The 49,753-nt window shown below is 58.4% G+C and carries 36 protein-coding genes; 14 read left to right on the top strand and 22 right to left on the bottom strand.

Features of this window, described 5'->3' with window-relative positions; all coding sequences use genetic code 11:
- Positions 1–140: 140 nt before the first annotated feature.
- The 9 genes from VEH04_09175 to VEH04_09135 form a co-directional block, all read right to left on the bottom strand.
- Positions 141–2,030 carry a sodium:solute symporter family protein gene (locus VEH04_09175; GenBank protein ID HYG22941.1) on the bottom strand — a complete coding sequence of 630 codons (1,890 nt, stop codon included), beginning with the start codon at positions 2,028–2,030 and terminating at the stop codon, positions 141–143.
- Between the two features lie 323 nt (positions 2,031–2,353).
- Positions 2,354–3,022 carry a response regulator transcription factor gene (locus VEH04_09170; GenBank protein HYG22940.1) on the bottom strand — a complete coding sequence of 223 codons (669 nt, stop codon included), beginning with the start codon at positions 3,020–3,022 and terminating at the stop codon, positions 2,354–2,356.
- A 33-nt stretch (positions 3,023–3,055) separates the two neighbouring features.
- Complete coding sequence (locus tag VEH04_09165) at positions 3,056–6,097, bottom strand: two-component regulator propeller domain-containing protein (protein HYG22939.1); 3,042 nt, start codon at positions 6,095–6,097, stop codon at positions 3,056–3,058.
- A gap of 105 nt (positions 6,098–6,202) precedes the next feature.
- Positions 6,203–8,452, bottom strand: a complete 2,250-nt coding sequence (locus VEH04_09160; protein ID HYG22938.1) for a glycoside hydrolase family 3 N-terminal domain-containing protein — start codon at positions 8,450–8,452, stop codon at positions 6,203–6,205.
- A 91-nt stretch (positions 8,453–8,543) separates the two neighbouring features.
- Positions 8,544–9,617: a hypothetical protein gene (locus VEH04_09155; protein HYG22937.1), complete on the bottom strand. Its 1,074-nt coding sequence runs from the start codon at positions 9,615–9,617 to the stop codon at positions 8,544–8,546.
- Between the two features lie 9 nt (positions 9,618–9,626).
- Positions 9,627–10,865 carry a hypothetical protein gene (locus VEH04_09150; GenBank protein HYG22936.1) on the bottom strand — a complete coding sequence of 413 codons (1,239 nt, stop codon included), beginning with the start codon at positions 10,863–10,865 and terminating at the stop codon, positions 9,627–9,629.
- A gap of 9 nt (positions 10,866–10,874) precedes the next feature.
- The gene (locus tag VEH04_09145; protein HYG22935.1) at positions 10,875–12,053 is read right to left on the bottom strand and encodes a peptidylprolyl isomerase; all 1,179 of its coding nucleotides are present in this window, start codon (positions 12,051–12,053) and stop codon (positions 10,875–10,877) included.
- A gap of 80 nt (positions 12,054–12,133) precedes the next feature.
- A complete protein-coding gene (locus VEH04_09140) occupies positions 12,134–12,802 on the bottom strand; it encodes a hypothetical protein (GenBank protein HYG22934.1) in 669 nt (222 codons plus the stop codon).
- A 319-nt stretch (positions 12,803–13,121) separates the two neighbouring features.
- Positions 13,122–14,423, bottom strand: coding sequence for a hypothetical protein (locus VEH04_09135; GenBank protein HYG22933.1), 1,302 nt, complete (start codon positions 14,421–14,423; stop codon positions 13,122–13,124).
- A 434-nt stretch (positions 14,424–14,857) separates the two neighbouring features.
- Here VEH04_09135 and VEH04_09130 point away from each other — a divergent pair, with 434 nt between their 5' ends.
- From VEH04_09130 to VEH04_09110, 5 genes are all read left to right on the top strand, one after another.
- The gene (locus VEH04_09130; GenBank protein HYG22932.1) at positions 14,858–16,927 is read left to right on the top strand and encodes a HAMP domain-containing sensor histidine kinase; all 2,070 of its coding nucleotides are present in this window, start codon (positions 14,858–14,860) and stop codon (positions 16,925–16,927) included.
- Positions 16,912–17,592, top strand: coding sequence for a response regulator transcription factor (locus VEH04_09125; GenBank protein HYG22931.1), 681 nt, complete (start codon positions 16,912–16,914; stop codon positions 17,590–17,592). The genes VEH04_09130 and VEH04_09125 overlap by 16 nt, the downstream gene beginning before the upstream one ends.
- Entirely contained in the window at positions 17,564–17,977 is a 414-nt protein-coding gene (locus VEH04_09120; GenBank protein HYG22930.1) for a hypothetical protein, read from the top strand. Before VEH04_09125 ends, VEH04_09120 begins: the two co-directional genes overlap by 29 nt.
- Before the next feature lie 111 nt (positions 17,978–18,088).
- Positions 18,089–20,215, top strand: a complete 2,127-nt coding sequence (locus VEH04_09115) for an ankyrin repeat domain-containing protein (protein ID HYG22929.1) — start codon at positions 18,089–18,091, stop codon at positions 20,213–20,215.
- Positions 20,216–20,452: 237 nt separating this feature from the next.
- Positions 20,453–21,412 (top strand): DUF3616 domain-containing protein, encoded by a 960-nt coding sequence (locus VEH04_09110; GenBank protein HYG22928.1) that lies wholly within the window; start codon positions 20,453–20,455, stop codon positions 21,410–21,412.
- A 5-nt stretch (positions 21,413–21,417) separates the two neighbouring features.
- Here VEH04_09110 and VEH04_09105 read toward each other — a convergent pair whose 3' ends face one another.
- On the bottom strand, positions 21,418–25,515 hold the full coding sequence (locus VEH04_09105; protein HYG22927.1) for a LamG-like jellyroll fold domain-containing protein: 4,098 nt from the start codon (positions 25,513–25,515) through the stop codon (positions 21,418–21,420).
- Positions 25,516–25,973: 458 nt separating this feature from the next.
- Between VEH04_09105 and VEH04_09100 the strand changes: the two genes are divergently transcribed.
- Positions 25,974–26,687 carry a hypothetical protein gene (locus VEH04_09100; GenBank protein ID HYG22926.1) on the top strand — a complete coding sequence of 238 codons (714 nt, stop codon included), beginning with the start codon at positions 25,974–25,976 and terminating at the stop codon, positions 26,685–26,687.
- Between the two features lie 29 nt (positions 26,688–26,716).
- Here VEH04_09100 and VEH04_09095 read toward each other — a convergent pair whose 3' ends face one another.
- From VEH04_09095 to VEH04_09070, 6 genes are all read right to left on the bottom strand, one after another.
- On the bottom strand, positions 26,717–27,556 hold the full coding sequence (locus VEH04_09095) for an FAD:protein FMN transferase (protein HYG22925.1): 840 nt from the start codon (positions 27,554–27,556) through the stop codon (positions 26,717–26,719).
- Positions 27,549–29,045, bottom strand: coding sequence for a flippase activity-associated protein Agl23 (locus VEH04_09090; protein HYG22924.1), 1,497 nt, complete (start codon positions 29,043–29,045; stop codon positions 27,549–27,551). The genes VEH04_09095 and VEH04_09090 overlap by 8 nt, the downstream gene beginning before the upstream one ends.
- Positions 29,046–29,064: 19 nt before the next feature.
- The gene (locus VEH04_09085) at positions 29,065–29,724 is read right to left on the bottom strand and encodes a discoidin domain-containing protein (GenBank protein HYG22923.1); all 660 of its coding nucleotides are present in this window, start codon (positions 29,722–29,724) and stop codon (positions 29,065–29,067) included.
- 52 nt (positions 29,725–29,776) lie between these two features.
- Positions 29,777–31,111 (bottom strand): Gfo/Idh/MocA family oxidoreductase, encoded by a 1,335-nt coding sequence (locus VEH04_09080; protein HYG22922.1) that lies wholly within the window; start codon positions 31,109–31,111, stop codon positions 29,777–29,779.
- The gene (locus tag VEH04_09075) at positions 31,105–31,638 is read right to left on the bottom strand and encodes a hypothetical protein (GenBank protein HYG22921.1); all 534 of its coding nucleotides are present in this window, start codon (positions 31,636–31,638) and stop codon (positions 31,105–31,107) included. Before VEH04_09075 ends, VEH04_09080 begins: the two co-directional genes overlap by 7 nt.
- A 70-nt stretch (positions 31,639–31,708) precedes the next feature.
- On the bottom strand, positions 31,709–32,581 hold the full coding sequence (locus tag VEH04_09070) for a sugar phosphate isomerase/epimerase (protein HYG22920.1): 873 nt from the start codon (positions 32,579–32,581) through the stop codon (positions 31,709–31,711).
- 138 nt (positions 32,582–32,719) lie between these two features.
- Here VEH04_09070 and VEH04_09065 point away from each other — a divergent pair, with 138 nt between their 5' ends.
- From VEH04_09065 to VEH04_09045, 5 genes are all read left to right on the top strand, one after another.
- The gene (locus VEH04_09065) at positions 32,720–34,153 is read left to right on the top strand and encodes a Gfo/Idh/MocA family oxidoreductase (GenBank protein HYG22919.1); all 1,434 of its coding nucleotides are present in this window, start codon (positions 32,720–32,722) and stop codon (positions 34,151–34,153) included.
- 275 nt (positions 34,154–34,428) lie between these two features.
- A complete protein-coding gene (locus tag VEH04_09060) occupies positions 34,429–35,175 on the top strand; it encodes a thymidylate kinase (GenBank protein ID HYG22918.1) in 747 nt (248 codons plus the stop codon).
- The gene (gene tmk, locus VEH04_09055; GenBank protein HYG22917.1) at positions 35,172–35,903 is read left to right on the top strand and encodes a dTMP kinase; all 732 of its coding nucleotides are present in this window, start codon (positions 35,172–35,174) and stop codon (positions 35,901–35,903) included. Before VEH04_09060 ends, tmk begins: the two co-directional genes overlap by 4 nt.
- A 116-nt stretch (positions 35,904–36,019) precedes the next feature.
- Positions 36,020–37,300 carry a response regulator gene (locus VEH04_09050; protein ID HYG22916.1) on the top strand — a complete coding sequence of 427 codons (1,281 nt, stop codon included), beginning with the start codon at positions 36,020–36,022 and terminating at the stop codon, positions 37,298–37,300.
- A 77-nt stretch (positions 37,301–37,377) separates the two neighbouring features.
- Entirely contained in the window at positions 37,378–38,589 is a 1,212-nt protein-coding gene (locus VEH04_09045) for a response regulator (protein ID HYG22915.1), read from the top strand.
- Between the two features lie 27 nt (positions 38,590–38,616).
- Here the strand turns inward: VEH04_09045 and VEH04_09040 are convergent, their stop codons facing one another.
- Positions 38,617–39,855 carry an LL-diaminopimelate aminotransferase gene (locus VEH04_09040; GenBank protein HYG22914.1) on the bottom strand — a complete coding sequence of 413 codons (1,239 nt, stop codon included), beginning with the start codon at positions 39,853–39,855 and terminating at the stop codon, positions 38,617–38,619.
- Between the two features lie 130 nt (positions 39,856–39,985).
- On the opposite strand from VEH04_09040, the gene VEH04_09035 reads away from it, so the two are divergent.
- From VEH04_09035 to VEH04_09025, 3 genes are all read left to right on the top strand, one after another.
- On the top strand, positions 39,986–40,405 hold the full coding sequence (locus VEH04_09035) for an Rrf2 family transcriptional regulator (protein ID HYG22913.1): 420 nt from the start codon (positions 39,986–39,988) through the stop codon (positions 40,403–40,405).
- Positions 40,406–40,472: 67 nt separating this feature from the next.
- On the top strand, positions 40,473–43,046 hold the full coding sequence (locus tag VEH04_09030) for a GAF domain-containing protein (GenBank protein ID HYG22912.1): 2,574 nt from the start codon (positions 40,473–40,475) through the stop codon (positions 43,044–43,046).
- Between the two features lie 67 nt (positions 43,047–43,113).
- Complete coding sequence (locus VEH04_09025) at positions 43,114–43,557, top strand: response regulator (GenBank protein ID HYG22911.1); 444 nt, start codon at positions 43,114–43,116, stop codon at positions 43,555–43,557.
- A 33-nt stretch (positions 43,558–43,590) separates the two neighbouring features.
- On the opposite strand, the gene VEH04_09020 is transcribed toward VEH04_09025, so the two are convergent.
- From VEH04_09020 to VEH04_09000, 5 genes are read right to left on the bottom strand one after another with little or no spacing between them, the layout of a single operon-like run.
- Positions 43,591–45,678, bottom strand: a complete 2,088-nt coding sequence (locus VEH04_09020) for a thioredoxin domain-containing protein (GenBank protein HYG22910.1) — start codon at positions 45,676–45,678, stop codon at positions 43,591–43,593.
- Positions 45,679–45,729: 51 nt separating this feature from the next.
- A complete protein-coding gene (locus tag VEH04_09015; protein ID HYG22909.1) occupies positions 45,730–46,701 on the bottom strand; it encodes a KpsF/GutQ family sugar-phosphate isomerase in 972 nt (323 codons plus the stop codon).
- Between the two features lie 6 nt (positions 46,702–46,707).
- On the bottom strand, positions 46,708–47,769 hold the full coding sequence (gene pheA, locus VEH04_09010) for a prephenate dehydratase (protein ID HYG22908.1): 1,062 nt from the start codon (positions 47,767–47,769) through the stop codon (positions 46,708–46,710).
- A 34-nt stretch (positions 47,770–47,803) separates the two neighbouring features.
- Complete coding sequence (gene scpB, locus VEH04_09005) at positions 47,804–48,577, bottom strand: SMC-Scp complex subunit ScpB (protein HYG22907.1); 774 nt, start codon at positions 48,575–48,577, stop codon at positions 47,804–47,806.
- Positions 48,570–49,406 (bottom strand): segregation/condensation protein A, encoded by an 837-nt coding sequence (locus VEH04_09000; protein ID HYG22906.1) that lies wholly within the window; start codon positions 49,404–49,406, stop codon positions 48,570–48,572. The genes scpB and VEH04_09000 overlap by 8 nt, the downstream gene beginning before the upstream one ends.
- Positions 49,407–49,753: the final 347 nt, after the last annotated feature.

Genomic DNA, 49,753 nt, shown 5'->3' with positions numbered 1-49,753 from the left:
GCCGTCTTCAACCAACTGGCCAGCTTCTGCCCGCACGAAGGATTGGAATTGCGGCGCGCTCAAGACGCTCGCAGATGCGCCCGCCGCGACGGCAAACAACAGCGCAGAACCCAGGCTGAGACCGATGTGTGGAGATGTCTTCATGCAGCCGAAGAATAGTGTGCGGGACGCGGGGCAGGTTCGGCTGGCGTAGGGCCGGCCTTTTCCAGACGGTCATACCAATTCAATTTGATGAATACCGATGTCACCGCGAGAAGCGCCCCGACGACCCCCGCCCACTTCCAGCTGCGAAGCACGATGAAGATTGGCAGCGCTGTAAGCGAGAGCTGCCACACGATTCCAACAGCGACATTCGTCATGTCTTTTGCGAAATCTGGATTGGGAATGAAGCTGGGATTCTCGGCCACGACCTTCGCGCGAATCGGCCCCCACGCGCCCCACGGATTGACCGTCTTGTAAAAATTCTTCAACACTGAATCGTCTTCGGCCTTGGACAAGAAGGTTCCCAGGAGGCAGCCGGCGACCGACAGGCCGAAGATGATCGGAAAGAGGAATAGCGGGTTGCTGATCGGATGGCCGAGGACGAGGCGGGCCACTTCCGGCATGAACATGGCGCTGAGAATGCCCGCCATCATTCCCCAAAAGTACCCGTATCCATTGAAGCGCCACCAATACCATTTAAGCACGTTCGCCATCACGTAGCCGCCATACAGCGCTCCCACGATCCACATCATGACTTCCGTTATGCTGGTCGTGAGAAGCCCAAACAGGGTTCCGACCAAAAGCACGCCAACCGACGCGACGCGGCTCCAAAACACCTGCGCCTTGGGCGCCATGGTGGGATCGAAAAACCGCTTATAGATGTCGTTCACCAGATAGGCGGGCGCGGCATTCAGGGTTGCGGCGAAATTCGACATAAGCGCGGCAAGCAAGCCAGCCAGCAGCAATCCGACGACGCCCGCCGGGATATACTGGCTGAGCACGATCGGCAGCAGCTTCTCAAAGTCAGGCTTCTCCATGGCACGCAACTCGGGCATGCAAAACGCCAGCGCCAGAATCGTGATCCCGGTGATCATCGCGTAACGCGGAAAATACAATGCGACGTTGACCATTCCGTTCATCATGCAGGCCTCGCGCGGATTCCGCGTGGCGAGGATTCGCTGCATGTCGTAATTGGGCGCAGGCCCTGCGAGACTCGCGAGAATTCCCTTGAAGAACATCAGGCCGAACACAATCCCAAACAGTTCGTTCCCGTCAGTGCGAATCACATTGTTCACCTTGTCCAGGATTCCCGTCCAATCGAGCTCCAGACGCAGTCCGAAGAATGGGTTCATCCAGCCCGCGGGGATCGCAGCCTGAATCATCTCAGGCGACACCTTGACCATGGCTATCACCGCAATTGCCAGCGCTGTGATTGTAAGAATGGTGAATTGCATCACCTCGGTAATCACCACGCTCACCATTCCTCCCTTGATCGCGTACAGGGAAGTCAGGCCAAGGATGATCATGGCGTAGATGTTTTCGTCGGTGAAAAGGCCAGCGGTGTTTCCCGTGAATTGCCAGGGGAGCATGACCACCGCGAATTTCCCGATGCCCTTGAACGCGTAGGCAAGCATGCCAATGACGTTCACGAGCGCAAAGAAGACGACGCTGAGATGCGCGAGATTGGCACCGCGACCACGGCCAAACCGCGTTTGAATCCATTCCGCGCCAGTCAGCACGTTCGAACGGCGCAGCCACGCACTCAGGAACATCATCAGGAAAATCTGGTTGAACACAGGCCAGAGCCAGGGAAGCCAGAGGCTCTTGAGGCCATAGACAAAAAGGATGAACACGAGCCACATCGTTCCACTGATATCAAACATCCCCGACGCGTCGGAGATTCCCAGCACATGCCAGCGCAACGAACGGCCGCCCAGAAAATACGAATCCAAATCCTTCGAGCCACGGCGCGATACCCACAATCCGATCAGCAGAACGAGGAGGAAGTATCCCACGATGATCGCGATATCAATGGCGTGGAGCTTCATACTGAAGAAGGGCGGGTTGAAATCACGCGCGAATACTGCCGCTACAGGTGCTCGCGGCGGAGTCGTGTGTTCTAACGACACTTCCCCTGGAGGATGGCGCGGGGAGTTTCAGCCCGCTTGAGCGCATTTGTTTCGGCGCGCGTCAGGCCGATCGAAATCGCTCTTTCCGAAGCACGCTTAAGCGGCGTGAACGCGCGATCCTGCGAATCCCGCAGCGCGTGCCTTCAGCCGCTTCAGGTTCGGCTACTCCAGCGTGTTAGAAACGATCCGACGCGCCACGCTTCCGAACGATAACGCGGCATGAATGCCCCGTTCCTGTCTGCTCACGAATTCCCCAGCGGAATGTTCGTGAACTTCGCGACTGCCTGGGCGCGTGAACGCACGTGCAGCTTCTCGTAGATGCGCCGAATGTAAGTGTTCACCGTCGGAACGCTGATCTGGAGCGAATCGGCAATTTCCTTGTAGAGATAACCCCGCGCGAGCAGTTCCAGCACTTCGCGCTCGCGAGGCGACAAATCGTGGCTGGGATGCGCAGGGGCATTCGGCCGACGGAAGGATTGCACGACCTTGCGCGCAATGTTGCTGCTCATCGGCGAGCCGCCCGCATGCACTTCCCGCAACGCGGCCAGTAAATCGTTCCGCGCAGTCTGCTTCAGCAGGTAACCGCTGGCGCCGACAGCAAGCGCGTTGAAAATGTGATCGGCATCCTCGTACACGGTCACCATGACGAATTGCGTGTTCGGCAGGATTGGCTTCAACCGGCGGATGCATTCGATGCCGTTCAACCCGGGCAGGTTGATGTCTGCAAGCACGACGTCAGGCTTTTCCTCCGGCATGCGCGCCAGGGCTGTCTCCGCGCTCCCGTGCTCACTCACCAGCTTGAAACCCTCTGCCCGCTTGATCCATGCCGCGATGATTTCCCGGGCGGGCAAATCGTCTTCGATAATAGAAACCGCAATACTCACTTCCGGGCTGACTTTAGTTCGGCTCATTGGCAAATGCGTGTCGTGTGTTTTGGCTACAGCTCAGGCGGGGACAGCAACAGGCACTGTCAGACGCACTGTCGTTCCGCCCCCCACGACACTGTCAATCTCGCACGAGCCCCCGAGTTTCCCGAGCCGCGATCGAATGTTCGCAAGCCCGTTGCCTGACAGGATGCGTCCGTTGCCGCCTGGCTTGTCACGCGAGACGGTCTGCGAAAAGCCCCTGCCGTTGTCCCGAATGGCGAGCGTGAATTTTTGCGCAGAGGTCGTCAGGATAACAATCACCTCGGTCGCGCCCGCGTGCTTGACGACATTGTGCAACGCTTCCTTCACAGCGAGGAACAGATTGTGCCGCACCTCGGCGGTCACTGGCCAATGTGGCAGGTCGACAGGCACGTCCAGGCGGCAGCGGATCTGAAGCGGCCCGAGGAAATCCTGCGCGAACTTTCCGATGTAATTGGCGAGACTGTCGAGCGTGTCGTGCTGCGGATTGACTGCCCAGACGATCTCATCCATCGCGCGCGTGAGCTCCCGCGCCGTTCCATAAATCCGTTCAAGCTGCGTCCCCGTATGCTGTGGATTGTCGAGCTCTCCATATGCCGATTGACTGAGCAGCGAAATGCGAGTGAGGCTGGCCCCAAGGTTGTCGTGAATGTCCTGCGCAATCCGCGCGCGTTCCCGTTCGATCGCGCGCTGGCGTTCGATGCGCTCGAACTTCAACCGCATGCGACGCCGCGACACGCCCAGCGCCACGCCGACAAGCAGCGTCGCGGCAAGCAACATTTCGAGCAGCTTGAACCACCAGCGCTGCCAGACGTGCGGCTGCACGACAATCGCAAGTTGCGCGCCCTGCTCGTTCCACACGCCGTCGCTGTTGCATGCGATCACCTGGAAAGTATAACTGCCGGGCGGAATGTAGGTGTAGGGTGCAACACGCTTCGTTTCCGCATCAGTCCACGCAGTCTCAAGTCCCCGCAGGCGGTATCGGAACCGCACCTTTTCCGGCGCGACGAATGTCAGTGCAGTGTAATGAAACTCGAAACGTTGCTGGCCCGGTGGAACCTCCAGGACGCCTTCCTCGCGTGGCAGCGTCACCGGCCGTCCTTCAATCCAGGCGCTTTCAATCACGACGGGCGGGGGCAGCTGATTCACCTTCGCGTCAGCGGGATCCAGCATTACCAATCCCTTGGTGGTTGGAAACCAGAGCCGCCCGTCCGCGGTCTTGCATCCGGCGGGCTGGAACCCCCCCGTGCATTCCAGGGTCGGCATGCCGTCGGCTTTTCCATAGCTTAGGCAGCGCACCTGCGCGATCTCGCCGTCGGCACAACGGTTCAACTCTGATTTTGCCACTCGGAAAATGCCGCCGCGCGAACTGAACCAGAGATGCTTGTCGTGATCCTCTTCGATATGACAGATCACATTATTCGGCAGCCCCTCGCTCATGCTGATCGCGCTGATCCGTCCGTCTTTCAAGCGGTTCACGCCGCCTCCGTAGGTTCCAATCCACAGGACGCCATCAGGATCCCATCGCAAGCAATGCACATACTCGCTTGTGAGTCCCTCCGCGCGGTGGTACGTCCGCAATTGGCCGTTCAGGAAATAACCGAGTCCGCCTCCCATCATTCCAAACCACACGCCGCCGCGATCGTCTTCCACGACGGCACGCACGTCAGGCACGTCGAGACCTTCGTTTCGTCCGAACAGGCGAGTCTCCCCGTTCTGGTAACGCATGAGGCCGTTGCGAGTTCCGATCCAGGTGACGCCGTTCCGCGCATGCAACAGAGCGGGCGCGGGAACGTTCATGCCCTCCAATCCTGCGGCGGTTCGAAACTGATTTCCCTGGCTCACAAAGACTCCCCCGCCCCACGTGCCGGCCCAGATTGTTCCCCGCGCATCCTCCGCGATCGACCAGACGAACACATTGGCCAGTCCGTGTGCTTCGCCAAACTGGCTCCATTGGCCATTCTGCAGGCGATAAATCCCCACGCCTTCGGTTCCGATCCACAGCGACCCATCCTGTGCCGCGGTGACAGAAAGCACGTCCCGCTCGCGCCAAAGATCGGGCGGAGTCACAGTGCGCACATTTCCCGCCCGCAACGCGACGATTCCGCGGCTGCCCGTCCCCGCCCACAATGTTCCTTCTCGATCCTCAAACAGGCAGCGCGTCCAATCGTGCGGAAAGCCATTCGAACGATCGAAATGAATGACGCCGCGGCCGGCAAAGTGAAGATACAACCCTGCCTCGAGAGTGCCGACTGCCAGCGCGCCACCTCGCGTTTCCAGCATCGCGCTGATGGAACTTTGCCCCCACGGAGCGGGCCCGAGGTCCGCCACGAGTTTCTCGCCATTCCATTTTCGAATGTTGTCGCCGCTTACAATCCACAGAGTGTCGTCGAGCGCCGCGCAGATGCCGGTGGCGTATCCGCCGGGCCCTTCATCGCCTTCGGCCAGCGGAATCAGTTTGCTGTCCTTCAGCGCAAAGACGCGCCCCGCGTAGGCAACCCAGATTTCGCCGCGGGAATTTCGCGCAAACCCAGCAATCTTCGTCGCTGTGCCGGCGTCCGGAACCGCAAGGGTTTCGCCCGTGATCGCCGCCAGAAGGCCTTGCTCGTTCAACAGCCACAATTTGCCGGAACTGTCCGAGCCGATTCCGATGATCTTGCGGTTTTCCCACGGCACACGGTATTCAACCGCGGTAAACCTGCCGTCCCGATAGCGCGTCAACTCCCCGGTTTCATGTCCGATCCAGAGCGTGCCGTCATCGTCCTCAAACAGGCTCACAACGCGGCTGTTGCGCAACTCCGGTGCGTTGCTTCGGTCCCCGTCAAACACCGTAAACGAGTGGCCATCGAACCGTGCGAGGCCGTTGTAGGTTCCGATCCAAAGATAGCCGTCGCGGGTTTGAAGAATTGCAGTGACGGAATTCTGCGGCAGCCCGTTTTCTGAATCGAGGACCCGGGGAAAATAATTTGGAAGCGGCGTTGCCGAAAACGCAGGTATTGAAATCAGCGCCAATAACACGACAGCAAGGCGCAGCAGGAAAATTCTGCAACTGTCGCCAACTGCATTGCTGCTCCGGTTCACGGGACGCACGGCGCTGATTCTGGAACCCGATCAGGGGCGGCGCAAGAGAAGAACAGCCTCGCTCGCAAAGTGCGATTTGATTAAGCGCGGGCAACGCCCATTTGCTTATGGCTCGTAACGAAACGAAGCCTTCAAGCCGCCAACCAGGACTTCAAAATCCCCAGGTTCTGTCACGATCCGGCTTTGCGCATCGACGAATGCCAGGTCACTTGCGGTGAGGGCGAAGGTCGCGATTTTGGTTTCGCCGGGATTCAGGGAGAGCTTTTGAAATGCCCTCAGCCGCTTCGAAGGAGGCGTCGTCGAAGCAAACAAATCGCGCGTGTAAAGCTCGACGGTCTCAGGGGCGGCCCGCTTTCCAGAGTTCACAACCTCCACCTCCACGGTCAATGTTTCCGCGCCCCGCAAAACGGGCGCGCCCAGCCGCAGATTGCGCACTTCAAACGTCGTGTAGCTGAGTCCCGTGCCAAACTCCCACTGCGGTTTGAATTCCTTCGCGGGCGTGTGATCGGGTGGTTCAAATTCATTGATGCTCGCCGTGTGATTGCGATCATACGTCAGCAGATGATTCTCGTATCGCGGATAAGTGAACGGCAGCTTTCCGGATGGAACTGCGTCGCCAAATATAACATTGGCAATCGCGCGTGCTCCCTGCGACCCGGGCCAGTACGCGAGCAGTATACTCGCCGCACCCGGCTCAATCTCGCGAATCACGCGGCAGCGTCCCTGCACAAGGACCAGCACGACCGGCTTGCCCGCAGCCTGCAATCGCCTCGCGAGTTCCTGTTGTCCGGCAGGCAGGTCGAGTGAGCTGATGTCGCCTGGTGTCTCCGCGTAAGCGTCCTCGCCGAGGCAAAGAATCACAGCATCGGCATTGGCCGCCGCGCGTTCCGCGCTTTCCAGATCAACGGCTCCGCCCGCAAAAGTGACGCCCTGATGGTAAGTTACGTTTCCAGCGCCGACCTTTTCGCGAATCGCTTCCAGGATCGAACGAGCGCTTGCGGGGTATTTGCTTTCATCAAGTCCCTGCCACGTGAAGGACCAGCAGCCGTGCAGCGCGCTGATGCTGTTCGCCGCGGGACCTGCGACCAGAACGCGCGCCGATTTTTTCAGCGGCAGCGTCGTCCGTTCGTTCTTCAACAGGGTCAATGATTCCTCTGCAGCCTGCAGGGCCAGCTGCTGATGCTCAGGCTGTCCGAAGTTCGCCGCCGCTTCCGCCTCAACATACGGATTTCGCAACAGGCCCAATTCAACCTTCAGTCTGAGAATGCGCCGAACGGATTTGTCGATGCGTTCTTGGTTCACTCGGCCGTCCATCACGAGTTGCTTGAGCAACTTCGCAAACGAGTAATCCAGCGGCACCATGCTGATGTCGAGACCCGCTTCAACGGCGATTCGCACCGCGTCGGCAGGCGTCTCCGCAATCCGATGCCATTTATGCAGGCGAATCACATCCTCCCAATCTGAAACAACGACGCCGTCAAAACCCAGCTCTCCCCGGAGGACATCGGTAAGGTAATATTTGCTTCCATGCACTGGAACGCCATTCACCTCGCCTGAATTGACCATGATCGTCCTGGCTCCAGCCTTGATTGCCTCCCGGAAGGGCGGCAGAAAATATTCGCGCAGGTAGGGATCTGGAATTAACGCAGGTGATCGATCCTTGCCGTTGAACGGAAACGAATACCCAACGTAGTGCTTCATGCAGGCGGCGACACTCGTGGGCGCACTGAGATCGCTCCCTTGAAATCCTTTCACCGCGGCGACTCCAAACACTGACGCAAGCAATGGATCTTCACCGAACGTCTCAGGCAGCCGCGACCACAGCGGCTGGCGTCCGACGTCGAGCACGGGCGCAAAGGTCCATCGAAGTCCCGCTGCTCGCGTCTCACGCGCCGAAACCTCCGAGCTCAACCGCATCAATTCAGGATTGCGCGTCGCTGCCATGCCAATGCTCTGCGGAAACAACGTCCCATCCTTCACAAAAGTGGCTCCATGAATGGAATCAATCCCATACAACAGCGGCACCTTGTTTGGCGTCTCCGCCCGGATCATGTCCTGGATCGTCTTGTGAACGTAGGTCCATTCCGCGAGGGAAAGAGCGCGGCCCAGTCCGTTGTTGATGAACGAGCCGATCTTGTGGGTGACGACAGCTTCGCGAAGCTTTGCGGGATCGAGCTGAATGGGATTGCTGCCGGCCCGCGTCACGACCAGGAGATCCAGTTGCACCATCTGCCCGATCTTTTCTTCAAGCGACAGCTTACCGAGCAGTTCGTCAACTTCATGGTCAATCGTGGAAGCGGTGGCGTTTTGCACAAGCAGGAAGAGGGCGGTCGCGGTGGACAGCAGGTTTTTCATTGTGTTCAGGATGCACAACTGACGGTTCGTCGCCGTCCGTCGCCCCGCGACACTAACACGGTGTCCGGACCCGGCACGTCGTGAAAACCAATTACAATCCTGAAGTCAGCCAGTCGCCTCCGTGCTCGCCATACGTCGCCAGCGCTCGCGCTCCCATCGTTTCCTGAAGGCTCTGCTTCGCCTCCTTCAGGACCCGTTCGATCGTCGCGCGGCGAATCTGCTCGCTCAATGCCGAATTGTTCCGAAGAGTCTCCAGCTGCTGTTGCGTCGTCCGGGCAATGTGGTGCGCCTGCGCCGCAACCTCGCGCGCGAGGCCGTACCGTTCCGCGACGCGATGCAACTCCTGAAATGCTCCATCTTTTGCGAGTTCGTATTCCGCGTGCCGCTCCTCGCCTAACACCTCGCGAATGCGCGCATCCAGGTCGGCCTGCAACTGCTCTCCGCGCCGAAACTTCTCTTCATGGGGAAGCTCCTGTTGATCCAGCTCCTGCTGTGCGTCGACCCATTCCATTCGCAATTGCGTCACCAGGCGCCACTCCTCCCGGGTCGGCTCGAATCCCGACAAGTCCGCCGCCCAAAGCGATTCACGGGATCCCAACAAGCGCGCGTCGGTTCCCGCATTTTCGAGGTCGGGCGTTGCCGTTGCCTCGGCCACTGCACTGGTTTGGTGGTTTGCGGAAACGGGCTCGCTGACCCGCGGCCGGTCGCCGAGTACGTCCTGAATCATGGCCTGGCGTTCGGCGGCCAGGGCGTCCAGCGGCGGACAGCATTCCGATCGAATGGCTGCTTCGCCTTTCAATGCCAGATCCCAATACCGCGCCTGGCAGGACTGAATCAACACCTCACGCCGCGCATGGAATCGCTCGTTGATTTCCGCGACGATGATGTCGGCGATCGTCTGCGAAGGACAACCCACTGCCTCGAGATTCTGGCGGTAGACTTTCAAATCAGCATCGCACAATGCCTCCCAATCGAACTGGCGCTGCGCCGCTTCCAACGCAAGAGGTTCATTCCGTTCGTCCTGCCCTCGCTCTGCTTCCACGTTGGAAGGCAAACTCGCCGCCACGGCATGTTTGCGGAGTGGTTTGCGGGCGATGAACGAGGCCAGCACCGCAATTCCGAGTGCCATATTCAAGATCAACGATGTGCGCAGTAACAGGTTCATCGCGCGAAGCTAATTGGCTTCCTCTTGTTGCAGGATCGACATCCATTGTCCGGCGCCGCTCACATACTCGCGGTAATCAGCACCCAGCCGCGCCGCAACGGATTTTGTGGTCATTGACTTCAGCACCGCCAGGGCGGCGAGTTGTTCTTCAGCGGAAAGTGTCGCGTCGTTGCGAACCTGCGACGCCTGCGATTCCGCCGCCCGGCAGGTGTTGTAAATGTGCACGGCAACATCTCGTGTCATGTTTCGCGCGGCTGTAAACGCGAACAGTTCCCGGAATGCCTGGTCCTGCGCCCGTTCGTAATCCGAGAATCGCACCGGGCCGAGCATCGTTCGCACGCGGCTTGTGAACGCGGTTCTCTTCGCTTCAATCGTATCTCCGGCAAGCGGAGCTTCGGCCAGGAATTCCTCAGCGAACATGTCCCGATGCTCCAACGAGAACCGCACGAATTCCCGCAGTTCGCCTCCGTTGATCGTGACGCCGTCCCAGTGGATATCCTCCACAGGCAGATACGCTCCAGCCTGCGTTCGCAATTCGAACTCCAGTTTATCCGCTGCAGACAGCATCCCCGACATTTCGCGCTGAAGAGTGTGGTAAAGCCGGCGCAGTGCCTCCCGATCTTCTGCAATCAATATTCCTCCCGAAGCCTCTTTTATGGCGCGCGCCTGCTCGGTGGCGTCGGCAAGAAGAGAAAGCAACTGTGGTCCTTTCGACGCAGCCAGGAACCCCAGCAAAATGGACGTGTAGGAATCCTGATGCCACACGTCGCGGCTGGAATGGTCCCATGGATAGCCAATCAATTCCCGGACCAGTGCGCGCTTTTCAGCAGCCATTGCAGCCCGTGAAAGCACATGCTGCCGCTCCAACGCCCGGCGTCGCGTCGCTCCATTCCACGGCGCGGGATTGGGAGGCGTGTGCCCGGGCTTCGACGCGCAGAGCTGATCCAGATCTGCGACGATGATGTCGCGCAGCGTCTCTTCGGGACAATGGATCGCGCGCAGGTTGCTGACGTATTGGCGGTAATCCTGCGACTCCAATGAGCTCCATCGAAAAGGAATCTGCTTTATGGCGGACGGGTTTGCCTCCGAGTCGATAACCACGGCCTGCAGCGGCGGCACAGCCGGAGAATCAATCGCGGTCACGAAAGTTGGGTCAGCCCCGGACGTGACGTCCTGCAACGACACCAGCGCAATGACAAGTGCCGCGTTGAGCGAGAGCGACGCCGCAAAGACGAACTTTCCGTTCACAGAACCTCCTCAGCGAACATCGGTCCTGAGTTCCGTCGCAGCCGCGCCATCTTCAGGCGGCGCTTCACCCGCCTTTCGCTGTTCACGCGCAATCATGCGTTCGATCTTCGCATTGTGCTTTTCCTGGAGCCGCTTTGCCCTGGCCTGGCGGAACAGTTCGTGCGAGGTCCAGTCAAGATTTGCGGCAGCACGCAGGTCGCCGCCGAACCGGCTCCAGAAACGGCCAATTTCCCGATGCCGAAAATCAGCAATCATCCCGTCCTTAACCTCTTCAAAGCTGAGCCGGCGCGCTTCCTTCAACCCTGTAAGTTCAATCACATGAAATCCGTCGCGGGTTTCGACAACATCGCTGATTTCGCCAATCTGCTTCATGGCAAAGGCAACGTCGCCGAACGGATCATCCCCAGGCCCTCGAATAAATCCGCGTCCTGAAAAGCCGCGGTCGCCACCGCGATTCCGGCTCAATTCATCGTCGGAGTATTCCTTCGCCAGCGCGGCGAAGTCCTCGCCTGCGCGAATGCGCTGAAGCAGTTGTTCCATTTTCGCCCGCGCGGCCTGTTTCACTTTCGCTGATGCGTCGGGGTTCACGCGGATAAGAATGTGCCGGACTCGACGCTCCTCTTCGCGATCGAACTCCGCGGGGTAATCGTTGTAGAGTTTCAACGCGGCCTCATCGCTCAGCGTTTGCTTGTCCGCAGCGTGCACGGTGTAGAGCTTCTCAACCCCGAGCGTGTGCCAGCGGATGCGTTCGCGAACGTCGCCGAGCGTTTTCCCCTGCTCTTCAATTTCCTGCGCCGCCTGCCCGGGTGTCTGCCCGAGCGCCCGCATCCTGGCCTGCAGATGCTTGTCAACCTCATCCTCGGTGATCTCAAGATTATCGGCGCGAAGTTGTTGCGCGATCAATCTGCGTTCAATCAGCGACTCCAAAACCTCGTGACGCAGGAGCGCGCGGGTGGCTTCGCGGCCCGACTCTTCGAAAATGATTCCCTTCGACGCGTCGCGCGCCTTGTTCGCGTTGATCCAGCGGTCGGCTTCGGCTTCCACCTCTGCATGCGGAATGGGATCGCCGTTGACGAACACCGCTATATCGCGGCGGGAAGTGGAGGGACCAGTGCAGGCGGTTGCAACAAGGAGGAGCATCGCAGCCGCCGCGAAATTCCAGGATGTGGGGATACGCAAATGACTCATACACCGATTAGCGTGGCCGAGGCAGCCGCTCCGGTTGGGACGAAGCGGCTGCGTGTTGTGGTTGTGGTTGGGTCAATCGATCAGAAGCCCCAGGCAGACATGCTTGTGAATGTAACCTGCGCGCTTGTGGGACCAGGCGACCCTGACGAGCCTTCCATCTGCAGGTTGGCGATCAGCCACCAATCCTTGCCGACGAAGTTATTGCCCGTATGCGTCGCGCTCCAGGCGTTGTTGATGTAGAGCCAGACCCAGGCATGGTTGGTGCCGTCGTTTTTGGCCTGGATGTGAGTCTTGTACATCGTATTGTTCGACGAACGGGTATAATTCTCCCATCCGCCGTCGTAGGTGTTCTGCCAAACCGTGCCGCTGCCCTTCCATTCGGCAATGTCCACTTCTCCAGTCCAGCCGCCGAGTGTTGTGATCCAGAAGGCGGGCCACGTACCACGCGCAGTGGGAGCCGAAACGCGGGCCTGCGCGCCGATCGCCTTGTTCGAGCGCAGCTTCAGCGTGCCGCTTTCATAGATCACGCCCGAGCGATACTTCTTTCCGTTCAGGCCAGGCTGGGACGCCGTAATCCGATAGCCGCCAGATACTGGCGTCACCGCTGACGTCACCATGTAGACGTTCCCGTTGTGTGTTGATGATCCCCAGGGATACTGGCCGTTGTTGACCCACGCCGCGGGTGAGGAGGCGATTCCTGCCATGGCGAGCGCGAGGGCTGCCACTGTGGTTTTGGTTGTGTTCTCCATAGGTGTGTTTGCTCCCTGTAGTTTGTTGGGTTGTGTTGGGGTTTGTGTTGGGTTCAAACAACGAACAGCAGACCTGAACTGCCCCAGATCATGCGGCTCCGAAAAGTGATTTGTTATGCGAACGAACCTTCGACCAACGCTAAACCGACTCCGCAAAAAGACTTCCGTCCCGCAGCCATCGATAACTCCAGCGTCGCTCAGGATTGAGTGGATCAGTCCGGTGAGTGAGTGTGATGATGAATATCAGAATCGCTGCATTCCGCCTATCCCCCATTCGGGTAGTTTTAGTTCACCCGTTCGAGGGTGGGTGATCTTGGGATCAGCGAAACGTGTATCTCACCCCGATCGAAAGAAGATGCCGCGTGTATTCCCGTCCCGATGCATGCGGCGTGTGCGTCAGGCCTTTTTCCAGGACGCAGGAAAACTCGGCGTTCACACGTTCGGTCATTGCGACGTTCACAAACGCCGTTCCCGTGAAGGCCCAGTCGTCGCGCATCGCGGGCTTCCTGAACTCGGTGTTGTAAGCCCGCCCACCCAACCCGATGGTCCATCGCGCGTTCAGCTCATGGCGCCAGTTCATGTCGATCGTCAGATCCTGATACGTGCTGCGGCCGCCTGATCCCGGCTGCTCAAACCGCTTGGCTGCAATGCGCACGGTGTCGGAAGGTGACAACGTGAATGTCAGGGCGGCATCCACGAATACATTCATTCGCTCGCGCGATCCGAACCCTCCCGCCACGTCGCTGCCAAATCGCCTCAGTTCCGGTCCAATAGCGATTGTCGCCTTCAGCCAATCAGTCGGATCTCCCTCCACGCCCGCGAGAAAGCGATGGAATCTGTTGTCATAATCCTCGTTCGAATCAAAGAGCGTTGCCTGCTCTTGAATTCCGTACCGATACCCGCACCACAACGCAGCCTTTCGTCCGATGCTGTGGCCGAAATCCCCGCCGAACGTGAATTCACTTCGATCCACCGCGTTCTGATATCCTGCAGATTCCCGATGCTCGGTGCGAAAGTCATGCACGTAAGCCGTGATGACCGGGCGGGCAAACCATTCTCCGAAATGTTGTGTGATGCGTGCGCTGCTCCGCAGGATGGTTGCGTCGCGACGGTCCCGGATTGCTGGCGCTCCGGTTGCAGGCGCGCCCCCCTCTTCAGTCCAGATCGGGCTTTGCGAATTGCCATCAACGTGCACTGCTGTGCCGCTGACCTCATACGCCGTCTTTTCTGATGCCCCCGAGACATTCAGTGCGACCCGGTGGAGAATAAAATCTTCGGAATGCTCCGAATGAAACACGTTCACCTCGGGCCCATATGTCAGGGTCCCGTGAAGCAGCGCGCCAGAGTCCCAGCCCATTCCCGCTTGCGGAATGATGCTGCTGACGAAGGAACCGCGATCGGATTTCGGGCCGTGCGATTGCAGGAACACATTGCTGTCGAACGTTTCCTTCAGCGCAATGTTCGCCTTGAAGTTCAATTGCGAAGTCGATGCGGCATCGGCCGCTTTCCCGACCGTGATCAACGAACCCAGCGCCAGCAATCCGGCACATTTTGCGACTGCTTGAAAGTGCCAGATCACTGTGTCACGAAACTTGAATATGAACGTGTTCAATGAGTGCATTCATATTCAACCCTGGGCTGCCACGCCGATAATCCTGCATTGCCAAAGGACAACCGCAAATTGCCGGCATAGCGCAGGTTTCGAAACCTGTCCTGCCCTCCGCAGTAGCTGCTACGGAAGACTGTATCGCAGACGTCCTAGTCTGCGGGGCGTTACCCATCCGTGCGTAAGATCCCAACCCGATACGACGGAGCGCCGACTTGGAGTCCGCTTAACGCTCAATTTTCGCCTGGGTCCGCCCAATTCGAGAAGAGCTGGTTCTCCATGAAGTATCTGAGTTCGCTTTCAATTCCTTGCGCGATCGGTTTCTCGATCATCGTAAGCCGAGTGCAAGTCGGGGCTCCGGTGACGCCGTTAGTTTTTCCAGAACATTTCACAATTCCATGACAAACATTGCTTGCCGCAGTGCCACGATCATCGCATAACAAGCGCGCATGCCAGGCGTGGTCAAACAATCCCGACCGAGTTTTTTCTGGCAGGGCGTCTTGATCATCGCGCCCGTCGCCGTGCTCGCGTCTGTGGCAATCATCTCGCTCATCCAGGACCGGCGCGAACTAGATGGCGAAGCGTTTCAGATCGCCGAGCAGATTGCAGAACGACTCCATCGCGAGCTCCGAAATGTCATTCTCCCTCCCGTCCACGCCGCGCGATCCGCAGGGTTCAATTGCAGCACCTGGTTCCATCCATCGGTATTCTCGAATTCCGGAACGAACGCAGCCAGGCTGATGAGTGATCTTCCGCACGAAGATCCAGTGTTTCGCAATGCCACACAGGAAATCCCGCTGCAAACCGCGCTTTTCAATTCGGACGGAGAGTTGCTTTTTCCTCCTCCAATCTCAGAAACCCCAACCGACGAAGTGCTCCAGCAGCGCGCGGGTTCAGCGGAATCCCGTGCGTGGGCGGAAGCGATCGTCTCGGAATTCGTTGAACGCGATCTCGAGCGCGCTGCCAGTCAGTATGGTCACCTTGCCGAGAGTGGGGACCAACTGGTGGCGTCGAAGGCCCGCTTCACCCTGGGTTTGGTGCAACTCAAGCGCGGCCTCACCAACGCTGCTCGCGAGACATTCCACAGCGCAAGCGGCAGTGAAGCCGGTCTTCCAATCATCCCCAATCCGTGGCGGGCATTGAGCCGCTTTCATCTTGCGTCCTTGGCGACAAATGAAGCCGCCGTCAGAACTCAAATGACGCTGATGTCCGCCGACGCCATCCACTGCCCGACCCTCCTGACTCCGCTGCTGCTGGAGAAGGCTGTCGCACTGGAACAGGAACGAGCAGGCGCTTCGCAATGGAAGGAAGTGTGGGAAACTCACGAACGCTCGCGCGCGCTCGTTGCCGCTCACGGGCTGGGCACGTCCGGTTGGCTCTTGGAGGATGGCGGCGCATGGCTATGCGCGGTAATTACATGCGAGGGCCAAAGCCTTTTCGTGGCGCAGGAACATGGCGCGATTGCCAGCGCCGTCGGCAAAGCATTCCAAAATGCAAACGTTCCAGGATTTCTCGGCGCGCGAGTTGAAATCGCGGGACACACCCTCTATTTGGCAGCAAGCTCACTGGAATCGCTACGAACCTTGGCGTCCACGGAAACCGATTTCGAACCCCGTCTTGCGGTGGCAGTTCTCCTCCGCGATCCCGCCGCATTCTACGCCCGCCAGCGTCAGCGCCAGGTTGTGTACGGATCATTGATCGGCATTACTGCGATGGTCGCGTTCCAGGGCTTCCGCCTGGCGCTCCGGAGTTTTCGCGCGGAACAGGCGCTCAACGAACAAAAATCGAACTTCGTCTCAAGCGTCTCCCATGAACTGCGCGCGCCCATAGCATCGGTCCGTTTGATGGCTGAAAGCCTGGAGCGCGGCGCGGTTTCGCATCCCGGCAAGCAACAGGAATACTTCCGATTCATCGTCCAGGAATGCAGGAGATTGTCGTCGCTGATCGAAAACGTCCTCGACTTCTCGCGCATCGAACAGGGACGAAAACTGTATGACTTCGAACCCACCGACCTGCGCGCGCTCACGAGCGAGACAGTCAAAGTCCTGCAACCTTACGCGGACGAACGCGGTGTGACTCTTCGCGTTGAAGTCCCATCCGCTGAATCAGGAACATTGGACTTCGAGTTGATGGCCGACGGCCGAGCCATTCAGCAGGCCTTGATCAATCTCATCGACAACGCGGTGAAACACTCGCCACGCGGCGAATGTGTCATTGTGAAATTGACGCGCCCCGAAGAGACCCGTTCCCCGAGCCCTGCGCTTCACATCTCTGTCTCGGATCACGGCCGCGGGATTCCGGCCACTGAACACGCGCGCATCTTCGAGCGCTTCTACCGGCTGGGCTCCGAACTTCGACGCGAAACGCAGGGCGTTGGCATCGGCTTGAGCATTGTGAAACACATCGTCAATGCGCATGGCGGCTGCATTCACGTCGAGAGCCGACCCGGAAAAGGAAGCCGCTTCACCATCGAATTGCCGATTCACTCACGTCCAATGAATCCATGTCCCGCATCCTGATCATCGAAGACGAGACACCCATGCGTGTCGCCCTCGCCGACGCGCTTGCGTCTGAATCCTACCGCGTTCTGACCGCGAACGATGGGGAGTCGGGCCTCGAGCGCGCGCTGTCCGAGAAACCTGATCTCATCCTGCTCGACGTGATGATGCCGAAGCTGAACGGTTTGGAGGTGTGCGCGGCGCTTCGACAGGTTTCCAATCCCGTGCCGATCCTGATGCTGACTGCAAAAGGCCAGGTTGAAGACCGTGTGACGGGCCTCGACATGGGAGCCGACGATTACCTCGTCAAGCCATTCAGCCGCGACGAATTGCTGGCGAGGGTGCGCGCGATGTTGCGCCGTGTCGAACGCCAGGTCAAAACGGCCCGGGTTTTGAAGTTCGGTGAAGTGGAAGTCGATCTCATCCGTCAAACCGCGATTCGCGGAAAAACCCAGCTCCATCTCACGGCAAAGGAGTTTGCGATGCTGCGATTAATGGCAGAATCGGAAGGCGAGCCTGTTTCTCGCGAGCGCTTCCTCGATGCCGCGTGGGGTTACGCATCGTTTCCAACGACGCGCACAGTGGACAGCCACGTTGCGAGCCTTCGCCGCAAGCTCGAACGCGATCCTGATTCACCGCGCTTCATTCGCACGGTCCATGGCGTTGGATATCGCCTCGAACTATGAGCCGACATTTTGCAAATCCGTGACAATTCGTTGGAGCTGGTTTGGGAGGATATGGGCACGAATCAGCAGCGCCAGGGCAGGAGAAATCGGCAGTGGAAATGAACTTGATATGAAAACACTCCGCACAGATAGGGAAGAACTTGTATCAGCGATGATGACTCACGCATGGGCGCTCGCAGGTCTGTCGGCGCGCGCGAAGGGGTTCGCCAAGATCGTCTGCCTGACGCTCTTCCTTTCACTGCCATGCAGCGCACCAGCAGCAACGACCAACGACCTGACATTTCTGCTGCAACAAGGTCTGTTCGAGGAGGAGGCGAATCGTGACATCGAGGCCGCGATTGCGAGCTACGACGCATTGGCAAAGCAGTTTGACCGAAATCGATAAATTGCAGCGACCGCCATCTTCCGTCTCGGCGAATGCTATCGCAAACTCGGCCGCACCAACGAGGCTGTTCCGCACTACGAACGCATCATTCGCGAGTTCAGTAACCAGCAGATGCTCGTCACGTTGAGCCGCCAGAACCTGGCTGGCATTCGCGGTTTTGCGGCGGGGGACACACAGCCAGTCCCCGTTCCGAAAACGGTTGGCGAGGTTATAACAGACGAAGAGGAACAGGAGATTCGGCGTATTCAGGCGATGATCCAGAACAGCCCAGACTTGATCAACGCCAGTCCTGCCACCTCTCGCACCCCGCTCGCAAATGCCGCAGAGAAAGGACACGTCCATGTGGCCACTTTCCTGATCAACAACGGCGCAAACGTGAATCAGGCTTCAGACGGCGCCGTGCCTCTGTATTACGCAGCCAGGGCGGGACACAAAACCATGGTCGACCTGTTGCTGAAACACGGCGCGGAAGTCATGGCGCGAAACATCACGAGCGAAACCGCTCTGCATGTGGCGTCGGCGCGCGGATACAAAGCCGTCGTTGAATCCTTGATCGCCGCAAAAGCCGACGTGAATGCAAGACGGGCGCAGGGGCGCACACCGTTGCACGACGCGGCAGAGGGAGGATTTGTCCCTGTGGCTGAGGCCTTGATAATAAACAAGGCTGACGTGAATGCCCGGACTTCGCATGGTCAGAATCCCGTTCACCTTGCAGCCGCGAAAGGACACACCGAAATCATCGCTGTGCTCCTGCAACATGGCGCCGAAGCGGATGCGGCCGATCAATCGGATTCAACGCCGTTGTTTCAGGCAGTAACGTACGGCCACCTTAGGACAGTTGAGGTGTTGCTCGCGGCAAAAGCGAACCCAAACCACCTGAACCAAGGCGGGAGCCCCCTCAGCATAGCGGCACAAGTTTCGCTGGAAATGGTGGAGAGGTTGCTGACCGCTGGCGCAGACCCTAATCGCGGCTCACGGAATTTACCACTGAGCAGTGCGATTGAATTTGGGAATCCAGAGAGACTTACAATTTGCGGAACCCTGCTTCGCGCAGGGGCTGATCCGAATATTTCGGCTGAACAATTTCTTCGCCGCGGAAGGATTGAAGACGTGATCGGTCCGACGCCCGCGATTTCCGCAATACAACTTGCTATGGCGCGAAAGGAGAGCTCACTCGTCCTGCTCATGCTGAAGCATAAAGCCGATCCCAACACACTGAGTCTTCGCGGCCAACCGATAATCCGTCAGGCGATTGCAGAGCGAATGACGGACGTGGCTCTGGCGTTGTTGGAAGCAGGAGCCGATCCTCAGCGGGAGGATGGAACCGTATTGATGTTTGCGATCGCGGCCAGGATGCAGCCGGTTGTTGAGGAACTCATCAAGCGTGGTGTGCCCATCAATCGCCGATTTCAATGGAACCTAGGAACGGAGTCGCCGCTAGGTTTGGCCATAAGCCTCAAGAAAGGGGAACCGGCACTGGCTGACCAATACGCAGCGATCGCCGACCTTCTTCGCCAGCAGGGCGCGCTCGAGAATCCTCCAGATTTCACACGCATCACTATTCAACGCAATGGCGCCGGCTTGAAAACGGTCTTCTGGCGCGGCACGAACGATTGGAACCATTTCACGTTGCTTGACGCGATTCTCGTAAACTACAGCCACCCCATGAGCCCCCCGACATTTCCGGATTTTGCCGATCTCACCATTATTCGTCAGCTCCCAGGCACGAGCGAAACCCGCCAAACCTTGAATATTCTTCGCGCGGACGGAACGATCGATTGTGAAAAGAACGTTCCGCTGGAATGGGGGGATGTCATAGAAATCCCCGAGCGTGAACATACATTGGACGAACGGTGGACGGGTCTGCCTCAAGACCAGGTTCAATCTCTCCACAACTGCGTCAAAGGAACTGTCGAACTGAGATTTCGCGATAAACAGGTTTTCATTGCTGTTTACCCATTTGAATCATCCCGCCTGTGCAACGTCTTGGAGTCGGCCCAGGCAAAAGCAATCCTGCTCTCCTCATCCGACCTCTCCCGCGTCAAGATCACGAGGACCGCTGAGAACGGCACGCGAAAGGTATGGACAATCAGTTGCATTGCGAAATCGCCGAGTCAGGCTCTCCCACCCCAGCCTCACATGGGCGGCGGCAGCAGGCTCGTTCTTAACGGATCCGTCCCCCCGCCAGACGAGTTGCACCTGCGCGACGGCGACATCATCGAAGTTCCAGAACGGTAATCGAAGCGTGCGCTCCGGGGCGCTGATTTGCAGTCGGCTTAACGCTCAACCCAGCCTGACGCGGTCAAATGCGTGCCGCGTTCGTCCTCCTTTGTGCAATCAGACGTCACTCTGGATTGTACGCGATCGGTTTCTCGATCATCGTAAGCCGACTGCAAGTCGGCGCTCCGGGCGCGCTATGCGCGTGGGGCGACATCCGGGTTGCTGACTGCACATAAATGCGAAACATTGGCGGTGATGAAAACTGCGTTCCTCACTCTGACGCTCGCCGCAGCAACCCCGGCCGGTGCGGAGGACCTGACCGCTTACCTGCGGGCCGTCGATGCGTCTGCGGCCGTTGCCATTGATGATTCGCGTTTCGCCGCAGCCAGCGATGAGGAGAACGTGATTCGCATTTACAATCGCGAGAACTCCGCCGAACCGCTCCAGGAAATCGGTTTGTCCGCATTTCTCCAGGTCGATCCCGCTTCGCCCGAAACAGACATCGAGGCGGCCGCAAGAATCGGACAGCGCGTGTTCTGGATTACTTCACACGGCCGGAACAAGGACGGGAAATATCGCGGCAGCCGATATCGGTTCTTTGCCACTGACATTGACCTCAACCAACCGAAACTCCTGGTTCCCAGGGGCGAGCCTTACAAGGATCTGTTGCGGGATCTGCTCGCTCACAAGCCGCTGGAGAAATTTGGTCTTTCAGCGGCATCACGCCTGGCGCCCAAGGCCCCGGGAGGCCTGAACATTGAAGGATTAGTGGCGACACCCGACGGCCATCTGCTGATCGGTTTTCGCAGCCCCGTTCCGAACGGCCAGGCCCTGATTGTTCCATTGTTGAATCCGGACCAAATGATTCAGGGAACCGCAGCGAAACTTGGAACTCCGATTCAACTCAAGCTCAACGGTCTCGGAATTCGAAGCATGGATTTCTGGGACGGCGAATACGGAATTGTCGCCGGTTCGACGGAAGGAAATGAGAGATTTGAACTATTCCGCTGGAAAGGTGGCGATGCCGTTCCCGTCCGAGTGGTGGGCGGGATTCCGGGAACCGTGAACGCGGAATCGCTTGTCCTTTGGCCCGACGCAAATCGTGGCCTGCAATTTCTCAGCGACGACAGTGGAGAGCCTCAGAACGCGCCGAAGCGATTGAAGAAGCTGAAGGGAGCAAAGTCGTTTCGGTCCGCCAGCATCCCGGTCGATTGATGCGGTCAGTGCCCTGCTTCGATGAATCGATAGAAACAGGAAGGCTCAGCTTTCGCATCTGCGTGCACGAACTGAAAACGCGCACCATTCACGCGCACCGCGGTTCCGATAGTCACCCAATCGACAAGGTTCGTTGACATTTGCACGTGATAGAATCCGTCGGGGGAGCCCGAGAATTCGACCACTCTTTCATTCGCAACGAATTGCAGGTTCGCGCGAACAGACTCTTCGGCGGGTTGAACAATGATGGATGGCAGCTCTTTGCATTTGCCGGCCCGGCCGTTGCGTGCAATAGCCTCGATTTCGGCCCCATGCAGCGCGCGATCATAGAGTGCCAGCTCGTCCAGCTCGCCGAATTGCGGGCCAGCGGGCTTCGGATAAAAACTGAAACTTCGCTGTCCTAGAAAAGCAGGACCCAGATTCGGGATTGTGCCACGGAACAGGTTCGTGGATTTCACGGACGCCACAACGCGCCCGTCCACATAGAGAATGCATTGGTTTGTTGCACCGCGCTGAAACGAGACGGCCACATGATGGTAGACGCCGTCGCGCAATTCAGGTCCGCCCGACACACTCTGCGAAGTCACTTTAGGCAACGGCCCGGCTGACTCGAACGAGAAAACAAGCTGCCCGTTGTTGACTGCAAAAACATAACTCGCTGTTTCCGGCGTCGGAGGCTGGGGGATCGCCACGCCGCGGTTGTCGGCAATAACAAATTCCGGAGTGCCCAGCCAGCGGATTGTAGGATTCGTACTCAGCCGTACCCACGCCTCCAGGCTAAAGCTGGCCTCTGCGAAACCTTCGAGCTCAGGATAATGCGGCAGTCTGATACCACCTCCAGTAAGATTGAAAGCTTGCGCGACTTTCCCCGTGCTGTACCGGGCCCCCAACGCAGTGGCTGTTCGCCCGCTCACGATTTCAATTGTCGATCCGTCCCCGGGCCACCACGCCAACAAGCCTGCGGGGGATTCCATGCAGCTGTTTGCCGCGACCACCTTCACGTGCGCGCTGGAACTCACCACCATGCCGGTCCGGTTGCTGATCGAGACAGAGTAGAACCCCGCCTGGGCAGCTTCAATCCGAGGGATATGCAACGTCCGGCCTGTGGCATGTGGAATGTTGGTTCTATTGAAACTCCATTGGTAGGAAACGGGCTTGCCGCCTGTTGCCGTCACTTGCAGCAGCAAATCTTCGCCTTCAGGGATCGCCTGGCTCAGGGGGTTGGATACAACCTGCGGCGGGGGCAGGCATCGGCCCGAACGAGACGAGTTGAAGATTTCACGAATTTCCTCCGCAGCCAGAGCGCGGCGGTGGAGGGCAAGTTCATCAACCACGACAGAGCCCGAAAAGGGCGAAGCGCCGGCCTGCGGGCCGATTATCATATTGCTCTGATTCGCTGCAATTGCCGCGGCATGCGGCGCGGTGGCGGCTACCGCGCCATTCGTATAAAGCTTCAACATCGCGCCATTGAACGTCGCCGTGACGTAGTTCCATGCGGCGGACGGGAGCGCGGCGGGCGCAATCACAGTCGCGGATCCCGCCGTTCCCGATCCAATCGCAAAGTACGGACGCGCATTTGTTATTCCGAACGCGAAACCGGTTGTCATCCCAGGATCGCTTTTGCTCAGGATGGTTTGGGCCGAGCTCGGCACACCCGGCTGCACCCACGCCTCCACTGAAATAGCCTCGGTCAAATTCAACGACGAGGTGTGCGGAACGAATACAAAGGAGTTCAAGCGACCGCTCCATACATGGAACGCGCGACCCACCTTCCCTGACACAAAGCCGCTGACCAGCGTCGATTCAAGGAAATCGTTGGTTCCCCATGAGTCGAGCAGATCGTCTTCAAATCGCCACCAACCGACCAATCCCTGTGCGACGGGGGTGCAATTGGGACCGGGTTTAGTCGTCAATCGGGCGACAATGCTCGTTACCGAACCGCCAGCATTGCTGATAACGGCACGGTACTCGCCCTCGTGGGCAGCTTGTGCGTTAAGGATTGTGTAAGTCGCGGTTGTTCCGATCGGTATGTTTGTGCCGTTGAATTGCCATCGGACGCTCGCTGGAGCGGCGCTTTGAAACGCGATGCTGAAAGAAGCGCGTTCACCTTCGAACACATTGGTGCTGTGAGGTTGAACCGCGATCACAGGCAAGGGTGTCCCCACGATGGGGCGGCATTTGCCAAACGCTCCCGCGTCGTAGATGGCATGGATGTCCGATGATGCAAGCGCGCTGCTGTACATCGTGAGTTCGTCGATGACACCATTAAAGAACTGACCGACATAACCGCATTCTTCGCCTTCACTGTGAAAGCCGCCTATGAAGAAATCGCATCCTGAGTCCACGGGCACCGTTCCAGGCGTGCTTGTCGCCGTCAAAATTCCATTCACATACAATTGCAGCGCGATTCCATCCCAAGTTCCTGCAACGTGGGTAAACTGTCCGATCGGAATCTCCTCCGGAGCTTCCACCTCATAAAAGCTGAACATGTCTGTTCCGAACTGCCACGAGAGCCGAACACCGCTGACTCCTCTTCGAACCACCAATTGCGGAAAGCCAAAGCTCTGGCCGAAAATTAATTCCTGGTCGATGGCATCATTCACCTGCCCAGCAGGCCGGATCCAAGCCTCGACTGTGTAACTGGGAGTTGAGAGAGCGGCTGAATGCGGGATTCGAACGGCTTGGTTGTTGCCATCAAATGACAGTGCTGAACCGACCACGCCAGCAGCGAAACCAGCATTGTTCAACAGGACTCCATGGTGGCCATCGATACCATCATCAGCCGAATGGTCTCCCGCCCACCAACCGCTGAGGCCGGACGGGGCCGGCGTACAAGCGGTTCCACCGGGTGTCAAAGGCAGCTCGTTGCGATACATTCCGACGTTGTTGTCATATGCGTTGCAAAGGACAATGTCTGGACGCAAATCGCCATCGAGATCGGATACCGACAATCCCCAGGCATTGAGACCCGTGGCCAGGTCCAGTCGAGTCCCAAACCAGTTGGTAGGCGATTCCCCAGGCTCACTGCGATTCTCGAAGATGAACAGATGGCTTTGCTGCTCTGTAACCCCGGCGATATCCAGCTTCCCATCCCGGTTGAGGTCAGAAAGTTCAACACTGTGCGTCCAGCCACCAGTTTCGAGATCATGCCTGGGCTCGAACGAAATGGATTCCAGATGTCCTGGAAAACTTGTGTTCCGGTAAATAGCAATGCGCTGTCCCTCAAGCGACGCGCCCGCAACCAGATCGATACGTCCATCCCGGTCCAAATCGCCCACTGCAATGCCTTCGCAACTGAGAGGCGCTGGCAAGCTGGCGGCGAAGGCAAACGAGCTGGAAGAGATCGTATTGGAAGCCGTCGTGTTCTTCAGGATGGAAACCATCGTGTCCTTGAAGTTAACCACCGCGATGTCGAGCTTTGAATCGCCGTCGAAATCTGCACATGCGAGGTTCGCGGCTCCTGATCCCGCAGGAAAATCGATGTGCCCGGCAAATGATGCAGACGTCACATCAGCGCCGCTGCCAAGATTCTTCAATACCGAAATCGACTGGCCCTCGAAGTTGGCTGTGATGATTTCGGGACGCCCGTCCCCATCCAGATCGCGCACAGCAACGGCCATTGGGAAGGAACCCGTGACGAGGTCCACGGGCGCTTCAAAGGATGCCGCGCTCACGCTCCCGGTGTGCGCCGCATTGCAGAACACGGAAACCGTATTCAAGCTGCGGTTTGCTGTTAACAAATCATCCCACCCGTCGCCGTTAATGTCCGCGACCTCAACCTTGTATGGGACTTCGCTGGCAACCGGCCCCGAAAGGAGGATCGGCGCAGAAAACGTATTGGAACTCAGCGGATGCAATCCCAGGTTTTCAAACAGCGATATATTTTGGGATCCCGAATTTGCAACGGCAAGATCAGGTTTTCCGTCCCGGTTGAAGTCACCCACCGCGACGCGCGACGGGAGATTGCCGGCGGGAAGGAGACCAACTGCAGCGAAGCGAGAGATCTCGATGGACGGCGCGGCCGCAACAAGACCTGGTGCGAGACACCACGGTGCAATCTTCATGCAAGCCAGCCGGACGAGTGAGTGGGCTCGAGTTTTCATTGGATAATTAAAACCTCTGCACCGCATTCCAGGGCCGATGCACACCGAGGTCAAGGGAATTCCTGCCGACCCAAACGACGGTTGGTCTCCAATGTTCGAGCTAGGGCGAACCATTTGGCACAAACCGGAAGAAGCGCGGTGACGGGTGTTGCTCATCCGAAACGGTGAATTGGAACGAACCGCTTCCAACGGAGACTGCCGGACCAAGAGGAATCCAGTCGACGAGATTGGCCGAACCCTCAACCGCGTACTCGACATCCGCGGCGCCCGCGGGATTAATTCACGCTTCGATGGTAAAAACATTACTGAAGGACAACGACGGATGATCAGGAACGAGCATGATTCGATTGCACGAGCGCGTGCATGCGGGTTCCGAACGCCAGCGCGCCCGTTTCGCAAAATTCGTTGTCGACCCAACATGAATTGACCACAATCCGTCCAACCCAAAAAACAACACTATGCGAAGTGCCGCCTTTCTCATCCCAATCAGCGTTTGTGCCGCAGCGCTCACTTTCGCGGGCTGTGCGACCCGCCAGAACTCGGCCGCTCCCGGCAAGTTTCCAGCCCGATACAAAGCTGATGACGGGCGAAACGTAGTCATCGGTTCAAGCACCGCTTCCAATTCGGGCTGGAACTTCAAGCATCCGCACCTGGCGCACTGCTGGATTGCCGATGGATTTGATTTCACCGGCTACGACGCCCTTTACATTGCGCCCGTGAAGTCGACCGCGACGTTCCATGACGATGAGAAACGGCTCCATGAGTGGACTGCAGGCAATTATGTCGAGCAGTTGAGTGATTTCATCCGGGCGCGGCAGCTGTTCGCCACCGTGGTCACCAACGAAAGTGCGCTTCCAGCGAATGCGCGTTATTTGACGATGGAGAATACGATCGTTGAATATTCGAAAGGTGGCGGGGCCGCCCGGTATTTCGCGGGAATGTATGGCGCAGGCCAGCCCGTGTTGCGCGTGCAGGGACGAATGACCGACGCAGGCCAGGAAAAGTTTGCGTTCGACGTTCGCCGCAGCGGTGTCTCAAGTTCATCGCGGATGTGGGGCGGTTTCATGAAAGACGAAGACGTCCAGGTCGGAGATATTCGGAGCATGACGCTGGACCTGAGCGACTTCATGGCCGCGATCGCGGGCAAATACACGTCGCGGCACGCTCGCTGATCCGGGAACGCCGCGGCTCCCATTTACGGTCAAACGAGATCCGCAGGCGGACGCGGACGGGCACCAGCCTCGCGCCACACGCCGGAATCGTTCCATAGGACGAGCCACTCGGATTTGCCATCCATGCACGCGAACAATTCGTCTTCCGTCAATACCATCGCAGCTGTCGAAAGCGCATCGGATTCAGCGGCCGATGACGTCAACGCCCACGCTCTTCCCCGATCTGTGACGGGCTTGCCGATGCGCGGATCCAGGATGTGCGCGCCTTTCACAGCCAAGCCTGAGCCGCTCAGCGAGCAGTGTTGCAGCAGAAGCCGCAGGTCCGTCTCTGATTCGCCAAGGCCGCAGGACCAGCCTGGCATTCCCGAAGGCGGATTCCCCGCAAGAATGCTGCTGCCGCCCGCGACCAATAAAAATGACGGGCAACCCCAATCGGCAAGTTCCTCCGCCATTCGATCCAAGGCAAAGCCCTTGCCGATCGCGCCCAGATCGAACTGCAGGCGTCCGCTTTCGCAATGAATCGAAAACGTGCTTCGATTCAACGACCAAACGGGGATCTCCAACTGGCGCCTCACGGCATCGGGGCTGACGCAGAACGCGGAGTGTGTCACAGCTTCCATGCGTCTGGCGATTTCAAGGCAGGCGAAGGTCGGCTCGCTCAGCCGCAACTCTTCGCCGGGAGTGAGAAAGCCAATCTGGCTGATCTCGCTGTTTTCACGGAATCGGCTCAGCAGGCCTTCCAGACGATCCAACAGATCAAAAGCTGTTCGCGCCGCCTGCCCTGCATACGACTTCTCCTCGCCGGAAATTCTGACTTCAAAATGCGTGGCCATCGCCTCGTGCCGAAAAATGTGAACCCCGTCACTCATCGATCCCTGCAGCAGGAGGTGTCCAAAGCAGGAGCAGCACTTCAGGACGAACCCCAAAAAACTCAGATCGCCAGCCTTCCGCGCGAGCCTCGAGGTTTGGCGCGGGCTCCAGCGAACTGACGTAAAAATCAGCAACCCCGGGGTCCTGCCCGGGCTGATAATATCCCACGCGTGAGAATCTGCGCAGATACCATGGGAGTGGCCACGGATCTGATGCGACAACTGAAATCCGCACCCGCGCGGTGTTGGTGTGAGTCAACGCTTTCAGGCGTTCCGGCAATCCGAGCAGGTCTTCCACGGTGTGGGCATATGCATACGGATTTCTGTCGTCAGACGGCCGTGCGAAGCCCCACTTCCATGTTTCTTGGCCCGACAGCGCGAGCAGCGCCGTTGCACCCAGAATGAGCGCCGCGCGAGCCGCAGCGCGTTGTCGCGCGAACCACAGCTTCTGGAAACCGACTCCGGCCAGCAGCGCGATTGGCAGCCAAAGGTTCAATCCGAGCCACGGATTCTTGTAAGGAATCGCACTGTAGAGAATGAGGATCGCGATGCAGTAAAATCCGAGCATTGGCAGCGGCAGCGTGCGGGTTGCACTGCTTCGAAGCGCTTTCAAGCTGAGCCAGGTTCCGTAAATTGCCAGCCCGATGAGTCCCCATCCTGCGCCGCTACCGCCCAGCAGAAGCCCATAATAGTAATACGGCTTTTCGTGTCCTTCGCCGCCAGCCCGTTGCGCAAAGCGCGGGAAGGATTTCAGGAGGTCCACTGGTCCTTCCCAATTGCGTCCGCCCCACGTGTAAAACGCAAGCGTCACCAACACGAATGCAACAAATGCGTTTGCCGCGGGGCTGACGAACTGCCGCAGAGCCACACGACGACCCGTCCCTGAATTTCGTTCCGCCCAGAGCCACCAAACCAGCGGCACTGCTGCCGCCGCGAAATGGAGTACGGCAGTTTCCTTGCACGCGAGCATGAACGCGGCTGACGCGCCCAGCGCCGCAGCCCCGTGAGATCTTGACTCCAGCACGCGCAAGCCTGAGAGCAGAAACGCCAGCGTCCCAAACACAAACAGCATTTCGTGAATGAAGTAGCGGCCGTAGTAAACCGGCAAAGGCGCCACTGCAAACAACAGGGCACCCAGAATTGCGCTGATAAATCCGATGCGTTTGGCGACTACGGCAAAAAGAAGAACGGTCAGGAAACTGAAGATCGCAGGAATCGATCGAAGAACCGGCTCGGTGAGATCGGAAAGATGTTTCTGACCTGCGAGGCGGGACGCTGGAACGGCAGCAAGGTACAAGGCAGGACCGTGACGATCCTGCGGGTCATATTGATACGGCTGGCCAGCGAGGAGTTGGCCGGTAATGTAACCGTTTACGGCCTCGTCGGTGTGCATCGGCCGCTCACCGAGATGCGGCAACCGAACGAGGAGCGTAAGGAGGGCGATCCCCAAAAAGACCGCCCATCGCGAAGGAGTGGAAACTGGAGGCACGCGTGAACCTCCAGCGGGTTTACTGGGCTTTGCCGAATACTTCCACTTCGATGTAGTGGTTCAGTTTATTGGTCGTGTTGCCATTGCTGTAGAGGCGCACGTAACGGCCTTTGACGCCCTTGGCATCGATCAGCTTGCCTTCGTAATTCTCCATGTAGGCCATGTCCTTGCCTGCGCCGAGGCCAAGAACATTTCCGATATCGGCGTTGAATATCGTCGTAACGCCTTTCTTGAACTCTGGATCGTCAGATACCTGGACGACGACATCCCGATAAACACGTGCTTGTGAATGATAATGCCACAGGAGCACGGCGTAGATTTCAGAGGATTTTTCGAGATCGATTTGCACCCATTGCTTGCCAGGCCCGAGTTCAACCCAGGATCCTTCATCGCCTTCCTTGTCGCCGTCCGTGACCAGGTCCAGCGTGCCCATCACGGGTTCATTGTCGCTGGCGGTGACAGGTTTTCCGGCGGCGATGTTGGTGGTGCCCGCGGGAACCAGAAAGTCAGGGCGCTTGCCCTGGCGCGCGGGCTCCAGGTTGGGGATCTTCACTGGAACGGGAGTGCCGACAAACAGCGGCTTCGGCAGCTCGGTTTTCAACGGCACCTTGTCTTGCGCAATCGCTGCATGTGCAAGCACAGACAGCGACAAAACGGAAAAGATGAGTTTCGAATTCATACGTTATCTCCAATCAATGGTTAAAAATCGGCGGATCCGGTGGCGGGAACCATCATGCCTCGGCATCCTTTAAATCAATATCCAGCGTGCGGCGTGCGGCAATCGCTTCGTTCGCCTTGTGAATGATGTATTCGCTCGTGAACGCCTCGTCCGCAGGACAATTCAATTTGGCCTCGCCCCGCATTGCCTTGAAGAAATTCTCCAGATGCGGCTGATGAATCGCCTTGTTGAAGAACACCGGGATTTCGTAAGCGGCCAGCTGCGCGGTCTCCCGCACATCGACCTTGGTGGCGTCCTTCACGGCCTCAGATGGCGGAGCCTGTTTCGCACGCAGGTAATTTTTGCGAACCCATTCATCCCATACGGGAGCCCGCGCTTCGCGGAAGACTGTCGTCAAACTCGGATTTTCGGACATCTTGAGCGAGCCTTCGTCGCCCATGAAATATTCGAAGTAACCACCGCCCGCGCTCGTGGTGGTATGCACCTGGTAAAACGCGCGCGCCACGCCTTCGGGCAGCTCGTATTCGTAAACCACCATCGCGTTGTCGTACCATTCGTGCGTCGTGTAGTAGTCCATTCCGCCGCTGGCCATGACTGACCGCGGCAGCTTCCCGAACCACCAGTTGAAAATATCGATCTGATGCGCGCCCAGGTCAGAGAGCGGCCCTCCTCCCAGTTCCTTGAACCAGCGCCAGTTGCGGAACTGGTGCATGTCCTTGAATCCATACTGCGCCAGCTGCTCGGCTGACATGTCCGAGCGCTTGGGCCATTTGAAATCCTCGGCGGCGGCGCGATTCCACTGCGCGTTTGCAGCAGTGAGACGTCCGCAGATTTTCGCCTCGTTCATCAGGCGGTTCAAGGCGAACACGTAACGCGGATTGCTGCGGCGCTGATGCCCAATCTGCAGGAGCTTTCCGGTTTCCCGCATCGTGTGAACCATCGAGCGCGCGGCTTCGATGGAATGCGCCATCATCTTTTCGCAATACACGTGCAGACCGGCCTTCAGGCAGGCATTGGTCACTGGCGCGTGCCAGAAATCCGGGGTGGCGACGACTGCAGCCTGGAGATCCTTTTCCTTCTCGAGCATCTGCTCATGGTTTTCGTACGCGCGCACCTCCACGCCCATCTTTTTCAATGAGCGTTCCGCGTAGGTGCGGGCGTATTCCCAAATGTCGACAACGGCAACCAACTGGATCCCCTCGATCTTGAGCAGTGATTCCAGCAGCACGCGGCCCTGAGCTCCGAAGCCGATCAGCGCAACGTTGATCTTGCCGTTTGGCGAACGGTTCTGGCCGAAGGACGACGCTCCGGCGGTCAGGATCAATCCCGCTCCGGCAGCGGCGGTGGTGCGGACGAAGTCCCGCCGGGTGATGAGGTTCTCTACCATTTCTTCAATATGCTAAAGCGATTGTGCCGGGCCAGCGTGAACGCCAGCGCGATCAGCGCCACGTGAATCGCCAGCCACGCGACACCGTCGTCCTGCTTGATCAGAATAAGGCCGACCGTCAGGCCGATGTAGAGCAGACCCTGCAGGAACAATGAAATCCGGGTGCCCAGACCGACCACCAACATTACACCAAGAATGATCAGCGCCCAACCGAGCACCGCGTAAAAAGGGGTCGTCGCAACGGCTGGCATCAACGGTTCGCCCGCGAAGCGGTCCTTCATTGACTGGGGAATGGCGCTGTAATTGGTGAGCGCGTAGAACTTTTCCTTAACCTCGATCATTGCGCCGCTCGGGTCCGCCATGCCGGTGCTGGGATCGATAAAGGGTTTCTGGACGGTGTTAAACCCGCCGAACTTTTCGATGCCGGTTACAATTGCCCGGAAGCCAAGCCACAGCCGCAGCAGTAGGAATGCGAGCGTATGGTCAAATGCGCCGCCCCGGGAGTCTTTCACGTTTACTTCATTCATGCTTTGATCTTCTGCCGTTCACCGGCGAACCGCACGCAAATGGACGCAGATGCGTTCGCCGTTATTCAGGTTACGGATTGAAGCGGGCACCATACCCGCGGACAAATCCTATACATTGGGCCGCGTCCGATACATTGTTTTCCCAATTGTGCTCGTACTCGACGGAAATGTTCCCCACAAATTTCTGCCGCTTCAGTTCGTCGAGAATTCCCGGGATGTTGGAAACGCCATTGCCATAGGGCACATCGTGGGCAGTCGAGGACTTTTCGTTCAGATCCTTCAGGTGCGAACTGACGATCCGGCCTTCCAGGATCTTCAGGCATTCCACCGGATTCAGGCCCGACCGCACCCAATGGCCCGTATCGGCTGCCGCCCCGAGCCGCTCATCCCGGTTTTTGACAACGCTCAGGACGTAGTTCGGATCCCACACCTTGTAATTGGCGTCGTTTGCCCTGCGCGGATGATTATGGATTCCCACCCGAATGTCGAATTCCTTGGCCAGCTTTTCGATGGTATCGATTGCGCCCACGGATTCCGTGGTGATGGCGTACAGGTTCAACGCCTTGGCCAGTTCGAATACTTTCCGGGCGCCGGCTTCATCCCTGGGAATATCGACAACGCCGTAATTGACAGCCTTAAGGCCGCGCTCGGCGAGGCGAGCCTTTACCTTTTCGATCACGGCTGCAGGCGCGTTGTGGTCGAACTTAACATCCGGTTCCGCGGCGCTGAGTCGCTGTCCGGGGTAGAGTTCAATGACCTTTCCGCCCGCTTCGATAGTCTTGTCGATCGTCTCGAATACGGAGAAGCGATTGAACGTCCATGCCTGGCAGCCGACAGCAAATCCGAACGTTCGGCAGGATTCCGGAATGGGTTCAGCCTGGACCGGCGCGACACATGCGATACCGGTGAACAGGGCGGACAGGAGAACTTTTTTGGTGCTCATAACAAAAACTCGTTTCGAAATCGCGGAAACCATGGCAGGATCGCTGACGTCTGCCAAACGCAAACTTGGCCGAAAGCGATCCTGAGAATTAATGACTCGTGCCCTGCGGCAAAACTGATCACGTCTCGAAAATCTTTCATGAAATCATCCAAATCCTCCTCGTTCGCCGTCAATCGTCGGCGCTTCCTGAAGACCAGCGCCCTAGCTGCAACCGCCGTCACCTTTGGCGTTCCGGCACTGTTGCGCGGCCAAAACCTCAACAGCAAGATCAACATCGCGACGATCGGAGCCGCGGGCAAGGGCGCCAGCGACACGGATCATTGCGCGACTGAAAACATCGTCGCCCTGTGCGACGCTGACCAGAATCATTGCGCAGGCCAGCTCAAGAAATACCCGAAGGCGAAGTTCTATCACGATTATCGCAAGATGTTCGACGACATGAGCAAGTCGATCGATGCGGTCATTGTCGCGACGCCTGACCACTTCCATGCGGTGGCCGCTTCCGCAGCCATTCAGCTCGACAAACACATTTATTGCCAGAAGCCCCTGACCCAGACGATTCACGAAGCTCGCCGCTTGCGCGACCTGGCGCGGGAGCACAAGGTCATTTCACAGATGGGCAACCAGGGCAGCGCCGAGGACGGATTGCGCCGCGCGGTTGAAGTGATTCAGGCCGGCCTCATCGGCCCCGTCCGTGAAGCCCACGTTTGGAGTAATCGCCCAATCTGGCCGCAAGGCATGGGCCGCCCGGAAGGATCGGATCCTATCCCGGAAGGTCTGGACTGGGATCTTTGGATTGGCCCGGCCCAGATGCGGCCTTACAAGAAGGGTGCGTATCATGCGTTTAACTGGCGCGGCTGGGTGGATTTCGGCACGGGAGCTCTCGGCGATATGGCATGCCATACGGTGAACATGCCTTTCCGAGCTTTGAAGATGGGTTTTCCGACGGAAATTGAATCCGAAACCTCAGGCATGAACGGGGAAACCTACCCGCTCGGCTCGAAGATCCGCTTCCAATTCCCTGCCCGGGCCGAAATGCCGGCGCTGACGTTTTGGTGGTACGACGGCGGCAAGCCAAAGGACGGCGCCCGCGGCGGGCACGACGGCAGCAACAAACCTTCGAAGGAACTGACCGCGGATGTTGAAGCTGCGCGCGGTGAAGTTCCCGGGAGCGGTTGTTTGATTATCGGCGACAAGGGACAGATCTTTTCCGACGACGACTACGGCACGCGTTTCTACGTGAAATTGAAGGGCGAGGAAAAGCTGGTGCATTACAGCCGCCATGAAGCGGTGAGCGCCATTCCGGTCACGCTTCCGCGTAATCCGTTCAAGGGTGACGCTGACGCCCGCCAGCACCTCGAATGGTTGCAGGCGATCCGTGACACCAAGCCTGGAATGTGCTTCTCGAACTTCGACATCGCGGCGGATCTGACTGAGATCATGCTCCTCGGATGCGTCGCGATGCGCGTGGGCAAGAAACTCGAGTGGGACGGCCCGAACATGCGAGCCAAGAATGCGCCTGAGGCAGCCAAATTCGTCAAACGCGATTATCGCGCTGGCTGGAAAGTCTAGGCCCGGTCGCTGGAACGCAGACATTTGCCGTGGACTCCGGTCCACGGCTTTTTCGTTGGCAACGCCGTACCGTCCGGCATCTTGCCGCCCGGAAAACCGCAGGCCTCGGAGGGGCGCCGAAAATCGATAATATGCTCGGCCCCAGGCATCCTTCCGCCCGAGGGCTGGAAGCCCGGCTTCGCGGCAGACAAGGAGGCCTGTCCGGCGGGCAGCGCGCGTCTGCTTGAAAAACATTGTGTTGCCCCTGCAAAGATCTAGTTTCTGCGAACGATTCGATGAAAACTTTTGCGGAACTCAATTTTCCCGGGCGGCTGATCGCAGTGGAAGGATTGGACGGATCCGGAAAATCGACGCAAATTTACCTGCTAAAACGCTGGTTGGAAGCCGAAGGGATTCGCGTTTATTTCAGCGAATGGAACTCCTCCGAACTCGTGAAGTCTGCCACGAGCAAAGGAAAAAAACGAGAACTGCTCACACCCACGACCTTCAGCCTCATCCACGCAACCGATTTCGCGGATCGCTATGAACGGCATCTGCTGCCGTTGCTGCGCGCAGGTTACGTGGTGCTTTGCGACCGCTACATTTTCACGGCGTTCGCGCGCGACGTGGTTCGGGGTTGCCCGCCGCAATGGGTGCGCGGAATGTATAATTTCGCCGCGCTTCCAGACATCACGTTCTTCTTCAAGGCCGACCTCGAAGTTTCATTGAATCGCATCCTGGAAGGCCGGCCGAAGCTCAAGTTCTTCGAGGCGGGAATGGATTTGCGGCTCTCAAGCGATCCCTATGAGAGCTTCCGGATATTTCAGGGGCGCATCCTCGAGCAATACCTGGCGATGAGCACGGAGTTCCAGTTCATTGTCATCGATGCCAATCAGCGCGTTGAGGCACAGCAGGGAATCGTGCGCCAATTACTGAGCGAACGCATCAAGCTCTCAGCCTTCAAGCGCAGGAGTCCATTGCCCTTGCCGCCGGCCCGGAAGGTTGGCCGGGTGGTGGACCTGGAGGATGAACCTGTCGAATGAAGCCGCGGAAAAGGCATCACATCGTCGTCCCGCCGGCAGGCCCGCGGAACTTTTATGGGCACGGCATTCCGGGCGTTGAGCTCGAAGAGCTTGTGGGCAAGCTGATCGTGGTCGAGGGAGCGGACGGTTCCGGGCGTTCGACACAGATTGCGCGGCTGGTCGAATGGCTGGAAACGACGGGACACGCGACGGTTCAGGTCGGATTGAAGCGGTCGACCCTCGTCAGCGAGGAACTGGAGCGCGCGCAGGGCGGGAATATTCTGAGCCGCACGACCCTTGGGTTGTTTTATGCGACCGATTTCGCTGATCAGCTCGAGAACATCATTCTGCCGGCGCTCAAGGCGGGATTCATTGTGCTCGCGGACCGTTACATCTACACGCTGATGGCCCGGGACATGGTGCGGGGAATGGATGAAACGTGGCTGAAAAACCTGTATGGAATCGCACTCGAACCCGACGCGGTTTTCTATCTTGAAGTGGATGCGGAGGAGCTGGTTCAGCGAAATCTTTCGAAGAACGCGACCCTGGATTATTGGGAAAGCGGCATGGACCTGGGATTATCGCGTGACCTCTTCGACAGCTTTGTACAGTATCAGACCGCAATGAAGGGCGCCTTTCGGCAGTTGCAAAAGACTTACGGCTTTACCATTGTGAACAGCAATCGTTCCGTGGATGCCGTTACCGGCGAGTTGCGGCGCAAGATAGGGCGGGTGTTGGCAGGCAGGTAGTTCAAGATGGGGCGGCGGGGTGAATCCCGTGTTCCCCATGACCGAAAAAAGTGTTCAGCGGTCGGCGCTTACGCCGATTCACTGAGCTGACCGCTCAGTCGTGGTCTCATGGACATATGCCGTCATCTGTTGCATCCGATTTCGTTGAAATAAGCGGTGACTGTGCCGGGGCTCGAACCCGGCGCGGCACCCTGCTGATTGTTGATGACGAGGAGGGTCCGCGCCAGTCGCTGCGTGTTATTTTCAAGGACGATTACCACATCCTGATGGCTGACAGCGGTTCGCAGGCAATTGAACTCGCGCAGGATAACACTGTCGACGTGGCTGTGCTCGATATTCGCATGACGGGAATGTCAGGCATTGAAACGCTGGAGCGATTGAAGGCGGTCAGTCCCGACGTCCAGGTCATTATGATGACGGCTTTCGAGACCACTGACACGATCCGCCAGGCCCTGCGCCTGCGCGCCTGTGACTACATCAACAAGCCTTTCGACTTGTCGACGGTCCGCGCGGCGGTCAGCCATGCGATGCAGCGGCGGACGCTCGAAAGCGAGATTCACGATAACGAGGAGAAGCTGCAGGGGTTGTTGATGGAACTGCAGAACCAGCGGATCGAAGAGCAGATTGCGAACACGCGCGGAGAAATTTACGCGAGCATTCTCCACGACATCAACGGCCCGCTCACGGTGATTTCCGGGTTCGTTCAACTCATGAACCAGCGGTTCAACGGGGCGTCGAATCTTGGGCGAGAGGACGTCGATTTCCTCAAGGAGCGCCTGAAGATCATCACCCGGCAGATCACCAACTGCATCGAGATTTCCCGCCGTTACCTGGGTTTCCTTCGCAAGCAATCCGACGAGGCGCCGCGCGTTGGAGTAAACCAGTTGCTCGCGGATCTCCAGCACCTGGTGAATGTCCACCCTGCCCTGCAGCAGAACACGTTCGTGATGCAACCGCTGGCCGAAGACATCGGGGTGAAGATCAACGGCACCGACCTGATCCAGGTGTTGCTGAATCTGATCATCAACGCGTTTCAATGCACGCCGATCGCGCATCATGTCGTCATCTCAGGAACTGTCCTTTATGAGCCGCTGGACCTGGCGGCATTCCGCGACGACGCCGAGAACCGCTTCATCAACGTGGAAGGTTTTGACAACGGCACGCCCGTGTTGCAGGTGTCGGTGAGCGATACCGGCCCGGGAATTCCAACGGAAGTTCTTCCGCGCATTTTCCAGCCCTTCTTCACAACCAAGGGCGCAAAACAGGGAACCGGCCTGGGGCTGAATATTGTCCAAAGACTCGTTCGCGAAGGCCGGGGAGCATTGCATGTTCGCACGCAGATCGGAAAAGGTACCACCTTCACGGTATATCTGCCCGGCGCAAGGTTGATGAAGTGAACGCCGGGATTGACAGCCAGCCGGCTCGAGCCGGACAGATTTCAGCTTCTCCGCAGACTGCGACACTGGTTGGATCGATGAAGAAACGGATACTCTTTGTTGAAGACAATCCCATCCTCCTGCAGATGTACCAGGCAATGCTGGAAGGAGATGCGCAATGGGACGTGAGCACCTCTGAGAGCGGCCACGACGCTCTCGCGCTGATGGAACGCTGCAGCTTCGACGTCGTGGTTTCGGACATGCGCATGCCGCGAATGTCGGGACTGGAACTCCTCACACACACGCGCGAACGTTTTCCCGGCACATCACGCATCGTGGTTTCCGGATTGAACGACCAGGAGGAGGTGGCGCGTTCGCTGGGTTCGACCCACCAATTTCTCGCAAAGCCGTTCGACCTTAAAGCGCTCAAGAATACCCTCGAGCGCATTCGAGGACTGGACGCATACCTGCAGAACGAAAAAATCCGCGCGCTCGTTGGAAGATTCCGTTCATTGCCCAGCTTCCCTTCGCTCTACGTGGAAGTCATGAAGGAACTGAACTCCGACAGTCCCTCCGTAGAAAACATTGCTGGTGTCATTGCTCGTGATCCGGGAATGACGGCCAAGATGCTGCAGATCGTAAACTCCGCGGCGATCGGTTTATCACGAAAGGTCGGAAGCCCTTTTGAAGCGGTGCAGTTCCTGGGCCTTGGAACCGTCCGTTCCCTGGTCCTGTCAGCTCACATCTTTTCCTGCTTCGAACGCACCAACCTCAAGGGCTTCTCCGTCAGCCAGTTGTGGGATCACGGCATGAAGTGCGGCCGCATCGCCTGCATGATCATGCAGTACGAGCAGGCCGACCCGTCCGACGTCGAGGATGCTTACATCGCCGGCATGCTGCATGACATTGGCAAACTGATGCTCGCCGACGGCACGCCGGAAGACTTTCAAAAGGCCCTCACAATCGCGGCAGAACGCAATCTTCCGCTGCACGAAGCGGAGTTGGAGGTCTTGGGCGCAACCCACGCAGGAGTCGCCGCATATCTTCTCGGACTCTGGGGCTTGCCTGCGTCGATTGTCGAAGCCGTCGCATTTCATCATCAGCCCACGGCAAGCGATTGCAGAACGCTGGGACCCTTGGGGGCAATTCATGTCGCGAACGTCCTGGAGCACGAACTTTCGCACACCTCGATTCCCGGACGCGGCGCGGAGCTCGACGTAAATTATCTCGCCGCAATCCGATGCGACAATCGCCTGGCCACCTGGCGGAACGAGGCCAGCATGCTCATCGGGTCGCGACATACGGACTGAGCCGTTCTCCTGAACGTCCAGCCCGCGTCACCATTTCAATTCCTGAAGCCGCCGGGCAACCTCTTCCGCGTTCGCGCGGCTGTTGAAGGCACTGATGCGGAAGTAACCTTCCCCCTTTGATCCGAATCCACTGCCAGGCGTGATCACCACGTTCGCCTTGTTGAGGATACGATCAAACGCTTCCCAGCTTGTGATTCCCTTGGGCGTTTGGACCCAGATATACGGCGCGTTGACGCCGCCGAAAACCTTCAGGCCGGCCTTCTTTGCACCGGTTCGCAATACTGCGGCGTTCCCGAGGTAATGCTCGATCAACGCTTTGACCTGCTCCTTGCCCTCAGGCGAATACAAGGCTTCTGCGGCACGCTGCACCACGTATGAAACGCCATTGAATTTGGTTGTCATCCGGCGCGACCAGAGCGGGTGAAGCGGCTTGAACTCACCCGAGCGTGTCTGTGCCAGCAGGGATTTCGGCACGACAGTAAAAGCGCAGCGCGTTCCTGTGAACCCGCCATTCTTCGAAAAACTGCGAAACTCAATGGCGCATTCCCGTCCGCCAGGAATCTCGTAAATCGAGTGCGGGATCGCGGGATCCGTGATGTAGGCCTCGTAAGCCGCGTCGAAGAGAATGATCGCCTTGTGATCCAGCGCATACTTCACCCAGGCTTCCAATTGCTCGCGCGTTGCGGCCGCTCCAGTCGGGTTGTTTGGAGAACAGAGGTAAATCACGTCGACGTGCCGTTTCGGCGGCGTGGGAATGAATCCGTTGGATGGCCGGCACGGCAGATAAACCAGCTTGCTGTACGCGCCCGCTTCGTTCGCTTCGCCTGTATGCCCCGCCATCACGTTCGTGTCGACATACACGGGGTAAACAGGATCGCTGATCGCGATGCGGTTGCGATGGCCCAGGATGTCGAGGATGTTTCCGCAATCGCACTTCGAGCCGTCACTGACAAAAATCTCATCGTCTGCCACGTCAAGGCCGCGATCCCGGAAGTCGTTCTGCGCTATCGCGCGGCGAAGCCATTCATAGCCCTGTTCCGGACCATAGCCCTTGAATGTGCCGCGGTTCGCCATTTCATCCACGGCCTTGTGCATGGAAGCGACAACAGCGGCCGGCAACGGTTCTGTCACGTCGCCAATCCCGCAGCGAATCAGCCGTGCTGCAGCCTCGGGGTTTGCATCGCAAAACGCTTTTACACGCCGCCCGATCTCAGGGAAGAGATAGCCGGCTTTAAGCTTCAAATAATTGTCATTCAGGTGCGCCATGAAAATCCTCTCAATCGGATTACGAACAAGCAACGGGCGGAGACCTTAGTGGAACAACTTTGATGGCGCAAGTGGGTGCAACCGTGGCGGGAATGATTGCGATTTAGCTGCTGTTCGTTAACGTTGCGAGGTGAAGCTCTCGCTCAAAAGCGATTACGCCGCGCGCGCCGTGTTCGGACTGGCGCGTCACGTGACGTCTGGGAACGCGGTGCGCATCGAGGATCTCGCAGGCGAACAACAAGTGCCTGCGAATTACCTCGTGCAAATCCTGATTGAACTGAAAGCGATGGGAATCGTCCGCAGCGTCCGCGGCAAGGAAGGGGGCTACCTGCTCGCGCGCCCGCCGGCCGAAATCTCGCTGGGTGACGTTCTCAGGGCCGTACATGGCGAAGTCTTCGACACTCCCGCTCTTTCCGATCCCCAATGCCCTCTCGAGCTTGCAGGAGCCTGGCGGCAGCTGAAAACCGACGCCACCGCGGCAGCCGATCGCATCACGTTTCAATACCTGCTCGATCAGGCAAATGAGAAAGACAAAATGTATTATATTTGAGGGCGGGTAGGTCTTTACCCCATGTCTGCATCCGGGTCGGCGGTTTCTCATTTCGCCCTTATCAGCCGTGAATCGTGCGCCCACAGAACGCTCTGGCCCTGAGGCAGATGCAGCTCTGGAGAGATCTGTTCTCCACGTTTCGCCGCAGCTCGAAACGGTCGCCGATGCGCCGACGGCAGCCCCGCGCGAGGGCTTTCTCGCACTGGATAACGCCTGGCGGGTCCAGTCAATGACCGCATCCGCGGCGGACCTTCTCTCCTGCAAACCAGGCGACATCGCAGGACAGCTGGTTTGGGACGCATTACCGGATCTCTTCGGCGGCGGCATGAAATCCGAATTGTGCGCGGCGATGGAGCAATCCGGGACCGCAGAATGGGAGTATTTCGAAAGCCAGGGAAACCGATGGTTGAAACTCTCGGCCGCGCCGTTCGTCCCAAGCGGCTACATCGTCACGCTGAGCGTCATCACACCCGAAACGGCCGCGTCCGGCCCCTTTGCCCGGGTGCGGTCCCAGTTGGAACGCCAGGTTGCAGACCTGCGCCAGCTGCATGAAATCAGCGCGCGCCTGGCTGCACCCCTGAAACTGCATGCCGCATTGCGCGAAATTCTGCGCGCGGCGCTTGAGATTCACCACGCGACGATGGGCATTCTGTCCTTGTCCGACGCTGATGGAAAAGGTCTGCGTGTTGCAGTGGCGGAAGGATTCGATTCCAGTTTTCTCAAGCTGAGCGAAGTGGTCACACCCGGCAGCTGCACCTGCGGCCTTGCTTTCCTTCGCCGCGAACGCGTGATCATCGAAGATGTCGAAACACATCCAGCGATGGAATTTCACAGGGACGCGGCTCGCGCCGCCGGATTCCGCGCGGCGCACAGCACACCGTTGATCACCTGCGAGGATCGGCTTATCGGAGTTCTTTCGATCCAGTTTCCCAAGCCACACCGGCCGTCAGAACGGGACGAACGGATGATGGATCTGCTCGCGCGGCAGGCGGCTGACGTCATCGAGAGCATCCGCCTCCGGGAAACCGCGGAGCGCGAGGCTGCAGAACGGTTGAAAGCGCAACAGGCTTTGCGGCTCAGCGAAGAGCGCTTTCGTCTCGCGGCCCACTCAGAATCGGTGACGCTTTACGAGCAGGACAGGAACCTGCGTTATGTGTGGCTTTATCCATCGCATCCAGAACATGCGGGAGCCCTCGGCAAAACCGATCTCGAATTATTGCCGGGACCCGAAGGCCAGGCGTTGATGGCGTTGAAGCGGGAGGCGCTGGAGAGCGGCGCTGCGCGGCGGCTGGAGGTCGGCACGAGCCTGCCGGGCGGGAAAAAATTCTATGACGTGTTTGTTTCGCCCCGGCGCAATGCGCAGGGCGAAATACTTGGCGTTTCAGGCGTGGCACTCGATGTCACCGCATCCAAGCAGACGGAATTGCAGCAGCGCGCCTTGTATGAATTGGTAGCGGCCGTCAACCGGGCGAGTGCAATGCCGGAAATTCACGAGGCCGCGCTTGATGCGATCTGCCGCTGCCACCATGCGGATCGCGCTTCCATTCTTCTATACGACGAGCAGGGCCTGATGCGCTTCCGTGCGTGGCGTGGATTGTCCGAAACCTATCGCCGCGCGGCCGAAGGCCACTCCCCGTGGGCGGCCGGCGACCCGGATCCGGAGGTACTGTGGATCAACAACATTGCGGAGGCGAACCTGGCGCCTGAACTGCGGGAAGCGGCGGAACGGGAAGGAATCAAGGCGCTGGCTTTCGTTCCCATCACGAACCAAAAGCAGCTGCTGGGCAAATTCATGATTTATTACACGTCGACGCACTTCTTCACTGCTGACGAGGTGCGTCCGGCGCAGACGATTGCCAGCCAGATTGCGTTCGCATTGCAGAGGCAAAAAAGCGGGCAGGCGCTGGAACGGCTCGTGGACGAGCGCACGGCTTCCCTGCGCGAAGCGATCGCGCAGATGGAGGAATTCTCCTATAGCGTCTCACATGACCTGCGGGCGCCAGTGCGCGCCATGCAGGGCTACGCCCGTGCCGTGCTCGAGGATCACGGCGCCCAATTGGACGATTCCGGGCGCGATTACCTGGAGCGGATCGTGCGCAGCGGTGCGCGCATGGATCGGCTCATCCAGGATATCCTCATCTACAGCAGGTTGAGCCGCCGTGAAATTCAGCTGCAACCCGTATCGTTGAGCAAGCTGCTGCGCGAAATCCTGCTGCAATATCCGCAGATGCAGGCCCCGCAGGCAGAAATTGAGTTGGTTGAACCTCTGCACGACGTCCTGGCCCACGAACCTTCGCTGTCACAGGCCGTATCCAATCTGCTGAGCAACGCGGTGAAGTTCGTATTGCCGGGTCAGACCGCACGAGTCCGACTCGCCGCGGAGCGGCGCGGGGAATGGGTGCGATTTTGGGTTGAAGATAACGGCATCGGCATTCGTCCCGAATATCAGCATCGGCTGTTCGGAATGTTTGAAAGAATCCATCCTGAGCGCAAATACGAGGGCACGGGAATCGGCCTCGCGATTGTGCGCAAAGCGGTCGAACGCATGGGCGGACGGGTGGGCGTGGTTTCGGATGGCACCACGGGAAGCCGCTTCTGGCTGGAGTTGCCGGGAGCCAGCACACCCGCTCCGGCGCCTTGAAATCGTGTATTCAGAAAAGAACGGCAGTCCGCGCCCGATGGCGAGCGGGCGGCGACGGTGAGGATTTATGACAGATCAGACGCGAACTCTGCTATTGGTCGAAGACAGCGAAGACGATGTTTTTCTCATGCGCCGGGCATTGAGAAAGGCAAACATTCAACTCCCTTTGCACGTGGTCATGGATGGGCAGGAGGCGCTGGACTACCTCGGCGGGGTCGGCAAGTTTAAGGACCGTTCCCAGTTTCCCATTCCGTTGCTTGTCTTTCTGGACCTGAAGCTTCCCTACGTGCACGGGTTTGAAGTGCTGCAGTGGATTCGCCAGCACGAAACGCTCTCCACCCTCCCCGTTGTCGTGCTCACGTCTTCTCCAGAAGAGCGGGATCGTCAACAAGCTCATCAACTCGGCGCAAAGGCTTACTACGTCAAACCGCCACAGGGGGAGGCGCTCGTGCAGGCTGTGGATGCGGCAATGGAATCGAAGTCGCCCGACATTGCAGCGCCCAGCCCCTGACCGAACATTCGTTTCGTTGCAGATCGCGTTGGGCTAGCCGCTTGCCGCCGCGCGATTTCCCGCTACCAGATTGCGCAGGTGTTCAGGATCGGCCGTCGGGGCCTGGCACGTCATTCCACTGCAAAGGTAGGCCAGCGGTTTCGGTTCTCCCTTCAGCGTTTGGGCAAACGCATCCACCGAACCCCGATTTCCCATGACGATCCTATTCGGCTGGTACACGCCATGTGCCGCACGGATCAAGTCCATCGCATGCCGATCCTTCGAATCACCGGCGATGACAATGCGCACGGGCTCCTGCCAGCTGAAATCGACGGCATGCAGCATGTAGGTAAGGGCTTGTGGAGAATGTTCTAATCGCGCGGCAAACAATTGCAGGCTCTTGCGCGCGGCAGCCGTGAACTCATCGCGCTCACAAATCGCGCCCAGCTTCAATAACGCAAGAATCGCCACCGAATTTCCTGACGGTTCCGCGCCGTCATACGCCTCCTTCACCCGCAGGATCAAATCCGTGGACTCCGCCGCGCTCTGCCAGAATCCGCCAGCATCGCTGTCGTAAAAACGTTTCAACAAGGATTCCGCGAGTTGAACCGCAAACTCCAGCACGGCAGGATCAATCGTGGCTTCATACAGGTCGATCACGCCCTGCAGAAGAAACGCGTAGGCTTCAAGCAGTTGAACCTGGTCGCGTTCGCCCTCGCGCCAGCGATGAAACAACGTTTGCGAATCAGCATCCCATAGCGCGGATCGAATGAATGCAAGGTTCCGCTCGGCCGTCTCGCGAAAGGGTTGATCTCCAAGAACTGCATACGCTCTCGCGAAGGCGCCTAACATCAGTCCATTCCATGAGGCCAGAACCTTGTCGTCCAAATGCGGGCGAATGCGCCGGCTGCGGGCCTCGATCATCTTTGCCCGTGCCGATTCAAGCAGAGGAGCATCCGCTGGTGCGACTGGATTCGCGATGCTCAGCACGTTCTGATTGGCCAATGGCGCGGGATGACTGTGATCGACGAAGTTGCCGCCTTCCGTGATGCCGAAGTGGCGGGCCGTAACATTGAACTCCTCGGGCGTCAGGAGACCGGCCAGCTCCGAGCGCGTCCAACAATAGAACTTTCCCTCGTGTCCTTCCGAGTCCGCATCCTCCGCCGAATAGAAGCCTCCATCCGGGTGCGTCATGTCGCGTTGCACGTACGCGAGGACATCGCGCGCCACTTTCGCATGAAGGGGATTGTCGCTCGCCAAATATGCGTCGAGGTAGAGCGAGACCAGTTGCGCATTGTCATAAAGCATCTTTTCGAAATGAGGCACGAGCCATTCCGCGTCGACGGCATACCTCGAAAAGCCGCCGCCCAGTTGATCGTTAATGCCTCCCGCGGCCATGCGTTCACACGTGTGCAGGACCATCTGTGTTGCTTCCTTGTCGTCAAATCGCGCCGCGTAACGCAGCAGCAATGCCGGATGGCTCGGTTGCGGAAATTTGGGCGCGCCCCCGAAACCTCCGTGACGCGGGTCGTAATGCTCCTTCAACAATGCTCCCGCCTTTCGAAGCAGATCGCGGTTCACCGGGGCTTCGGCCTCGCCCCTTTCAACCGCCATCATTCCTGCAAGCCGCGAATGCATTTCCGCCGCGGACTCGAGAAGATCTTCACGGCGGTTTTGCCAGAGCTGGTGAATGTGCTGGAGCAACGTCAGGAAACCCGGCCTGCCGTATCGGTTGTCGGGTGGAAAATAGGTCCCGCCAAAGAACGGCTGCCGATTTGGCGTCAGGAAAACACTCATGGGCCAGCCACCCGAGCCAGTGGTCGCCTGCACAAACGTCATGTAGATCTTGTCAACATCCGGCCGCTCCTCGCGATCCACCTTGATGCTCACGAAATGCTCGTTCAGCCAGGCGCCCACCTTTTCGTCTTCAAACGATTCCCGTTCCATGACATGGCACCAATGGCAGGTTGAATAACCAATGCTGAGAAAGATCGGCTTGTTCTCCGCACGCGCCTTTTCAAAAGCAATGTCGCTCCACGGATGCCAATCCACGGGATTGTGCGCGTGCTGGAGCAGGTAGGGGGATTTTTCTCGGGCCAAACGATTCGTGTGCGCGTGGCCGGTTGTGCTGCTGGTTGCCATGGGTGCGTCACGTTAACCCCAACGGGCGCGCCTCGCAAAGAATTGACGCTCCTACACAATCTTGAGCTTCGGAAGGTCCTGCGAATCCACCATCCCGACCGGCTCATGCTTCGCGTTGACCACAATGAGATCGTCGATGTTCCTTTCGTCAAAAATCTTGAGCGCTTCAACCGCGAGCGCCTCGTCGCGAATCGCAATCGGTCTCGGCGTCATGACGGACTTGAGGCGGCGCGAAAGCAGGTCATCATCCGCCGACATCCACCGCCGGAAATCGCCGTCGGTAAACACGCCAACCAATCGTCCGCGCCCATTGATCACTGACAAGCTCCCTGATTTCGCGCGGGTCATGACGAGCAGCGCCTCTTTTACGGTGAGATCCTCGCGCGCCACCGCGTTGCGCTCACCCTTTCGCATGATGTCGCCCACGCGCAGCAGCATGGCGCGTCCGATGGCTCCGCTCGGATGATACCGTGCGAAGTCAGCTTTCTTGAACCCGCGCGCCTGAAGGACTGCCATGGCAAGTGCATCACCCATGACGAGCATTGCGGTGGTGCTGGAAGTCGGCGCGAGATTGAACGGGCATGCTTCCTTCGGCACACGCACGTTCAGCACGATGTCGCTGTGCATTGCGAGGGCAGACTTCGCATTGCCTGTCATGGAAATGACACGGACTGAAAACCGCTTCAGGGCCGGGAGCAGGTTTAACAATTCCTCCGACTCGCCCGAATAGCTCAGGCCCAGGATGACGTCGCCGTCATTCACAATCCCGACGTCGCCGTGCAGGGCGTCAACGCTGTTGAGCACGACGGAAGTGGATCCAGTGCTCGTCAGGGTGGCGGCGATTTTGCCTCCCACGTTGCCCGATTTGCCAATGCCCACGATGACAACTTTGCTGCGATTGGCGAGCGCGGCGACAATGCAGTCCACGGCCTGGTCAAATTGCGAGTCGAGCTGCGCCCGCACGGCTTTGATCGCAGCGAGCTCGATGTCGAAAACCGTGCGGGCGCGGGCGAGATGGCTCATGGCGAGTCAGTCGGAATTCGGATATGACCCAAGAACTTTGACAAAGCTGCACTCCGCTTCCAGCGCTGTGATGGCCCCAGCGACTTTGCGATCCTGCTGATGGCCATCGCAGTCGATGAAGAAGAAGTATTCCCAGGCCTTGCGCTTGCTCGGCCGCGATTCGATTTTGGTGAGATTGATTTTGTTTCGCCGAAATGCCGCGAGTGCATGATGCAATGCCCCAACCTTGTGGCTGACGCTGACCATGAGGCTCGTGCGATCGCTGCCAGTCGGCGGGCTGCAGCGACGCCCGAGAACGAGAAAGCGCGTGGCGTTGGCAGCGTTATCCTGGATGTCCTGCTCCAAAACGTTCAAACCATATTTTTCCGCTGCAAGAATTCCGCCCACAGCGGCTGCACCTTTTTCCTTCGCGGCGAGTTCGGCCGAGCGGGCGTTCGAGGAGGTCTCGATGATTTCAACCTGCGGCAGGTGGTTTTGAATCCAGCCGCGGCATTGGGCCAGTGATTGCGGATGACAATACAGTTTCCGCAACTGTGACCGCGGAGAATTGCTCATCAGGCACTGCTGAACGGGAAGGATGATTTGCGCCACAATCTTGAGATCGCTGTCGACGAACATGTCGAGCGTGTGGGTGACGACCCCCTCCGTGGAATTTTCGACAGGCACCACGCCGTAATCCGCGCGGTTCTTGCTCACCTCTGAAAAGACATCAGCAATCGTCTTCTGCGCCGCATAGCGCAGGCTGGACCCGAAGCGCCGGATCGCGGCTTGATGTGTGAACGTGGCTTCCGGCCCGAGATACGAGATCGTCAGGGATTTCTCCAAGGACAACGCGCTCGACATCACCTCGCGATACACGGCCCGCAGCGAATCATCGGTCATCGGACCCTCATTCAGTTTGCAGATCCGCTGAAGCACTGCGCGCTCTCGGTGCGGGGCATAGATCTCCTCGCCTGCTTTGAGCTTGATTTCGCCAATTGCCAGCACGTGCCGCGTGCGTTCGTTCAGCAACTTGACGATCTGCGCATCCAGAAGGTCGATGGCCTTGCGATGGTCGGAAATATTCACAGCCGGGGCAGAATGGAGAAACCGCCTCGAAGAATCAATCCGCAGTGGGTTTATCCGTCGCGGGGGAGCTTTCAGTCGCCTCAGGTAAGGTTTCCACGACAACCGATTGTTCAGCGGACTTCAACGGTTCAGGCGGAACTGTCGCCAGCCCAGGGTCCGCCGTCAATGGGGCGGCCGGCTTTTCAATGACAATGCGCCGCAACTCCTCGGCTGCAGGCAGGTCGTCCAGGCTTCGCAATCCAAAATACTCCAGGAACACCGCCGTGGTGCCGTAAAGCGCTGGACGCCCCACCGCCTCAGCCCTGCCGGTTTGCTCGACCAACCCGCGCTCAATCAAGGTTTGCATTGTGCCGTCCACACTTACGCCGCGAATCTGCTCCACTTCCGCGCGGGTGATCGGCTGCCGGTAGGCAATGATCGCCATCGTCTCAAGCGCGGCCTGGGAGAGTCGAGGAGGGCGTGCCTTTACCCCGACCAACGCCTTCAGCCACGGCGCATAATCCGGCAGCGTTACGAACTGCCAGGATCCCGCGATGCATGCAAGACGATAGCTTCTAGCCGCCGCGTCGTGGTCCCTCGCCAGTTCCTCGAGCGTGGCAATCATTTCTGGTTCCCTGACTTTCTTGAATGCGGCGGCGCGCGCATCGCCTTCCGCGTGTTCCACGGCACCTGCCAGGGCGTCCCGGATTTCCTTCAGGCTGAGTGGCTTTTGGGCGGAAAAGAGCAATGCTTCCAGGATGAACTTGAGTTCGGCCGGAAGAACCGCGGGGGAGCTCTCCGCCTCTGGCTGGGGTATTTCGTTATCCATTGTGTTCGAATGAAGCCGGCCCGCTGTCAGGCAGGGCGGACGAATCGTTGGACGGGGGTTCCTGCTGGGCCGGGGGTGCGGCGGCCTCGGCCGGCTGCGGTTCCGGTGCACGCCGGACAATTTCGATCTCGCCGAAGTTCTCCGCCTGTTCGCAAACCAGCTGCTTGAGCCGAATGAGCTCCAGCAGCGCCAGGAAGGTGCAGATCACCTCGGGTCGTGTGCTGGCATCGGCAAACAATTCCGAGAAGCGCAGCCGCGGCCGGGACGCGATCATGCCGAGCACATGCTCGATTTTCTCGCTGACGCTCCACTTGTCCTCGTAGATGTCGCGCGCGTCATCTTTTTTTGAAATTCGCTGGAGGACGGAATTGACCGCGTTAACGAGGTCAAAGATCGAAACCTCGGGTTTGCCGCGCGCGGGTTCAGGCTCAAACTCAATCTTTCCGGGCCGCCGCGGAAACACGTTTTCCTGCCGGCTTTCGAGTGTCTGAAGTTGCGCCGCGGCATCTTTAAACTTTTTGTATTCAACGAGCTGCCGAATCAATTCCCATCGCGGATCCTCTCCCTCGTCCTCGCCCTCAGTCTGCACCTGTTGTTCCACCGGGAGCAGCTCCTTGCTCTTGATGTACATCAGTGTCGCGGCCATCACCAGGAACTCGCCCGCAACATCGAGGTCGAGCATGCGCATCGTGTCGATGTACTCGATGAACTGGGTGGCAAGGCGCGTGAGGTTGACCTCATAGATGTCGACCTCCTCCTTTCGAATGAGATAGAGGAGCAAATCCAGCGGGCCTTCAAAGACCTCGAATTTGACTTTGTATTCGGACATCGGAACCGCGCATCGGCCGCGGAGTGAAAGATCGTAAGCGCGCAAAATCGGGTTGGCAATGGCAGACCCTTGCCCGCAAGGATTCCGGAAGGTAGGAGGGACTACGGGAAATGGGAGTGCGGTCATTTTTTAAAAGCGGCGCGTGTCTTGTTTTGAGGAGGCACCTCAAGGCGACTGAAGACACCCCACCCGTGAGCGTTCAGATGAGGGTTTGATTAGGGCGATTTCAAAGAGCGGCCCACCATCGACCGGACGGTGGGTAAATTGAGAGTCAACCGCTCCACAGAGGCGTCAATTGGCCGGGATACTCCAGGCTGCGGTCAAGGCGCAGTGCCAACTCCTGCAGA

The organism is Verrucomicrobiia bacterium, assembly GCA_035629175.1.
Lineage (GTDB): Bacteria > Verrucomicrobiota > Verrucomicrobiia > Limisphaerales > DASXHY01 > DASXHY01.
The sequence above is the reverse complement of the archived record's forward strand: the minus strand, read 5'-3'. Positions and strand labels throughout refer to the sequence as shown.

Bases quoted from the DNA above. Each gene is read 5' to 3' on its own strand.
- VEH04_09025 (HYG22911.1), top strand. From the start codon at position 43,114: ATGACAGATCAGACGCGAACTCTGCTATTGGTCGAAGACAGCGAAGAC.
- VEH04_09085 (HYG22923.1), bottom strand. From the start codon at position 29,724: ATGAATTCGAAACTCATCTTTTCCGTTTTGTCGCTGTCTGTGCTTGCA.
- VEH04_09130 (HYG22932.1), top strand. From the start codon at position 14,858: ATGCCAGGCGTGGTCAAACAATCCCGACCGAGTTTTTTCTGGCAGGGC.
- VEH04_09110 (HYG22928.1), top strand. From the start codon at position 20,453: ATGAAAACTGCGTTCCTCACTCTGACGCTCGCCGCAGCAACCCCGGCC.
- VEH04_09095 (HYG22925.1), bottom strand. From the start codon at position 27,556: ATGAGTGACGGGGTTCACATTTTTCGGCACGAGGCGATGGCCACGCAT.
- VEH04_09145 (HYG22935.1), bottom strand. From the start codon at position 12,053: ATGAGTCATTTGCGTATCCCCACATCCTGGAATTTCGCGGCGGCTGCG.
- VEH04_09160 (HYG22938.1), bottom strand. From the start codon at position 8,452: ATGAAAAACCTGCTGTCCACCGCGACCGCCCTCTTCCTGCTTGTGCAA.
- VEH04_09100 (HYG22926.1), top strand. From the start codon at position 25,974: ATGCGAAGTGCCGCCTTTCTCATCCCAATCAGCGTTTGTGCCGCAGCG.
- VEH04_09020 (HYG22910.1), bottom strand. From the start codon at position 45,678: ATGGCAACCAGCAGCACAACCGGCCACGCGCACACGAATCGTTTGGCC.
- VEH04_09080 (HYG22922.1), bottom strand. From the start codon at position 31,111: ATGGTAGAGAACCTCATCACCCGGCGGGACTTCGTCCGCACCACCGCC.
- VEH04_09045 (HYG22915.1), top strand. From the start codon at position 37,378: ATGAAGAAACGGATACTCTTTGTTGAAGACAATCCCATCCTCCTGCAG.
- VEH04_09050 (HYG22916.1), top strand. From the start codon at position 36,020: ATGCCGTCATCTGTTGCATCCGATTTCGTTGAAATAAGCGGTGACTGT.
- VEH04_09155 (HYG22937.1), bottom strand. From the start codon at position 9,617: ATGAACCTGTTACTGCGCACATCGTTGATCTTGAATATGGCACTCGGA.
- VEH04_09040 (HYG22914.1), bottom strand. From the start codon at position 39,855: ATGGCGCACCTGAATGACAATTATTTGAAGCTTAAAGCCGGCTATCTC.
- VEH04_09140 (HYG22934.1), bottom strand. From the start codon at position 12,802: ATGGAGAACACAACCAAAACCACAGTGGCAGCCCTCGCGCTCGCCATG.
- VEH04_09070 (HYG22920.1), bottom strand. From the start codon at position 32,581: ATGAGCACCAAAAAAGTTCTCCTGTCCGCCCTGTTCACCGGTATCGCA.
- scpB (HYG22907.1), bottom strand. From the start codon at position 48,577: ATGGATAACGAAATACCCCAGCCAGAGGCGGAGAGCTCCCCCGCGGTT.
- VEH04_09015 (HYG22909.1), bottom strand. From the start codon at position 46,701: ATGAGCCATCTCGCCCGCGCCCGCACGGTTTTCGACATCGAGCTCGCT.
- VEH04_09120 (HYG22930.1), top strand. From the start codon at position 17,564: ATGGCGTTGGATATCGCCTCGAACTATGAGCCGACATTTTGCAAATCC.
- VEH04_09170 (HYG22940.1), bottom strand. From the start codon at position 3,022: ATGAGCCGAACTAAAGTCAGCCCGGAAGTGAGTATTGCGGTTTCTATT.
- VEH04_09060 (HYG22918.1), top strand. From the start codon at position 34,429: ATGAAAACTTTTGCGGAACTCAATTTTCCCGGGCGGCTGATCGCAGTG.
- VEH04_09175 (HYG22941.1), bottom strand. From the start codon at position 2,030: ATGAAGCTCCACGCCATTGATATCGCGATCATCGTGGGATACTTCCTC.
- VEH04_09000 (HYG22906.1), bottom strand. From the start codon at position 49,406: ATGTCCGAATACAAAGTCAAATTCGAGGTCTTTGAAGGCCCGCTGGAT.
- VEH04_09065 (HYG22919.1), top strand. From the start codon at position 32,720: ATGAAATCATCCAAATCCTCCTCGTTCGCCGTCAATCGTCGGCGCTTC.
- VEH04_09075 (HYG22921.1), bottom strand. From the start codon at position 31,638: ATGAATGAAGTAAACGTGAAAGACTCCCGGGGCGGCGCATTTGACCAT.
- tmk (HYG22917.1), top strand. From the start codon at position 35,172: ATGAAGCCGCGGAAAAGGCATCACATCGTCGTCCCGCCGGCAGGCCCG.
- VEH04_09115 (HYG22929.1), top strand. From the start codon at position 18,089: ATGCTCGTCACGTTGAGCCGCCAGAACCTGGCTGGCATTCGCGGTTTT.
- VEH04_09125 (HYG22931.1), top strand. From the start codon at position 16,912: ATGTCCCGCATCCTGATCATCGAAGACGAGACACCCATGCGTGTCGCC.
- VEH04_09135 (HYG22933.1), bottom strand. From the start codon at position 14,423: ATGCACTCATTGAACACGTTCATATTCAAGTTTCGTGACACAGTGATC.
- VEH04_09105 (HYG22927.1), bottom strand. From the start codon at position 25,515: ATGAAAACTCGAGCCCACTCACTCGTCCGGCTGGCTTGCATGAAGATT.